Below are 57,671 nucleotides of genomic sequence, written 5' to 3' on the forward strand. Positions count from 1 at the left end.
CATGCTTCCAGGCAGCCAAGTGCTATACATATAATCAAAAGCACGATTCATTTCTATGATTGCATGTTCAAATGAATTTTCATTGGTTTGATCCACTTCAATTCTACTAAAAGCATACTGTCCACCTTCAACATTTTGTATCCCAATGTCCTCGGTTCCTTCTGTTATATGGTTGGGAATTGTAAAGGCAGCGTCATACCTCCGTTTATGGCTTGGTGTTATCTCTTGAAAATCGTAATAGATGCCCATGCAGATCGTCTGCTTATCAAAAAGTGTTCGAGCTGCTAGCCATGATGCAGTTTTATCAAAGGCTTTTGTAATATGTGTATTGTACATTCCTTTCTCATATCCTTGTAAATGGCGGGTATACGCAACTTGATAGCTAGGTAATTCTTTTACCCCTACAAATCACATTTGTATCTCTATGAGTTTCATAAATCAGTTTAGCGGCCGCTTCACTACATAAATCATAATCTATTGATTGAGAAGTTTCTTTGCAATCTTTGCTTTCCATTTTGCAAATCTTGCTATTATAATTTTTCCTGTATTCACTTGCACTCATTTTAAAATGTGCTTTAAAAGCTCTAGAAAAAACGGAAGAAGAAGAAAAACCTGTATCCAAAGCAATTTCTGTTATAGATAAACGTTGATTCATTACTAATCGTTTCGCTGCTCGTTCTAAACGAGATCTTTTAACAAAATCATTAACGTTTTCATTGAGGATAGCCTTAAAAATACGATGAAAGTGGAATGGCGAAAAGGATGCCAATTGAGATAGATTTTGGAGGGATAAATCCTTATTTAGATTATTTTGAATGTAGTTTATTACGTTATTTATTCGTGTTAAATAGTCATTTCTTTGCACTCACGTTACCCCATTTATGTTAAATCTATTTTTAATTTTCTAATTTCCCCTATGGGGAAGCCATCTTAGTTAGAGTCAGGGGGTAAAAAAAGGAAAAAGGAGTAAAGCCACTCCTTTTTATGTATATATTCTCTATGCTAATTCTTCTAAAAAAGTTATTGATTGGAAGCATTCTCTATTTCAATTGAACCATCTTCTTTAGATTCAATCATTGCTTCCAATCCACCAAATTTTTGTGCTAATGCATTATAAACTACAGCATATAACATACCAAATAAGCCGTAAAATACAATAAACATTAAAGGGTAAAGCAGCATAATAGCAAAGGCCATACCTACTATTGCTGAATCTCCTATTGCAAGACCTACCAACAAAGTAATTAATCCTCCGACTATAAATAAACTTGACGGTACAATTAGTAAGTAGATTATTGCTTTAAATACACTTTTAGGAGTAAATTTTTTGAATTCTACCTTTTGCATAACTTAACACCTCCTTAATGGGAATTTCTACTATCGGTTAAATACTTATTCATTTTACACTAATAAAAGATGAATAAGTAGTTGAATTAAATAAATCTCTAACAGTGTTATTTATTCAGGACACTTTTGTTTATTTTAAAAGAGTAGATTTTAATTGAATCGCTTTTTTTGGAAAATCTGTAATCAAAGCAGATAAACCCTTTAATAGTATCTGTTTCATTTCTAGTTCATCGTTAATCGTATATACTCTAATAGGGATTTGTTGTTGGGCTTGAGAAATCATATTTGAAAACGCAAATGATTTATTACAATGCAGTGCTGAAGCCCCTATGCTTTTCACATATTTCCACGGTTGATATAAGATATCATAAGTAAGAACAGCTATCTCTATTTCTTTATCAAGTTGTTTAACCTTTACTAAGCTATAGTGGTTAAAAGATGATATAATCACGGAAGTAGATAAACCATGTATATGAACTAATTGAATCACTTTCTCTTCTAATCCTTCATATTGTAAAATATCGTTTTTAAGTTCAATATTTAGCAGTAATTTTTTATCCGATATCCACTCTAAAACTTCATTTAGAGTTGGAATTGTCTCTCCTTTAAGATAATTAGAATACCAACCACCTGCATCTAATTGTTTCAGTTCATTTAATGTTTTTTCATGTACAAAACCTGTACCATTTGTAGTTCGATCCACCTTTTCATCGTGTATTACAACAACTTCTCCATCTTTTGTCAAGTGAACATCAAGCTCTATTCCATTTGCACCAACATGAAACGCCTCTTGGAATGCAACCATCGTATTTTCTGGATGAGTACCACTTGAGCCTCGATGTGCAAAAATGAGTGTTTCAATTTGAGAATCGCTTATTTTCTTTGCCATACTACACCTCTACGTTCATACTCCATTCTATTTTCAACAGAAGCTGCAATCTCTGAACCGGCAAACCTTTCAATAATCCATAAAGCTAAATCTATTCCAGAAGATACTCCACGTGCAGTAATCACATCCCCGTCATCCACAATTCTATAATTTAATAAATCAGCACCATACGTTTTAAGTTCCTCAGTTGCTAAGTGATGCATGGTTGCTTTTTTCCCCTTTAAAATCCCTGATGCACCTAACAACATTCCTCCAGTACATACTCCAGCCATAATTGTTCCTAAACAAGACATTTCTGAAATGATTCTAGGTAAGTACCCTTTTTCCACTTCGTTTCTTACACCATGGACAGATTTATGATTCCAACCTCCTCCTGGGATGATCAACAAATCCGGTCTATTACTAATTTGCAAGTATTCTTCTACAGAAACTTGTACACCATAAGATGCTTTTAATTGCCTATTAGGATCACTGCCTACTAACTCAACATGAAACGGTGCTCCATTATCCATTGCTCTTTTTAAAACTTCAAATGGAGCCAATGCAACCAATTCTCCAAAACCCTCAAATAAAACAATTTGGATTTTCATTTCTGTAAATCCCCCATTATTTTAACTTTTCCAATACTAAAGTTCTTTTCATCACGTAATACATTTTAAGAAACATTTATAACTTTTTTTCAAAACATAAACTTGACTTACTGTATATGTATTCTCCAAAAGCTTCGATCTCATGGTAACCATGTTTTTTATAAAAACTAATAGCTTCTGACTGTTTTATTCCTGTTTCTAATTTAATTACTTTGTAATGGAGTTCTTTCGCTTTACCTTCTAAAAAGTTTAATATTACTGAAGCAATGCCTTTATTACGATATGATGAGTCTACGTAAAACCGTTTTAGTTCTATCACCTTCTTTTCGAGAGGTCGAATAGCACCACACCCAACAGGGATTTGGCCGTAATATGCTATTGAAAAAATCGTTTCAGATATATTAGGTTTTTCAAAATCAATTGTAAAGATGGCTTCTGGTGGATATTTCTTGGATAATTCTGAGTCTAATTTTGATATTAATTGTCTTAAATCAGGATGTTTAGGTTCCACAATTTCTACTCTGAGTTGTTCCATTATATTTCACTCCTGGATCAATAAATTTATATTATCATTTAATTTCGTATGACTTATAACAAGGAAATGATCTATTGATGTCGTATGGAATATTTCAAATGCAACATTCTTAATTTCTGTTTTTAATAAAATCAAAAATTTGTTGATAATAGCTCCCACTATCATTTAATATGTGCTTTTTATAAACTATTCTTCCCTTGCTTTCATTTTTATTGTTTATTTCAATAGCCTTTATCTTACTTAAACAACCTTCATATAATTGGATCACTTCATTAAGTTTTACTTTAAAAATACTAGCGACTTCCTCTTGTTGTAGTTTAAATTGTGGAATGATATCTGTTTCATATAAAAATACATGACAGAACTCACGATCAATAATGGTTTCTGTTCTTATTTCTTCCTTAATAATACCTATTGAAACTAAATCCTCAAATTTCAATTTCAATCCCAATTCTTCTTCTACTTCTCTTATTCCATCTTTAATGCTTTCACTTGCAAGTAAATGACCAGCTGAAGTAATGTCTAAAAAATTAGGATAATCCTCTTTACAGGCAGCTCTTTTTTGAAATAATATATATGTAATTCCTTTCTCTCTAACTGTAATCCAACAATGGAAAGTTTCATGCCAATATCCCTTTTTATGTACTATGTCTCTGGATTGTTTCCCTATCAAATTCATTTCTTCATCAAAAATATGCAGTAATTCTGACATGTTCTCACTCTTTTCAATAATGCAAAGTATTTGTGTAAATTCTATACAAGACGAAAAATATATCATTCCCTTACATGTTAAATTCATTATATAGCAAAAAAGAGCTAAAGTTCTAAAGAAGTTATTAGCTCTTTTCTCATATTATTGTTTAAATGTTACTAATTCAGTTAGTTCTACAAACTCGTATGTTATAGAGTGATTTCTACAATTAAACGTTATTAAACTATCATCGTTTCCTTCTCAACTAAAAAATTAATTATTTCTTTATTAATTAATTCTGGTTGTTCTCCATTTATACTATGACCGGCATCTTTAATAATTTTTAAATTCAATCCAAGTTCTGCATATGCTTGTTTTATATCTGGTTTATAAACAAGTTTGTCGTGATCACCAATTAAAAATAAGGCATTATCTCTGAATTGCGAAAATGTCTGAATCTCATGTGATGCAATATTACGAACTAACGGGACGCTATGTTTAAAAATGTAATAGAAATGTTTAAATACTTCATCATTGTCAGCCAACTTAATATTTGGACCGCTCAGTTTTTGGAAGAGCTTCTCAGCATTTTTCTCATTTGGATTTAATATTTCTGGCATAAAAACTTTGATCGTTCTAAGAGTATATAGGAACTTCTTCAATCCATTTACTTTTATAGGAAGATGCCCAGCCATGCCTACTAATTTATTAACTTTGTCGGGATATTTTATAGCATAATTCAACATTAAGATTACACCAAATGAAACTCCAATCATATTCGCTTCTTTAATATTTAATGTATTTATGATTTCATTGATCCATTTTGTTTCATCAAAGTTTTTAAAAAATAACTCATTTGGTTCACTTTTCCCTGCAGCACCCAAAGTATCTACTGCAACTACATAAAAATGTTTTGTTAATTCTCGAATATTCTGAATCCACATTAAAGCTGAATTGTCACCAGTCCCATGAAACATGACTAAGGTGGGTTTTGTCTTGTCACCAGCAGTTATGATATGTGTTCTCCCATACGTTGTTTCAATATCTTGTTCTTGAACCTCCACACCCCACATTTTTAATAATATATCATACGACTCATATAACAGCTTCTTGCCTTCCTCGCTCTTAAATACTTTTTTTGGCATTCATATAGCCTCCTATTTTAACAAGATTTATGTGTTGAATTTTAAAACAAATAGATTCATTTTTTTTTGAAACCGTTTACTGTAAAGGGGGAGGGACTGCTTATGTTCTTTAATGGGTCATAAAAAAATATTGGATATTTGATTTACGGATGAGGGAGTTTAAGAATTAAAAGTATTAAACAATAGTTTATTTGTTGTGAATTATTTTATTTAATTTTTTTGAAAAAGTATATACATTTTAAGGAATTAAGTGATCCCAATCACCTTGGTTTAACAAATCGTTCAATAACTGATCACGAAATGTTCATTTTTCCCAATTCAAGGGTAATTGTTCACTAATATGAGGATAAAAAAATAACTGCTCTTAAATTAAGCAGTTATTAAAAAATGACCATATCTCATTCCAATCCATCTAACTTATTTGATTCATTATTAAGTTCATTTTTTACAGTGATTGTTCTTATTTTGATCGTGTTTTTATGAATTTCATTCAATAGATACAGACCCCTAAATAAAATGGCAAAAACGATTGCACCACCAATAAATATTCCTACGTACCCAAGTGCAAACAACACATAGATCAAAATAAAGCAAAGAATAATTAATAATAATATCATTCTATCCTATATCCTTTTATTTCTGTAGATTTTATTCCCCAGTCCCACCCTCAACAACTTATTGCCAACACATGGTAGTTACATTAAATTATACACAATACATTCATGCTTCAACGCATTCTTGTTACATTTTTGGGCTTATTTATAAAAATGATTGAGTATGGCCCTGCACTCACATTAGAATTGGTTCCACTTTACCCTGTGGAAGGGTTGTGTTCACATCAATAAATTGTTTACCTTCACATTTAAACTATTCTATTAAATCTATATTCCAATTCTTCTCTTGTATTTTAAAATCTAATTCTCTATATTTTTTAGAAACGTTATCTATTTCTTTTTGAATTTCGCGGACATCAATTGTTCTTTGATATCTAATCTCTGATCTACTATATCGATCTTGTATTATGGCTGAATGTTCGAGCATTCCATCCAATACTTTTTTTCTTTGCATTAGACCATCTCGTTCAGCTAATACGTCAGCAATACTTTGTGATGAATCAAATTTTGTTAAAGAATTTGTTTTATTTACTTTTTTTACTAAACAAGTAAATTCATTAATAGAACCTTGTATTTCTGCAAATAGTTCCTTTGGATCTTCTGCAGGCTCCTCATCTTCTTGAACTCTAACCACTCTTTCTAGTCGTTGTCTTAATTCAGATATCTTTCTTTGTAAATCTGCTCTTAATATTAATGCTTCTGCAAGTCTCATGTTCGCCCTCCTACTTAGTGGGTTTCTAGACTACTTATACTTTCTAAAGTTGAAAAAGTTGCATTTAAAGTTTCATATGCATTAGACAGTAGTCCACACAAAAAGTTGGATATTTCATAAAATAGAAAAAAAAATATCGTGATCAAACTCAAAAAAAGGGGTGAAAGAAAACATGTTTGAAAAATCTATTTGCGATTGTTGTGTCTGTCCGATGCAGTTTGTTTTAGAACAGTTCAAAGGTGAAGAAGTTGATATATTTTCTCTAGAATTAGGAGGAGATATTATTAGTTTTAATATTCAAATTACGGAAATCAACAACTTTATTGTGTCTGGGATAGATAAGTCTTCTGTTGGTTCAGGAAATCCAATTCATATACCAATTTGCAATATATTTTTTGTTATTCCTCCTAGGATTCCAGAAGTAATACCGATTCAAAAAAATTCCAAAGGGGAATGTGTATGTTGTGAGGATCCCATAACCAATGTTGCTAAGACATTAATAGGTAAGGAAGTTTCTATTTTAGAAGGGTTATTTATTATTGAAAATGTAGGAGAAGGAATAGTAATTGCGCAGAATCCCAAAGAAATAGTTGTTTTTTCTAGTTGTAAAATAAGTGGAATAGAAGAAATGACAAATGGTGCTTTATCTCTTCCAAATTCAGAGGAGTTGTCTTTAAACTTTGAAAAATCAATTTGCGATTGTTGCGTCTGTCCGATGCAGTTTGCCTTAGAACAATTTAAAGGAGAAGAAGTTTTTATACTTTCAGAAACTTTAACTTCTACAATTCAAATTATTGAAGTTAAAAATTTTATTGTATCTGGAATAGTTGTGGAAGGATCAAGTCAAGGAAACCTCATTCATATTCCGATCTGTAATATCCTTTTTGTTTCACCAATTTCAAACACAAAAATTCCAGATGTAAAACCGATTCAAAAAAATACGAAAGGGGAATGTGTATGTTGTGAGGATCCTATAACCAATGTTGCTAATGCATTAATAGGTAAAGAAGTATCTATTAGAATCGAATTAACTTTATCATCATTGATTATTGAATTTATTATTGAAAAGGTGGGAGAAGGTATAGTATTTGGAAATATAACCTCAGTTGAACCACCCTTCGGTTCAACAATAATTTTATCCAGTTGTAAGATACCTGGAATAGAAGAAATAACAAATGATACTATGTCTTCTCCAAATTTAAAAGAGATGTTTGTTAACTTTGAAAAATCAATTTGCGATTGTTGCGTTTGTCCGATGCAATTTACTTTAGAACAATTTAGAGGAGAAGAACTTGTAATACGTTCAGAGTTTGGAGGTTTTAATATTCAAGTTACGGAAGTTAAAAACTTCATTGTGTCGGGGATCGATAAATCTCCTGTTGGTTCAGGCAATCCAATTCATATACCCATTTGCAATATAGTTCAATATTTTCCAATTTCATCAAAAAAAATTCCAGATGTAAAACCGATTCAAAAAAATACAAAAGGGGAATGTGTATGTTGTGAGGATCCCATAACCAATGTTGCTAATACATTAATAGGCAATGAAGTAACTTTTTTTAATCTTACGTTTATTATTGATAAAGTCGGAGAAGGTATAGTGATTGGACAAAATCCAGATTTAATATTTGTATTTTCCAGTTGTAAAATAAGTGGAATAGAAGAAATGAAATGGAACTTTTTTGTTTTTTCCACAGAAGTGACAGCACAAAAATTAAGTCGTTGGAACAATCTAAAGCAGATGTCTATCAAGGGTAAGAAAACAAAATAGAGAGAGAGCATTGAGCGATAAAATTGAGTGAAATTTATCTACGAATGAGAAAATAATCAGTGCTTCTCTCGAGTTATTTTCAATTATTTTTACTTAATATAATACTTTTATTCTATTAACGAACCATGTCAACATATTTAGTTATCAATTAACCTTTCATATATTCCTGGCGAAGAGTTTTCAATAGCTATGGCATTTACTATTTTTTCATAAAACCCAGCAGCGTCAGCGACGGCTCCAATGATTGCATAACCATATCCTTCTTCTCTCATGGATAATAAACATTTAAGTAAAAGTGCTTTTCCAATCCCTAAACCTCTATACTTTGTAGAAACACCTGTTGGCCCAAAATAACCTTTTGCAGTCACATCGTAACAAGCGAAACCGATAACTTGTTTATCCTTCACTGCTATAAAACAGGAAACTGGATTATTAGAAAAAGCAACATCACATTCACCCGCCCATTGTTCATAAAACTCATTTTTTACATAATTAATTATAGTATATTTATCAGGAACCAATGCTCGTTTTATGGAAATGCCTTCATTTATTAATTGATCTAGATTATTTATTTCATCTGAAAGGTCATACAGTTTAACTAACATATCAAACATGGATTAAATCTCCTTTATGAACATTTTCTGATATTGCACTTTAGGGTTAATCAGCACATGTTAATTTAAATGTTATTAGCAGCTTGATACTTCAAGCTGCCTTTTAAATCTTATTCAAACAAATTACTTTACCAAGCTCTGTTATATTGAACAGGACTTTCGATTTCAACACGCAATTGCTTAGCAGCTGTTCTAGCCCAATAAGGATCTCTTAATAATTCTCGACCTATAAAAATAAGATCTGCTCTTTCATTTTTAAGAATTTCCTCAGCTTGCAATCCATTTACGATCAAACCTACTGCACCAGTAGCCATGTTTCCTTCATTTCGAATTTGATCAGCAAACTTCACCTGATAACCAGGATAAGCATCAATCGAAGCAGGTACAACACCTCCTGAACTGCAATCAACTAAATCTACACCTTGCTCCTTCATTCTTTTGACATAATAAATGAAATCATTGGGTGTATTGCCACCTTCTTTATAATCACTTGCAGAAATCCGAACCAATAATGGACCATCCCATTCTTCTTTTATTGCTTCTACCACCTGTGATAAGAAACGATATCGCTTTTCTGTACTCCCACCATACTCGTCTGTTCTCTGATTAGTTAGTGGAGATAAGAAACTGCTTATTAAATAACCATGAGCACCATGAATTTCTATGACATCAAATCCAGCAATCTTAGCTCTTCGAGCCCCTTCTTTAAAAGACTGAATCATTTCATTTATTTCTTCAATGGACATTTCTTTAGGGATTCTCATTTCATCGTTAAAAGGGATGGCTGAAGGTGCATAAATGTTGCCCTCTACTTCTGCTTTACGTCCTGCATGAGCTAATTGTATCCCAATCTTACTGCCATGTTGATGAGTCATTTCAGTTAATTGTTTTAAACCTTCAATTTGTTCATCATTCCATATTCCCAGGTCATATAGAGAGATGCGACCTTGAGGATGTACAGCTGTAGCTTCTACAACAATTAAGCCTACTTGCCCTACCGCTCTACTTGTATAATGAGTAAGATGCCAATCCATTACTTTTCCATCTTCTTTGACACATGAATACATACACATGGGTGACATTACAATACGATTCTTTAAAGTAATATTTTTCAAAGTGTAATTAGAAAATAATTTCTTTGCCATGATTCACAACTCCTATCATTTTCATCAATTCAATACTGTTCATCATTAGGTATCTCCTCAATATTTTAACATTTTCTATAGCCTCCATCATCTTTATAATTTTAATAACAATCATAAACATATTTTCATAACATAACCTTATATATTAAATTGACATAATGTCATTGACATAATATCATTTAATGGAGTTTATTAGTTACCATTTAAATTAGGAGGAATTTATATTATGAGTACTTATTTTCCTGAACCTTATAAAATTAAAATGGTTGAGCCGATTCAACTAATTCCTAAAGAGGAACGAAAAAGAAAAATTGAACAAGCAGGTTATAATCCATTTTTACTAAAAAGTGATGATGTATATATTGACCTATTAACAGACAGTGGAACAGGTGCAATGAGTGATAAACAATGGGCTGGTTTGATGATGGGGGATGAATCCTATGCAGGCAGCAGGAACTTTTACCATCTAGAACAGACTGTTCAAGAGCTTATTGGTTATCAATATGTCATTCCTACTCATCAGGGACGAGGAGCAGAACAAGTCCTTTTTCCACAACTAATTCATAATCAAGGTCAAGCCGTTCTTGGAAATATGCACTTTGATACTACAAAGGCTCATATCGAATTAAATCAGGCAAAGGCAATCAACCTGGTAATAGATGAAGCATATGATACTTCCAATGATCATCCATTCAAAGGTAATTTTGACATCAACAAATTAAATTCTTATATTAAAAAACATGGAAAAGAAAATATCGCCTTTATTTTAATCACCATTACTTGTAACAGTGCAGGTGGGCAACCAGTTTCAATGCAAAATATAAAGGAAGTATCCCAAATAGGTAAATCTAATCATATTCCTGTTTTTTTTGATGCAGCTCGTTTTGCAGAGAATGCCTACTTTATTAAAAAGAGAGAGGTTGGATATGAAAACAAATCCATACGTGATATTGTTCTTGAAATGTTCTCTTATGGTGATGGTTTAACCATGAGCGCCAAGAAGGATGGTTTAGTAAATATTGGTGGCATTCTTGCTATTCGTAATGATAATGAATTATTTGAGCAGTGTCGTTCTTTCATTGTTCCAATGGAAGGATTTCCAACTTATGGTGGTTTAGCTGGAAGAGATATGGAAGCATTGGCAATCGGATTACAGGAAGTAGTGGAATTCGATTATTTGGAACACCGCATACGTCAAGTTCAACTATTAGGTGATTTATTAAAAAATGATGGAATACCAATACAAGAACCAATAGGTGGCCATGCTGTTTTTATTGATGCTCAAAAGTTTTTGCCTCATATTTCAAAAACTCAATTCCCAGCTCACGCACTTGCTGTTGCATTGTACCTAGAAAGTGGAATTCGTGGCGTTGAAATTGGTTCTTTGTTATTTGGTAGAGATATAAAAACTGGGGAAGATGGTCTATCTCCATTAGAATTGTTAAGATTAACGATTCCAAGGAGAGTCTACACAGATAATCACATTCGTTACATTGCGGATGGGATTAAAGCTGTGTATAAAAAAAGAAATGAAGTTCAGGGAGTTAGTTTTACTTACGAGCCAAAAATCTTAAGACATTTTACATCACGTTTTACTCTATCAAACAATTCTGTACAAAAGAATAAAGAAACCATAACTCAGACTGAAAGCATGAAATAACATATTGTTAATTAAATAGAAAGCAGAATTTCAATTGAAATTCTGCTTTTTTTATGCAATAAAAAATGAAAATCTAGCTTCATAGTTCAATAAATCATCAATTTGTGTTATTCTTTTTCTTAATATGCCTTATATATCACTTTAAAGGATTGAATTAAAAATGGAAACTAAAAAAATCTCCAAAAGAAAACTGCAATCGGCTCAAACTAGAGAAAAATTATTACATGCAGGTCAAGAAACATTTATCGAATATGGTTTTCAAAAAACAACCATATCTCAAATTATAAAAAAAGCAAAAACAGGTTATGGTACAGCTTATGTATACTTTAAAAATAAAGATGATCTTTTAATTGAACTATTGGAAGATGTAATGGCTAGGTTTTATGAAATTGCCAACATGACTTATAAACCAACATCTAAAAAGGAAGCCTACGATTTAATTGAACAACAAAGTATTCTTTTTTTGGATATGGCTAACAAAGAAAAATTAATGATGCAAGTCATTGAAGAGGCAATTCGACTTTCAGATAATGTAAGAAAAAAATGGACTGAAATTCGTGAACAGTTTATAAAACGTATTAGTGAAGACATCGCTTATGCCCAAAAAAATGAACTTGCTCGAATTGATGTGGATTGTTCTATTGTAGCACGAGCTTGGTTCCACGCAAATGAAATGTATTTATGGGAAATTGTGAAGGATGTTAAAACTCCACCAATTAAAGAAATCGTTCATAACATCGCTTCTATTTATACTGGAGGATTGTATAAATAGGATTTAAAAAATTGTAAAAATGTTTTACTAGAAATTCATTACAATCTTTCAACTCTACAACAATAGTTACTCTTACAGCTTTTAATTTAGTTACTAGTCTAGGTAAAACTTTATTATTGATTCAAGATCACATAGTCACCCTTTTTGCCAAAATTTCTTTAATCTCCACATCACTTAGAATTTCAAATTCGAGCAGCCCAATGTAAGGATCTCCTTCTATAGCAAGTAACTTAGCAAATGCTGGTTCAGTTTTCATACCTTGTTTTTTTAATGAGATAATTAGCTGTCTAAAACTATTATCAGCTAAATTTAGTATTCTATTTTCTATTACCATATGACGAAATGCGTTTTGTCTTTTCGTTTCTTGAGGTTGTGCAAAAATTTCAAATAACCAACCTTTATATTCAAAATTCACAATGATACATTTTAATTCCTGATATGTTTGTTCTGTCACAAAGAATATCCAAGTCACTATTTTCAACATCCATATCAATAGGAATCGTACCTGCTAGTAATGGATTAAACAACTCAAGATCCTTCATGATGTTTAAATATTCAATTATTTTAAAGGCACTTTTTTGTCTCGCATTCCCATCTTTTAAATAGTTAGTATGCATAAATAGATTCACAAAGAGTTCTCCTTTTGATGTTTGTTGATGATTTCAATTAGTTCGTTTAATGCCTTTATTGTTTTTAATGGTGTTACTTCCAATGTTTCATCCCACTTTTGGTTTTTATTAATCCAAATCGCTTTCATACCAGCCTGCGAAGCACCTAACACATCATTTTTAGGATGATCACCTACAAAAATTGCTTCATGTGGCAATAAATCTAATCGTTCCAATGCCATTAGGAAAATTTGTTGATTAGGTTTTTTTACTCCTGCCTCCTCAGAGACTACAATGGCATCAAAATAATCTCTAATTTTCAAAAGATTAATTTTTCCATATTGAATTTGATTTCTTCCATTTGTCACTAGCCCTATTTTGTAGTTTTTTTGTTTACAATACTCAAGCAATTCAACGGTATGCTCTACCAGAACTGCACATTGAACATAGTTAGTAAAATAAAAATCCATCAATTCATCAAGCTCTGGTTTGACTTCCCAAGTAAATGTTTGACGCAATTGATTGAATGTTTCTTCTTTTTTTGTGTATCCATAATTATCAATTTTTTTTATTGTTTGAATGCATTGATTCTTTTCTGATGAAGACAATGAATTAAAATATTGCTCCATAAATAATTCTAAAAATTTACCGAATGTTTCACTTCTGTCAAGTAAAGTATCATCAAGATCAAAAATAATTCCCTTAAACAAGCTTCATTCTCCCCTCATATATGATGTGGTTTTATTACCCTAAAGCTACGTCTAATATCATCATGACAACAAAACCAACCATAAGTCCTAATGTTGCAAGATCAGTACTTCCTGATGATTGAGATTCAGGTATAAGTTCTTCTACTACTACAAAAATCATTGCACCAGCAGCAAATGCAAGCGCATATGGAAGAATAGGTTGTATAAGTAAAACCGCTCCTGCTCCAATCACCGCAGCCAATGGTTCAACAATTGCAGAAAGTTGTCCATAATGGAAAGCTCTCGTCCTGGACATCCCTTCTCCACGTAAAGGTACAGCTAAAGCCGCTCCTTCTGGCATGTTTTGAATACCAATTCCTATGGCAAGACCTACTGCACCTATTAATGATGCTTCTCCTAAACCTAGAGAAGCTGCTCCAAACGCAACCCCAATAGCTAATCCTTCAGGAATGTTATGTAAAGTAATCGCTAAAAACAATAGTGTTGATTTTTGGAACTGGGTTTGAGGACCCTCAGCTTTTTCATGTTTTTCATTTAAATGAAGATGTGGGACTACAAAGTCTAACAACCGAATAAATAAACCGCCAAGTAAAAAACCAACTGCTGGTGCCAGCCAAGGAATCTGTCCATTTTGTTCACTAAACTCAATTGAAGGTGCCAATAATGACCAAAACGAAGCTGCTATCATCACTCCAGCTGCAAATCCTAACATCATATTTAATACATGTTTATCAATTCTTTTAAAGAAAAATACAGTTGCAGCACCTAATGCGGTTAATCCCCATGTAAAAAGCCCACCTATTAAAGCCTGAACTGTAGGATTTAATTCACTGAACCATACAAACATGAAATGAACATCCTTTCAATCTGCATTTTAATGATTAATATACTATTGTTAACTAATTAGATGGATTATAACAGATTCATACCCTATTGGACAGTTAAAAATAGCACAGTAAGGATAAAAAGTTTAAAATAAAGAAAACTCGCAGCATTGGCGAGTTTTCTCCTTACTCATAACTATTGCATAGCATATTTTGTGAAATCAATCTATATAAATGGCACATGTATACTAGATCTTTCAGCTATTTTCCCAACCGAAACTCTCAAACCACATATGTTTATGATTTTTTTCAATAGCTTTTCTAATGAAGGGAATCAGATTATTCGGTAACTTGTTCACTTTAAACCACTTAAGTTCTTCACATTTATCTGGTTCAATATTTACGATCTCACCTTGCCATGAGTCAATTTTTACGTAAAAATCGATCCATTCATTTTTTATATTATTCCTGTGCATTACTCCAACAACCTTCACTTCTTTTGGATCTATAATAATACCTGCTTCTTCTTTGGCTTCTCTAATTGCAGCTGAGACTATTTCCTCTCTACCTTCTATTTTTCCCGCAATTATACCCCATTTTCCATCTTCAAACCCTGTATTCTTTCTTTTTAAAAGTAAAACTTCATTATCATTTTGATAAATCAATATATGTACGGAACCATATAATATTGGATGGCTCATGTTGTCACCTTACCCTATCACTTTTCTTTCTAATAATCTTTTCACAATTTTATATATAATAAATCCAATGATAGCTCCAATTGTGTTTAATATAATATCATCAATGTCAAAACTTCCTCTTTTCAACACTAATTGGAAAACTTCCAAGCACGTAATCCCTAAAATAAAATGAAAAATGAATTTGAAAATATTATATCTCAGCACAAATGGCACAAATACTCCAAAAGGGATAAACACTGCAATATTACCTATTATATTTATAATCCAAATTTCCGGTTCGAAATAGTTGTAGTAATAAAAATATTGCTTAATCGTACTGAAAGGGGTTAAGTTGTAACTGAAGCTACTATTAATCTCCGTTCTACCAAATCCTACAAACATCCAGTATATTAAAACGAATAAATAAAATATCATTAGTATAGCTATGATTCCTCGTAGTAAAGTTTTCAACTGTGCATCTCCTAAATTAAAGATCAATGATTTTCAATCAATATTCTCCTAATAACAGCTTAACATTTTTAGTTAAATAATATCTATATACTTTAAAAAATACTATTTTTTTCTTGTTCTCCATTTTATGATAAATGAGATAGCAACCAATAATGCTGTTACAATTAACGTTATCCCTATAGATACCAAAACACTGAATAAACTCCCTAACAAATTATGGAAAATAGTCAATTTAATCTCATGATGTGGTAAAGCTTCTGTGTCGGTTACTACTCTATAGCTTTCACCACTTTCTATAGTAAAGTTATACAATGATTTAGCCTCTACGTCATTTAAACTATAGAATACATTTTGATGAGGAGTTAATAATATTTCTCTCTGTGTTTGGAGATCGATTACAGATATCTGAAGCATATCTATTATCTGACTGTATTTTTGAGTACTTTCCATTTCAACAAGTGCCGGCTGCAATGAGTCCTAAGTACCAAGGTATTTTCATGGTTATCTCCTTTTTTCTAAAATAATACTATATTCCACTTGCTGTATCTCACCGCATATTGCTTCTTCTTTAAATTATTAGGATCAGTTACCAACAAAACTCACTTCTTCACGACCATGAATTAAAGTATATTCAAATAAATTAGTAAATCTATACGCATGACTATTTTTATCTAACAAACTTTCATTTAACACGAATTCTATCACCTTTTCTTGCTTTGGATGTAGAGTGAAGGACTTTTTACTCTCTAAATCCTCCTCCAATGCAAAAAGTTCCTTATTATCTATAGTATCATTCAAAGATAAGGGTAAAGTTATTTTTATAAAAAATTCTTGTTTTTCGTTACTAAGGTTTTCTAAATGAATTGTACCTGTAATATAAGCTCTTTTTTCTTCAGATCTATATGAAATGCTATTTTTTTCATTATAACTGTAGATAGCGTTTAAGTTGTGATAGCTACTTTTATAACTTTTAATACCATATTCCCATAAATCAGTCATTATAAGAAGGGTTAAAACTGCTAGAATAATCGCCTTTATTCTAATGTTTGTCATTTGTTTTTTTAATGATAAAAGTCCTTTAAAACCATAATACAATGAGAATAAAATGATGAAACCAGAATAATGAAAAGTAGCAGTTTCTCCTGTATGTATGGGCGGAAATATTCTCTCGCTGAAAGGAGTTGAATTATTATTCGTATTCCCCATTAATATAATCCCTAATAGTACAAGAAATATATAATAAGCAACCTTATATCTCTTCATATCTATTTACCCCTTTTTGCATTTATGAATTTAATATTTTACTAGTGCATTACATGTGGAAATTTGATAAGATAAAAAGATTATTTTAAGGAGTGATTTATATTAAGAGAGTAACACTTTTAGTTTTAATTTTTGTTCTAATTGCAGGCTGTTCTAATGAAACAATATCAACAGATAGTAACATAATAATAGAGAAAGGCCAAGTTAAATCTTATGAAGACATTCTGACTGTTGAAGAAATTGAAGAGGATATTGATGGTGATGAAAAAAAAGAACATATTAAGTTATCTATATCTCCAGCTCTAAAACCTGATCCAGAAAATAAAAATCAATACCTCTGGGATGACAGTCATGTCTGGCAGTTAGTTGTTGAAGACGAAGGGAATTTTTACACCCTACCCTATTTGATGACCATGTACAAGGCTGAACTATACATATCAAACGAAGAGGAAAATCAAAATACTATTATCTTTCTAACAAAAGGAACTACCTTAAGTTTTTTACAATATAAGCATAATCAAAAAGGTTATTTTGAAAAGAAAGTTATTTACAATGAAGGTCCCATACTTCACCGTTCAACAATAAAATGATGATGGTATTTAATAATATATATGCAACCTAGAGATAGAAGAATGGAGATGGGATGGCAGATATGGTATAGCATTTTAAAGGCTACTTAAATTGATGATTTTTCCACTTCTTGTTTTCTCAATCAAATATATTAGTGTACAAAAAAAGACATATCATTCTTAATCTAATAATGATATATCTTTTTATTTATTCTTATTTATCCAATACTTTCACATCACCATCATTGTATCCAATGATGACTTGATCAGCCATATTTACAAACAGGCCGTTTTCTACTACTCCCGGAATCAAATTTAATTGAGTATTTAGAAATGATGAATCTTCAATGGATTCAAAATAACAATCCAAAATATAGTTCCCATTATCTGTGATAAATGGTTCATTCTTTTCTAATTTTCTTATTTTTGTTTGGCATTTAAATTTTTGAATTTCTCTTATCGTTGCTTCAAACCCGAACGGAGTAATTTCTACAGGTAAAGGAAATGAACCCAGTTCATTCACATATTTGGATTCATCAGCAACTACTACAAATTTTTTTGAAGCAAACGCCACGATTTTTTCTCTTAATAAAGCGCCTCCCCCACCTTTTATTAGATCTAAAGTTGGGCTTATTTCATCAGCTCCATCTATGGTAATATCTATGTGATTTACATCAGAAAATGAAATGAGAGGTATATTCATTTCAATTGCTAGTTTTTCTGTGCTTTTTGAGGTGGGAATTCCCTTGATATTTAAGCCATTTTTCACTAATTCACCAAGCTTTTCTACTGCCCAAAATGCTGTAGAACCAGTACCTAACCCCACTACCATTCCTTCTGTTATAAGTTCAGTAGCTTTTTCTCCTGCTATTTTTTTTGCATTCATGTGTACCCCCTAAGAATATAATTAAAATTTACATTTGAATTGATGTTTAATGAAAAAACAGACCTGTAAAATCATATTCAAGGTCTGCTTTCATATTTCATTATTCCCCAAGATCTACATTGTGATAAACTTGCTGAACATCTTCTAAGTCCTCTAATGCATCAATCATTTTTTCAAATTGATCCTGTGCCTCTTCTGGGAGAGTTATATCATTTTGTGCAATCATCGTTATTTCTGCTACAGTGAATTCAGAAATACCAGCACTTCTGAACGCTTCTTGAACTGCATGTAATTGATCAGGTTCAGCATAAACAATAATTGCACTATCTTCTGTTAAAATATCACGAACGTCTAAATCAGATTCCATTAGTAGTTCAAGCACTTCATCTTCTGTTTTCCCTTCCACACCTATAACAGCCGTTTCATCAAACATATAGGCTACAGAACCACTTACTCCCATATTCCCACCATTTTTATTAAAAGCAGAGCGCACTTCTGGCGCCGTACGATTCACGTTATTCGTTAGGGCATCTACGATAACCATAGATCCATTAGGTCCAAATCCTTCATAACGAAGTTTATCATAATTCTCGTCAGACCCACCTTTTGCTTTCTCTATCGCACGATCTATTATAGCCTTTGGTACATTGTACGTTTTAGCTCGCTCTAGTACGAATTTTAAAGCTTGATTTGACTCCGGATCAGGTTCACCTTGTTTTGCTACTACATAAATTTCACGTCCGAATTTTGCATATATTTGACTAGTTTTTGCATCTTTTGATGCCTTTTTTTCTTTAATATTATTCCACTTACGACCCATAAATGTTTCACTCTCTTTCATTTCTTTAAATCAAATATATTATACCTTAATTGAAACATTTATAAAAACAAATAATCAATATCAAAACTCACTCACATAATATTTTGAGTTAATTAAAATTGATTTCATTCGCTGCTTTTAAATGTGCAAACCTACCGCCTAAAACACTGTTGTGATGTTCTATAATTTGCTCTGCTTTTAATACCTTGGTATCAAAAGTGGAGTGTCCATCTGCTATTAATTTGTTATTGTATCCCAAGCTAAAAGCACGCCGACAGGTTGTATCTACACAAAAATCTGTTTGCATCCCTACTATAATTAAACTTTCTATTCCCTGTTCTTGTAACTTTTCATGTAAGTCTGTTTTGTAGAATGAATCACATGTACTTTTCTGAATAACCATCTCATTTTCAAGTGGTTTTATTCTAGGATGAATTGGCCACCCCTCCTTACCTTCAATTAAATTAGGGGTTTCCGTATGCTGTACAAAAAATACTGGTATTTTGGAATAGCGAGCCTTCGTCAACAATTCATGGATGTTTTGTAATACTTTACCCCCGTTATACAAACTTCCTCCGTCAAATGTAAACATAATCACTTGTACATCAATTATTAATAGAGCACTTTTATTTTTCAATGTCCCATTTCCTCTTTTCGTGATTTAATTTGTTTAAAATTTGACTTAAATGATGTTCGTCGTGTTCATTTAATTCTTCTATAAGAAAGAGTAATGAATTGGGATTTAATTTCCTTGTGATTTCTTCAAATGGCATGTCCCATAACAAATCACATAGTTTATTTCTTGTTGTCACAAATTCATTGATTAGGTCAACTTTTTTCCTTTTTCTAGCTAATTCATATCCAAACTGATTAAAATAATCAAAGTCGGGGAATTCCATCTTCTCCCCATTTTTCACAACAGGAATTGTATGATCAATAATGTATGTATCCCAATTTAATAAGTGCCCGATAATTTCACCAATAGATGCTTTTCCTTGTGTTATAGGCTCTAACCAAAGTGGATCAGGCAACATTTTTAAAGAGATGACAAATTCAGTAAAATGTTTATATTGGTTTATAGTTTCTTTATAATTCATAGATTAAATCTCCCTAGATTAATAAGAATATATTAACATGGAAAATTGAATTTTTCAAACATATGTTCTGTTTTTCGAAAGATCAATTATAACATTCATTTTAGTTATCCAATCAAAACATCCTGTAATTCTTTGACTGTTTCTACATAATAAGTAGGATTTTTTTCTAATAATTCTTGTTTACTTCCATAGCCATAACCAACAGCAATGGATGCAACCCCATTATTTTGTGCTCCGATTAGATCATATTTTCGATCCCCTATCATTACTATATCATTCAAATCCAAACCTTTGTTTTCAATTAAATATTGGATGACTTCAGCTTTATCTGATCTTGTTCCGTCTAAATTGCTTCCACTTGTAAACTGAAAGTATTTTTTTATATCAAAATGCTGTAAAACTTTGTCTGCAAAAAAAGTTGGTTTTGAAGTCGCTACATACAATTGTTTATTTTGTTTTGTTAACTCCAACAACAATTGCACTATTCCATCATATAGTTCATTCTCATATAAACCCTTCTCAGCAAAGTATTCTCTATAATACACTACTGCTTCCTTGGCCTTCGTTTCATTAAACGAGTAAAATTCCATAAAGGATTGATGCAGTGGAGGACCTATAAAAGATTCAAGTTTATTTAAATCTTTTACATCAATATCAAATTTAGCTAATGCATATTGTATTGATTTTGTAATTCCAATTTTGGGATCTGTTAATGTTCCATCTAGGTCAAATAGGATTGTGTTAAATTTCATTCATATACACCTGCTTTTCATAGTCTCATGTTAGTATATTGTTCCTAACAAAATTCTTCAACTCCTTATCAACACGGTATCAATCTTTCCAATTCACTTTCAGTTAGGTGTATTGTACTTTACTTTCATAAATTAGCAGAATAAAGATGTTAATGGAAATTTTTAAATCTTTATATCATTTTAATTGAAAATTAATGTAATTTTAAGGTTAGCAAACTAAAATAAGTCTTGTATCAAATAAAAATCAGGGGGAAACAAAAAATGAAAAAAGCATTACAAATTTTTGCGATTCTAGGAGCTATCACTATTTTTGCAGCAGCTTGTACATCAGAAGAAACAGATGTAGAACCACAGGATCAGCAAGAAGAAATTCAAGAAAATGAAGAAATGAATACTGAAGAAGAAGGTACAGAGGAAGAAGTTGACACTGAAGGAACTGAAGAAGGTACTGAGGAAGAAACTGACGCTGAAACAACTGAAGATACAGAGGAAGAAGTTGACGCTGAAGGAACTGAAGATGGTATAGAAGAAGAAGCTTCAACTGAAGAGTCTACTGAATAATAGAAATAAAAATTTATATAAACAAAAAATGATGTGACTTACATTTTCATACCTAATTAAATAGATAGATTAACTTAACACAAAAACATATAGAATAAATTAGAATTTATACATTAAAATCAGTCACCCCTTATTCTATAGCTTGGGTTCTGTCAAAATGTAAGGTGTAATCATTTTTTATATAAATTAAAATAACGATGGTATCTTCTTAAGGAAGACTGCCATCGTTATTTATTTTCACTAAAAAATATATTTTCTATATAAAATCAATTTTCAGAAAATTCAATCCGTGAAATTTTAGCGTTTCCCCATTGTGCCTTTTTCACAATTACGTCAATTTCTCCTCTTAGTTCTTCTAATTCTTTACCTTCTCCTTCAGGAACATAATACTTCTCTATACCATATTCCACAAAAATGGAATCTGGTCTAATATGAGAAACCACTCCCTCAAGATAAATGTTACCTTCCATTTCATCCTTAGGTTTAACATGACCAATAGATTCAACTGTATAATAACCGTTCTTCTCCATTAATCCAATTACGAGCTTCTCCCCATTATCAGGATATTTATCTTCTTGCCATAACTTTTTAGGAATAGTATTAATCTCATAATGTAAAACAACGTAATCTCCGTAAAATAAATCTCTAGGATCAACAGGTACAGTTTTTAATCTTAATTCCTTCCCAAACCATTCTACAGAATAATTACTAAGTGAAATAGAAATTAAAAAACAAACTTGGAATAGGAGGGCTATGATAAACCAACCTCTCTTTGAAGTTCTCAAATTAATCACCTCCGCCATCAATTAGCCATTTATTCTTTTGTTTTTGCAATAAGTAGTAAATTACAAACAGCAATCCTCCACCGAGAATGAATGAAATTGATTTCGGCATAAAGTCCCAGGTCAAATTGAGATATGCTACAAGTGTACTGAATAAAAACGAGAAACTTCCCAAATTAACAGTCACTCTATTTCTTAACTTGAAACCATGCCATAATAAATACATGGAGAAGAAATACATCATAAATATATAGATAACATCTGTTAATGGAAACAAATAAAAAGCGGGTATTATTATAATCCATTCATATCCCGTAAATAATCGATTGTTTTTCCACTTAAATGAAATTGAAATCAAAGCAATAACCAAAAAGGTTATAAAATGAAAGGCTGAAAAAGATTCAGAACTTCTAAATAAAACCATATATAACGAAAATATAAAAAAGAATACTAAACTTAACTTCCTATATATTGAAAAGAAAAAGTCTTTAGGAAAAATATCAGCCAACACATAAAACAAATAAACAGGAACAAGCATCCAAAACCAAGAGATATCATAATCTGAAAACAAAAACAATGATTGAATAAAAACAGAAGTAGACAATAATATAACCACAATATTATGTCTATACTTAAATGCAAATAACCCTAGACCTATCATTAACAAAATAAAGGTAACAAAGCTAAATTGATTATACGTAATCATACTAATTCCTTGTGAAAAATTCAAAATCACGAGGGTTAGATAAAACAATAATGAACTACGATATAAATAGGTCATTACTATTCCTGCTAATCCCCATACGATAAATGACGTAACATCATTTGCACTAAGATGGAACATCTGTCCTGTTAAAATAATGCCTGCACCAAAGGTAATTACCCCTAACGATACAAAGCAATGACCCATAACTAAAGATCCCTTACCAACCATTCGTTCTCCAAATCCATAAAATCCTAACATTACAATGATAATGATTGATAATTTTATAGGATTTGAAATTAATGACCAATTAGATGCAATAAAAGTCAATATTCCTAATCCAATTAATAAACTAGCCAATATGGGGATTATTTTATAAGAACGTTTATCCTGTTCTGGATACAATTCAAGTAACTGATTGAATTGATCGTTTGAAATAATTTGTTTTTCAACCCATCCAATTCCTTCTTTTTGTAATAATTTTCTCATGATTACACCTCCTTGTAGAATTTCAACTCATTTTAAATAAATATGCTCTAATAAATTCATCAATTAACCAATATAAAACACCAGTTAAACCGACAACTAATATAACTCCAGGAAATCCATTGGCAAATAGTAAACTGAAAATTATGAATAACATAACATGTAGGAAAAAAGCGATAAATTTACGACTATCTTTATAAATTTGATCAGTTACAACATCTGACAAAATTGAAATAGGAATAGCAATGACGATTAATGGAACTACCATAAAAACCATTTGAACTGCTGTTATCAAAGATAAGTTTTCCTTTATTACATTAATACTCTCACCAAAATAAAGTGTATAAATGGCAAACTCTATAACCAAAATGACAAGTATACTGATTGTACTTACTAATATTTTTCTTTTTAAAAAATCAAACCCCAAACGTATCCACGATTCACTCTTTGTCAACTTTACTCCTCCTTTTAATAAAGGGGTGGTTATTTCCCTAATATCTAAGTATTACAAAGTTGTATTTTTCTTATATTATAAAAAAAATCAATAAAAAAAATAGTACTATTTTTTTCTAGTACCATTTTTTTCTGAGTAATAAGTTATTAAAATACTTTAAAATAACCCCATCTCTTTTGCTTTCTCAGCAGCTTCTTTGCTACTGGTTAACTCCAATTTCCGTAGTATGTTACTTACATGGTTTTTTACAGTACGTATGGATACAACCAAAGAATCTGATATTTGAGTTTGTGTTTTCCCTTGATAAATCAAATTAAGTATCTCTAACTCAGCAGGTGTGATTAATGCGCGCATTTCTTTCACCTTGTATTCTTGTTCTAATTTCTTTAATCTTTTAAATTCGGTGCGAATCTGCTCTGCAGCTTGTGCATTAATAGGAGATTGGTTTTTATAAGCTGAGCGAATGGAATCGGGAATTTTTTCAAAGTCTGATTTTATGATATAATCCAGAGCTCCAGCACGAAAAGCACTAAACATCATTTCTTTTTCTTCAAGTGACGTTAGCATTATGATTCTGGCTCCATATTGTTGACTCATTTCAGCTGTGATTTCAATGCCTTCAATGCTGTTAGCCAGCAATATATCCATCAGCACAACATCAATTTCCTTTGTTTTTATTGCTAACATTGCCTCTTCCCTATTTTCCGCCTGTGATACAACTTCCAAATCAGATTCAGCTGATAAAAAAGAAGATAAACCCCTTCTCCAATCTTTATCATCCTCTACGATCAATATTTTTATTTTATCCATATTCTCTCCTTATTTTTTAGGAAATTTCAAAATAACCGTAGTACCTTCATCTCTTGAACTTTTGATATCTAGTGAACCTCCGTGTTTATTCATGACGTTATATACATAAGCCAATCCTAATCCAAAATTCATCGTATCTTTTGTTTTTGTAGTAAAGAATGGATCCATCACTTTCTTTAAATGATTTTTATTTATACCAAAACCAGTATCTTTTATTTCTAAAACATGAACCTGTTTCATTTCATATCCTATCATCTCTATCTCTCCACCTTCTGGAATCGCATCAATTGCATTCATTACTATATTTTGAAGTGTTTCCATCACATGTGTTTTATCACAAAATAAATTAATATTTTCATCAACTGAAGTTATGATTTTAACTTGACTTAAGTAAGGGCGTGTATTTTCCAATGTTTCATCTAACATATCTTTGAGGTTATAACTTCCCTTTTTTAAAACAATATCTTGTGTTTGATGATGCACTTTTTGGATCATTTGTTGAATATGTGACGTTGCTTTTAAAATCACTCCAATATCTTCTTCAAGTTCTTTTTGTTCAGTATTTTGAGCGTATGATTTTATTTTATGTCCAAACAATCTCATTTTTCCTGCATCATTTTTAATTGCGTGATTTAATATTGCAGTTCCTGATGTGATGGCTTGAAGTGTAATATCTAATTTTTTCCGCTCAATAAAAAGCTGCATTCCTAAAAATCCATAGTTAAATATAGCCAGAATAAAAACAATTGTACCGTAAATGACAATCCATGTATTGTACTTCCACATTCGGTAAACCTCAAAACTAGGTAGCACATAATTCATAACCAGCACAAACAACACAGTTGGTACAATCGCTAAACTAGTAAGAATATGATTTCTTTTTAAATTTGGAAGTTCTTCACGTTTGGATAAAATCAAAATACTTCCAACCAAAACATATACAACAGACCAAGATGCTAATAATGGATATAACTCTACATCAGTAACTGGATAAACGGGAGTAAATATTAACATCAGTACAATTGGCAAGGATAAAATATACGGAATAAATTTAAACCAACGTTTGTTTACAAATATAGGGTAGTAATATAAAGAAAACAAGATATAGCTGTAAGGAATCCCATAATACGAAAATCCAGAGCAAGTGACTTGAATTCTATACAGTATAGTTTGTAACACTACGGAATCGGATTTCTCTCTTACATAGGGAAGTAGTTGCTCCCCAATCAAAATCGCAATAGCTCCACATCCACCACAAAACAAAAGTACACTTAACCAGCGGATTGAAATATTTTTGGGGTCAAATCTTAATAATATTAGGGCAATCCCCCATAGAGCAATTAAAACAAATACCATACAAATTTCCACTTCCTCAGTATAGTTTCTTTTCCTTTTTGTGATTTTACAACATATAACCAATAAATACCACTCATCAATTAATTATTTAGTAAGTAGATAACCCAGTAAATTCTTGCACTCGATAAAGTACTTTCTTCCACTTTGAATCATCTTGATATTTTTTGTAGTCAACAGTAAATTGTCCATCTTCATTATTCCATATTTTTGAGAAATATGAATTCATCTCAATTTCAAGTGCCTCCCCATGTGGAATGATGAATTGAATATTCATTTCTAGATTATAGTCGCGAATATTTCTTCTTGTAAAATTAGCAGATCCACCTGTTACTATTGTTTCATGCTTTTTATTAATCATTAAAAATTTAGAATGAAATTGTTCTCCTTGAGTATCATACCATCTCACCTCTATATTGCCGTTCCCTTTATTTAATAGTTCATTAGCAACCTGACGATTTGGGATACCGTTCTTTTTCCTTCCAAAAGCATCTTTATTAGGATCTAAAATCACTTTTATTTTAACACCTTTCTCAGCGGCTTTTACTAAAGACTCAATGACGTTTCGATCAGATAAATAAAATACACCTAATTTTATCTCATCCCCGTTAGAAGTATTCAAGATGTTTTGTTGAATTTCTTTTCCAATCTCCCCTTCTGTTATTACTTTGGCCTTTATTTTACCTCTCTCTTTTCCTGAATTTCCTGTAAATTGCCTGTTTTTAATTTCTGTACCTGATAATTTTGCAACTGCTCTTTCTGCTTCAAAAATATCTTGTAAAATTTCACCCTGCAATACAAATGCAATATTCGAGTGATATCCGCTTGGGTCATGAGGGTTAGCCGAGCTAACAATGGCTTCCTTATCAGTAAGAACTACCTTTCTATGATTTGCCTTAAAGTTGATTAATTCTAAATAGGATCGCAGTGAGACATCAGGTGAATCCAGACTAAAAGGATTCGTTATCCACCCTCGATCAGATGTTCCAAACCACTGTAAAAAAGATCTCCAAAAACCTGAATATATAGGATTAGAATCACGTAACTTCGTCAGATCTGTATATACCACTTTTACATCATTTTCTTTTAATTCTTCGATAAAATGTGATGAATAAGAGCCATAAAATGTATTGATTTCATCCGTTATAAAGATAATTTCGATATCAGGTTCCTGCTGTTTCTTTAATATCAAATGATTTGTTAGTTGCTCTGAAATATTTGGATAATTAACAGATTTAACATTAGTGGATATTTCCTCAGGAATAGTTTGAGTTTGTTCCACTATTCTTTCATATTCATCATTAAATAAAAAAACATCAACTAAAATAAACTCTTCTGCTTCATCAATCATTTTATAAACTCGATTAAATATCTCCTGCTCATGCACAATTTTTCCGTCTTTTTGATAAGTTAAATCATTTAAAAACTCTACATTCGTTACATCATGATATTTCCCATTCACTGAAATTCCTTTTGGTAATGGTTTATATAATCCATACAAAGAAGCACATATAGATATCACAAGAACAATTGAAAATACAAACTTAAATATCTTCTTAGGATGCATAACAAGGTGTCTTTCTATCATTATCGTATTATCACTCCCAAATATATACTAAACTCAAACAGTCATGTGAATATCTAATTTGCATAAAATAAATTCTAAAATATATATTTATTGAAGGATAAATTTTCTTTAACCTTACTTATAGTTTAATCATCATTATCCTCCTAAAATAGTACTATCTTTTTCTAGTACTTTTCATTTTCATATTTGAGAAACCCAGTTGTTACTACATAATACTCAGTTGACAATTATTTATGCTAATGTTAGGATAAATATATCCTATTATTAGGATATATTTAAATAGGATTATTCATTTATTGATGAGAAACTAATTTTATAAAAAGGACTATGATAAACATGGATATAAGAATTTATAAGCCAGCAGATCAAGGCTTTTGATGGAGGTAAAATTAAACTACAAAAACCCATCGGTTTTCACGGAGAAGGATCAACAATAAATCGGCTTGGACCTCTATTTTATTTTTCATGGGGAGAAACAGAAGGTGAAGGCGGTATAGGATTACATCCACATAAAGGATTTGAGATATTAACCTATGTGCTTAAAGGAAACAGCTATCATCGAGATACACTAAACACAGAAAGTGTTGTAAGTGCTGGAGGTGCCCAGTTAATGAAAGCTGGATCTGGTATCTCACATGCGGAATCCTTTCGGGAACCTACTGAAATGTTACAAATCTGGTTTGAGCCTTATTTAAATAAGGCTATTCATCGGGAACCAGCTTATACAAATTATATTCATGAAGACTTCGTAACGACTGACAAAGAGGGTATAAAAATAAAAACAATTATCGGTGAAAAATCACCTATTGAGTTAGTAACGGATGCTAAAATGTATGATGTTACTATATCAAGTGGTTCATCCTATTCGCATAATTTGACTTCCAATCGAACATTAGCTGGACTAATCATAAAAGGTGATGGATCAATCACTAGTGAAGATATCCAGTTTAATCATAAAGATTTTATAAATGTTCATGCTTTAAAGGTAGGAATCGTAACATTCAAATCTAATAACGAAGAAGTTCGAATCATATTTATCGAGGTACCTACTAAGGTTGACTATCCATTGTATAATAAGCGACATTAAACTAACTTGTATGTATAGACTCCCTTATCATTGAGACGTTCTTTTACTAATTATGTATGGATGACGTATGCATGTCAGTTTGTATATGATACAATATTGTTGCACATTTAATAAGGTTAATTTTATTATTATATTACGGTGAGTTTATATATTTTCTCTATACACAAGTTGAGGGAGGTTTAAATATGTACCGTGGAGATGAACAAAGTGAGCTTGATTTAAGACTTTTTAGAATATGGATGAAAGCGAACAAATCAATTTCTGACAATGTTAGCAAGGATATCAAAGAAAGTGGTGTAGCTCCAGATCATTTTATGATTCTAGAACTTTTATATAATAAAGGTCCTCACCCAATTCAAAGAATAAGTGAAATTTTCTCTATCCCAAGTGGAAGTATTACTTATGTGGTTGATAAATTGGAACAAAAAGAGTTTGTTAAAAGACAAGCTTGTCCAACCGATCGTAGAGCTTCAAATGTTGTGCTTACTGAAAAGGGTGAATCTTTATTCAATGAGATATTTCCAAAACATGTTGAGAGGATTTCAAGAAATTTATCTTTTATAAGTAATGAAGAAAAGACGATTTTAATCGATTTAATGAAAAAGATTGGAATGGGTTCTGCTGGACTCAAATAGTGCGTATCTGTATTTTTTATTTAAAGTGTAAAAACCTTCAACATATATGTTAAAGGTTTTTTAATTTTCATTATAAAAAGGATTAAATATTCTTTTTTCTCATCATATCTAGCGCATGAACAGGTTGATCAACCTTCATTTGTAAAGTCATCAAAGGATGTCTTGCAGCTTCAAATTCATTCCCTTTGTCATCCCAGATTTTTGTAACAGTTTGTTTGAAAAACGTCCCATTTGGGCCGAAAAATTCAATTTCCTGACCAACTTTAAAGTGGTTCCGTTGCTGAATCGTTGCCATTCCTGAATTCTCGTCATAGTCAAGAACTAACCCAGCAAAATCAAAGTTCACCAATTTATCTTCAGCTTCATAAATATGCTCACCTGCACCTGGTGCTTTATAAAAGAAACCGGAATTTAATGGACGGTTCGCAGCTTTATGAATTTCATCCACCCATTCCTGTTTTAATTGGTATTTCTCAGGATTGTCCATATAGGCATCAATCGCTTGGCGATAAGCATTTACTACGGTTGCAACATAATGTATACTCTTCATACGACCTTCGATCTTAAAGCTATCTATCCCCGATTCAATTAGCTGAGGGATGTGCTCAATCATACCTAGATCCTTAGATCCCATAGTAAACGGATCATCTTCATCCACAGTAAACATAGGATGCTTTTCATCACCTTCATACAAATCATAATACCAACGACAAGACTGAGAACATCCACCTCGATTAGAATCACGATCAGTAAAATGGTTAGATAAAACGCAACGACCAGAATAAGAAGAGCACATCGCACCGTGAATAAAGGCTTCAATTTCAATATCTACTTTATCCTTAATTTCAATTATTTCTTCCATATTCGCTTCACGCGCTAACACAACTCTTGGAAGCCCTTCATCTTTCCAGAATTGAACTGCTTGCCAATTCATTGTTGATTGCTGTGTGCTTAAATGAACCTCTAGTTTGGGAGCAACTTTCAATGCTGTATTTACAATGGCTGGGTCTGCTGCAATGATAGCAGAGATACCTACTTCTTCTAATTGTGTTAAATATTCCTCTAGCCCATCAAAATCCTCATTATGTGCATAAATATTTGTAGCTACAAAAACCTTAGACCCGTACTTTTTGGCAAACTCAACACCTTGTCTCATTTCCTCTATACTGAAATTATCTGCATTAGAACGTAAGCCAAATCTTTGGCCACCTATATATACAGCATCCGCTCCGTAATGAATTGCAAATTTTAGTTTTTCTAAATTACCCGCAGGTGCTAACAGCTCGGGTTTTTCTAATTTTCTTTTGGTTGAACCCGGTGACTTTTTAGTAAGTACCGTCATCGCTCAACACCTCCTATATTTAAATTATCGATCTTCTATTGGTTATGAGGGCGTATTTTATGGACCCCGCAAAAATAATAGGATTAAACTACATAGCTTCACTTCACTTGGTCCTGCCAGCTAAGATCACACCACGTCCATGCGGTGAACACTGGCACCAGTTCATCCAAGAACTGGGGACTAATATAGAAGTACTTACTTCACTTTTCGGGGTGTACTAATATACTTGCTCTTTAAAGAAAAAACCGTAAGAAAGTTCTCTATTCGGATCTTGTACTTGTTTAATCTTTTCCAACCATTCCGGTTTAAACTTATATGAATCAGGATCTTCAAAATATAAATCAATCGCTTCACGATAACAGCGTACAACAGTTTCATTATATTCAATTGATTTTAACAGACCTTCAATTTTAACACTATCAACAGGTTCTTCCAATACTTCGTCTAACACATCAATTGTACAGATATCATCGGCACTCATGATGTGTGTACCATTTTCATCTTCAAAAATAGGCAGTTTTAAATCCTGTCTTTCATATTCAACTAAATACATATTACGATTCTGATCAAAATTTTCTGTCTCTTTCTTTCCAATATGACCCATATAACTTTTCACTAATTCACGTTTTGAATGATAAATGTTCGTAATCCCATGTATTTGAATTTGAGATTCAAGCTTTAACTTTCCACTAATTTCTTGAATTTCCTCCAGATTCAACTCTCTTGCTAATATCATTCTTGTAGCACCTTTAGTTCCCCAATAATTCGCCGTTACATAATTTGTAGATGTCATCTCCGTATTCCAATGTAAATCCATTGTAATGTTGAGCTGCTTTAAAATAGATATAATGGCAGGATCTCCAAAAACGATAGCATCCACATGACAATCATGTAATGTTTTTAAATAAGATGGTAATGTCTCTAGTTGTGCATTATTAAAAATATTGTTCACAGCAACGTATATTTTAACCCCTTTTGCATGGGCGATTTGAACTGAAAGTTTAACCTCTTCCAGATTGAAATTTCCAGGTAGCCTTACTCCATACTCACTATGCCCAATATTCACTGCATCAGCTCCGGCTTGGATCAATCGTTCCAACTCTTCTATGGAACCGGCTGTAGTTAACAGCTCTGGTTTTTGTCTCATTTATTTCACCTCGTAAAAGAATGTTCAAGCATTCCCTACTTACCTTAACTCTCTAGTATTAATATCATGACACATACTGTTGACTTAAGAGCAGCACTTCAAATGCTATTTATGTTTTGTTAACATTTAGAGTTTGCTTTTTTTATATTTTTATTAATTGTATATAGATATGGCCAACCCATCTCCAATAGACACAAAACTAGTTTCTAATTGTGGATGATTTGCTAACAAGTTGTTATATTGATTCAGTTTATTAATCATACTGCGAAATCTTGGTTCTACTTCATCTCGTTCTTTTGTAACAAAACCTTGAAAAAATACATTGTCTGAAATAATCATAGTTCCACGTTTACAATGTTTTAAAGACAGCTCTAAAAACTTAATGTATTGTCCTTTTGCCGCATCGATAAAAATAAAATCAAAGCTATCTTGTATAGCTGGCATTGTTTCAGCAGCATCACCAAGGATGAGTTCTATTCTATCTGAAACACCAGCTTCTTGAAAGTTCTGTACTGCTCTTGCAGCTCGCTTTTTATCCATTTCTAATGTTGTAATTTGTGCCATAGGTGCAGCTTCGGCCATATGGATACCAGAATACCCGATTGCAGACCCAATCTCAAGTATATTTTTAGGTTGAATACTTTGCAACAATACTTTGATAAATTGAATACTCTGAAGTTGTATATTTGGTATTCCTTCTTTTTTCGCTTCCTTTTCTAGTCTTTGCAGTACTTCATTTCGATCTGGAATCAGTTTTAAAATATACTCATTTATTTGTGGATCTATCATATTATATCACCTTAAATTTTACTTAATTTTGAGCGGTTTGTTTACTTTTCTTAATATTTTGTAAATGGCCTTCATAGGTCTCAGCAAACAAATGCTCCTGACTTCCATCTTTTTTTGTAACATAGTAATAATAACTTGTTTCTTCTGGATAAAGTGCTGCTTCTATTGATAATATACTTGGACTTGCAATGGGTCCAGGAGGTAATCCCTCAACATAATACGTATTATAAGGACTTTCAATCTCTAAGTCTTCGTACAATAAACGTTCCTTTGGCTCATCTAACGCATACTGCACAGTTGCATCAATCTCAAGTTTTATGCTTTTATCTCTAATTCTGTTATAAATAACACCTGCTACCGTTTTTCTTTCTTCATCGACAACTACTTCTCTTTCAATAAGTGAAGCAATTGTCATCATTTCATGAAAAGTGATACCTTGATTCTCAAGCTGTTCCTGCCAGTTTTTAGGTAAAGTCATTAATTTCCTATCCAATTCTAAAAGCATTCTTTCAATGATTTCTTGCTCACTGCTATCTGATTTCATTTCATACGTTTCAGGAAAAAGATAACCTTCCAAAACATACTTTAAATTTTCATCCTCTGGTATATTTTTAATGGACTCGCTTGAAAACAACTCAGGTTGCACTAGTAATTCATTTAAAACATCTATGTTAACTAAATTCTCTTGACTTAGCTTGTCCGCAATTTGAGATAGGGTATAACCTTCTGGGATTGTAAATTTGATAATATCAACTACAGTTTCACCATGATTTAATTTTTGAATAATTTTATCAATAGTGATCCCTGGTTTCATTTCATATTCACCTGCTTGGAAACGTTGTCCTTCATTCTTGAACTTTAAATAATAAGTAAAAGATGTTTGATTTCGAATAAGTCCTTTTTCTTCTAAGCGGTTTGCAATTTGTTTTGAATTCATCCCTGGATCAACGATAAAACGTATGTTTTCATCCTGTGCTTCAACCGGCTGTAAAGAGCTGTATCCATAAAAAACACCACCCGCTATAACGCCTACAATTAAAAAAATGATGAAAGATACAATGGCCAATACGATTTTTACTTTTTTCCATCCATTTCGGGACCCCGTTTTTTCAACAAAATCTTCTTGATTTTCCAAGGCGAAAATTCCTCCTTATAGCAACTTAAAGTTTTAAAGTTCAGTTTTCATCAATAATAAATAAACTACTCTCATACGTAGAAAAAAGCGGACTAGGCCGCTCAATTCTTATTTATTATAACATATTATTATTCTTGTAAATCAGATTCAGCTAGTAAGGTATTAAAAGTTTCTTCAACAAGATTCCATTCTTCATCATCATCAATGGTGAAAAGTTTAAGGTCATCCCCATCCTCTTCATAACGGAAGGGATACACTTCATCAACCTCATCATCTTCATTAGCATTCGCGCTCTCAGGTACAACCATCATGTACTTTGCACCTGTTTCATGAACTTCAAATTGCATTATAATCTCGAATGGTTCATCTTCACCTTGTTCATTTTTTATAAAAATTGACCCTAAATCATCTTCTAGTATTGTTTCGTTGTTATTTTCTTCACTCATCAATAAAACCTCCTAAATCAACTATTTTTTTGCATCTAAGTAACTTTGCAATATAAATACTGCTGCCATTTTATCAATCACTTGTTTTCTTTTTTTTCGGCTCATATTAGCCTCTAATAAAGTGCGTTCTGCTGAAACAGTTGTTAACCTTTCATCCCACATATGAATTGGCAATTCCAACACTTTTTTAAGAGTTTCACCATATTGAATGCAAAGCTGCCCACGCTCTCCTATACTTCCATCCATATTTTTAGGTAGTCCTAAAACAATTTCATCTATATCATATTCTTTAATGATTGCTTGTAATCTTGAAAAATCTTCTTTTTTGCTTTTTCTTTTTATCACTTCTATGCCTTGTGCTGTCCAGCCTAACTCATCACTTACAGCAATGCCAATCGTTTTATCACCGTAATCTAAACCCATTTTTCGCATGCAAAATTCTCCTTAACCCTAAAAACACTTCTAAGTATAAAAAGCCCGATGGAGAACCATCGGTCTTTCATTTTTTAACGATGCTGACTTAAGTATGAACGAACTAATTCTTCAATAAGCTCATCTCGTTCTTGTTTCCCAATCATCGTTCTAGCATTATTATGTCGGGGAATATATGCAGGATCTCCAGACAACAAATAACCAACAATCTGATTGATTGGATTATATCCCTTTTCCTTTAAAGCATCATATACGGTTAATAAAATTTCCTGAGAAGTTTGCTCACCGTCTTTGCTCATTTTAAAATGCATTGTTCTATCCATGTTGTTGCTCATCACCGCACCTCCCGATTTTAAATACCACTATTTTTAAGAAAATCACTATAGATTGAACTCTCATTTTCCTATACAAAATCTATAATCACTTAAGATATATATATTATAGGATGTTATAGCTTCATCATATCATAAAATAGAATTAAATAGATGTTAATTCTGCTTATTTAGCTTGAATTTGTTTGATATATTCTTCAACACTATCAAGAGCTTGTTGCAACTTAGATGGATCTTTACCTCCAGCTTGTGCCATATCTGGACGTCCACCCCCGCCACCACCACAAATGGCTGCTACCTCTTTAATCATCTTTCCTGCATGATAACCTTGTTTAACTAAATCAGTCGTAACTGCAGATGCAAGTTGTACTTTTCCGTCATTAACAGTACCAAATACGATTACAACTGACTTTAACTTTTCTTTTAGTTCATCAATCATAGTACGCATTGTATCAGTATTTACTTGTTTCAATTGTGCAACTAATACTGGTACATTTCCAACTTGTTTCACCTGATCTGATAATGAACCCGCTTCAATCGAGTTTAATTTCCCTCGTAATGACTCATTTTCTCTTGTTAGCTCTTTATTTTGTGTTAATAACATTTCAATTCTTTTTGGTACTTCTTCAATTTTTGTTTTTAACAGTTGAGAGCCTTGATCTAAAAGTTCTAGTTGATTTGATAAAAATTGATACGCATGTTTTCCAGTCACAGCTTCAATACGTCGAATACCTGAACCTATTCCATTTTCACTTAAAATTTTGAACAATCCAATTTGTGATGTTTGATTTACATGGCAACCTCCGCATAATTCAATGCTATAATCCCCAACTTGAACTACTCTCACAGTGTCTCCATATTTTTCACCAAATAAAGCCATAGCGCCCATTGCCTTTGCTTCATTTAAGGACTTTTGCTCAATTTTTAAAATCGTGTTATTCCATATTTGTGCGTTTACTTTTTGTTCTATCTGTGTTAATTCTTCTTCACTTATACTCTCAAAATGTGAAAAATCAAATCTTAATCTTTCAGGTGCCACCAATGAGCCCGCTTGTTTGACATGATCACCTAATACTTCCTTCAAAGATTTATGCAGTAGATGAGTAGCCGTATGATTCTTAACAATATCTTCTCGCATTTCTTTAGCAACAATCGCTTTTACTTCATCCCCAACTTTCATAGTGCCAGATTCTATCTGCACTGTGTGAACATGCTGACCATTTGCTGCTTTAAACACATCTTCTACATTTCCTTGAAAAGATTTATTCTCAATTTTTCCATGATCACTTACTTGTCCACCACTTTCAGCATAAAATGGTGTCTGATCTAAAACAACTAGGCAAGTATTACTTTCACTAACAATATCAACAAGTTGATCATTAAAAATAATGGCTTCAACTTTTGCTTGAACCTCCAAGTTATTATATCCAACAAATTCACTTTTAACCTCTAAGTCAGTCAGTGGACCTCCCTGAACCTTCATGCTGTCAACCTCTTGTCTTGCTGCTCTAGCTCTTTCACGCTGTTTCTGCATGGCTTGTTCAAATCCATCATGATCTACTGTGAATCCATTTTCCTTTGCAAAGTCTTCTGTTAAATCTAATGGAAATCCATAAGTATCATATAATTTAAAAGATTGATCTCCAGTAATTTCAGATATCCCCTGTTTGTTAGCCTCTTGAATCATTTGTGCTAAAATATTTAAACCATCTGATAAAGTTTCATGGAAACGTTCTTCTTCAACACGAACAATTTTTTCAATAAACTGTTGTTTTTCTACAATTTCTTTATAATATCCGCCCATAACAGAGGCTACTATTGGGATTAAACGATATAAAAACGGTTCATTTACTCCAAGTACTTTCCCATATCTTACTGCTCTACGAAGTAAGCGTCTAATTACATATCCTCGACCTTCATTTGAAGGTAGAACTCCATCACCTATTGCAAATGTAACTGTTCGAATATGATCTGCAATCACCTTAAGTGCAACGTCTATTTCAGCCTTTTCTTTATACTTAACGTTCGCAATCGAGCATGTTTCTTGTATAGTTGGAAGAAATAGATCTGTATCAAAAGTAGAATCTACATCTTGTAATATCGTTGTAAATCGCTCTAACCCTGCACCCGTATCTATATTTTTATTAGGTAAAGGTGTATAGGATCCATCCTTATTATGATTAAATTGAGAGAACACAAGATTCCATACTTCTAAAAACCGTTCATTCTCACCGGCAGGATTTACCTCTGGATCAGATATGTCCCCATAAGCATCTCCACGATCATAAAATATCTCTGTACAAGGGCCACAAGGACCTTCCCCTATATCCCAAAAATTATCTTCATCTAATTTATATATTCTCTCTTTAGGAATCCCTATTTTTTCATTCCATATTTTATAAGCTTCATCATCTTCATAATGCACTGTAACAGATAGTCGGTCTGGATCAAAACCGATCCACTTCTTATCCGTTAAAAATTCCCATGCCCATGTAATCGTTTCTTCTTTAAAATAATCACCGATGGAGAAGTTGCCTAACATTTCAAACAGTGTATGATGACGTTTTGTTTTACCTACATTCTCAATATCATTGGTACGTATACACTTCTGCGCATTTGCAATTCGAGGGTTGTCCGGTTTTACTGTACCATCAAAGTAACGTTTTAGTGGTGCCATCCCGGCATTAATCCATAACAAAGATGGGTCGTTATGTGGAACTAATGAGGCGCTTTCTTCTATTTTATGGCCTTTTGTTTTAAAAAAATCTAACCACTTTTGACGTATTTCTCCTGACTTCAATCTTGTTACCTCCTCAAGAACCATATATATATTAAATAAATTACTTCATGAAAAAAGTCCCTATACAGGGACGAATAATTAGTATTTTTTATGTATTTCAATGAATTTCCCTATATTAATTCATTAAAAAATTATAAACTTATACACCTTTATTGTCAAACTATAGGGATTTTAGGTTAAGTTATTCTATTTTTATTTACGTTTTTTTTCGCTGAACATAATAATCAAAAACATGATGAACAATTACTTTCATAACAGCAAAAACAGGAACCGCTAAGATCAATCCTACAACACCTGCCAATTCTCCTCCAACAAGTAAGGCAAATATAATCGACATTGGATGTAAATGTAATGTCCTGCCAACAATTTGAGGAGAAATTACATTTCCCTCTAATATTTGAACAATAATATTTACAATAGCAACAAATAAAACCATTTTAAAAGAAATAGTCGCCGCCATAATGATCGCAGGTGCTGCACCAAAAAATGGCCCTAAATAAGGAATGATGTTAAAAACAGCAACAACACTTGCTAATAATAGAGCGTAAGGCATACCAATAACCCAATACCCAATATACGCTAATATACCTACTACGACACAAACTAAAAACTGCCCTCGTATGTAATTTCCAAGTGCCTCATCAATATTGATTAATAAACGAACTGTTTGCTTGCGGTGTTTACTTGGAATGATAGCTAAAGAGCCTTTTTCAATTAACTTAAAGTCTTTTAACATATAAAAGGCTAGAAACGGAACGATGAAAGCAAGAAACATCATATTAATATAACTTCCTATATCACTAATGAGTTGAGAAACTTCTTTACCAATATTATTTTCAAAATTCATAAGTGAATTAGTTACTCCAAGTCGAACAGATTCTGGAAAAAAGCGATTTTCATATACATAATCTAGCCATTTTTGTACCGTAGCAGTTAATTCGGGTAAATGTTCATTGAGTTCTTTCAATTGTTTCATAAACATCGGAATTAAATTCATTAATATTACAGTAATCGAAGTAACAAATACTGCGTAAATTAGCAAAACAGCTAGGGTTCTCGGGACTTTACGAACACTAAGTAAATTAACTATTGGATTCAAAACATACGAAATAATCATAGCGATAATAAATGGTGCTAAAACAGCACTGACAAAATTATATATGCCAATTATCATTGGTTTGATTTGCAGCAGCATAAACAAAGCAGCCATGATTAACAAAATATAAATTAATATGACAAAAAAACGATTGTTTAGAAAACGTTCCATAATTTCTCCCCAACACTTTGAATTTCTAGTACAAGTTATTGTATTTTAAAGTATATGTACTAAAAGTAGAAAATAACCACTAAGTTTCCCAACCTCAACAAAAAAAAACACCTAGAGAAGATTAAAATTTCTCTAAGTGTTATGTTTAATTTTTTAAATTTTTAGTATTTTAAGTTGCGTGTATTTCTTGGATCTCTTCTGACATTTCTTCTTCAAAAAATAAATCATCCAGAGAACTGAGGGAACCATCTTCTTCTACTTGAAATACTGACATTTTTTCTCCATTAACTGTTAGTTCTATGAAACAACCCCAACAGTAAAATTGATGTGATCCTATTTTTCCAATATCTTTAGAATTACAATTTGGACAACGTAACACCTTATTCACCCTATCCCTTCGAATTAATCATGAATCCTCCAGATCTTGTTCACTCTGAACAGGAACGATTATTGCGTCTTTTCCTACGGTTATCTGTATAGGAGCAGGCATCCACTTTTTTCCATCCTGTATATCTGAGATTAAACCATCTGTTAATTCATATCCTATTATTTTTCTTCCCAATTTCCCACCAAAATAAACATCATCAACCATTCCTAATTCATGACCATTCACCGTTAAAATTGGAAGACCCAGTATTTTTTTCTCTCCATCGTATAAAGGATGAAACTGATTAGATACATCATCTAGCTGCTGAATAACCTCTTCATTTTGTATGGTTACAGCATCTTTACCAAAGGAAATTATATTTTTCCAATCCACAATTCTAGTTGAAGAAAACCAGCGTTTTCCTTCTAAAATAATTGCTTGAATTTCCCAATTATTGTTAAGTAGAAAATCTTTTACAGAGCCTGTTTGCTCACCCTTCTCAATCTCAATGACGGGTAATCCAATGATATCTCTGGCTTTATGCAAAATATAACTCTCCCTTCTACTTACTACGTAAACGATTCACAATGGTTCCAATTTTTTTTGCAGCTGTTATGATTTCTTTTTTTGTATTATTTATACCCAAACTGAAACGAATGGCTCCTTTTTTCAATTCGGGAGAAATATCCATTGCATCTAATACATGTGAGTCCTCGATAGAACCAGATGTACAAGCAGACCCACTAGAAGCTGCAATCCCTTCAATATCAAAATTCATCAACAACGTTTCCTTGTTCATTTGTTGAAAACTTACATTTAAAATATGCGGCAATCTTTTGATAGGATGACCATTAATAACGAAACCTTCATGTCCTAATTCTTCTCTTAACTTTTCAATCAACAGAGATCTTAAACCATTTAGAATTTTCTGATTTTTATCTACATTATGAACGGAAAGCTCAATCGCCTTAGAAAAACCTACAATGGCTGCAAGATTTTCCGTACCTGCACGACGTTTACGTTCTTGGTTTCCACCATATATATTAGGAAGTATTTGCATTTTTTTATTTACATACAGTAAACCAATACCTTTAGGTCCATTAATTTTATGTGCAGAAAGACTCATAAGATCAACAGGAAGATCTAAAAGGTTAATCTTTATTTTACCCAATGTTTGCACAGCATCTACATGAAAATAAATTCCTTTTTCACGCGCCAAACCACCGATTTCCTCAATCGGTTGTAGTGTTCCAACTTCGTTGTTTCCATAGTGAATACTAATTAATACTGTCTCGGGTTTGATTGCTTTATTCAAATCTTCAATTGAAACTAAACCAGTATTGTCAACAGGTAGGTAAGTAACGGCATGTCCTAGATCTTCTAGTTGTTGGCAAGAGCTTAATACAGCTTTATGTTCACTCTGAGTTGTTATCACATGTACAGGTTTTTGTTTACTTGCCGCTATAGTACCCATAATAGCTAAATTAACACTTTCTGTTCCACCACTTGTAAAAATAATCTCATTTGGACGGCAATTCAAATGTGATGCTATAGAGTCACGTGATGCATCTAAAGCTATTTTGGCACTTCTACCATAAGAATGGAGGCTTGAAGGATTTCCATAATGCTCTTTCAGAAAGGGTACCATTACATCAAAAACTTCAGGGTGCAGCGGAGTTGCTGCAGCATGGTCTAAATAAATATTATGCATTGTTAATCACCTTGTTAAATATAGAACATGTTACTCTCATGTTCATCTCCTTGATCTTGATAATGGATTAGATTTGCCAAAGTAGTTGAATCTAATACCTTTGCAATACTGTCACGAATATTGATCCAAAGATCTCTTTTTGCAGGATCATCTTCTTCTGTAAAGTCAACGGGACTGATCGGTCCTTCTAATACACGAATTACATCCCCTGCTGTTATTTCTTCTGGTGGTTTAGAACACTGATAACCACCATACGCTCCTCGAATGCTCTTCACTAAACCAGAGTTTCTTAATGGCGCTACCAATTGCTCTAGGTAATGCTCTGATAATCGATGCTTTTCAGCTATACTTTTAAGTGAGATTGGTCCTTCACCATAATTTGAAGCCAATTCCATCATGATTGTAAGTCCATAACGACCTTTAGTAGAAATTTTCAAGGTAACACCCCATACAATAAATATTAGTTTAGTTTCTTAGTTAGTTATAAACAGTAATCCATCATTTATACTGCCGTATGATTCATTTCAGTTATCTATATAAGGAAAAGTAAGTTATAAAAAGTTAGTTATTGAAAAGTTAATTATATGTTATCATATAAGAGCTTGCAATAGTAAAAAATTTAACTATTTTTATTAATTTTTTTAAAAATATGTTAAACTCATTACTATTGAAATATAAGGATAATAAATTAGGCCCACAAAAGTTATTAGATTCCTAAGTTGTGTTATATTTCCACAGTCCTACTTTTTGTAGGCATTATATATAATAAGTGAGGTTTTTATCATGTCTAACAACTCAGCAACTCGCGTCGTAGTGGGTATGTCAGGGGGCGTAGATTCTTCAGTCACAGCATTGTTATTAAAACAACAAGGTTACGAAGTCATTGGAGTGTTTATGAAAAATTGGGATGACACTGATGAATTTGGACATTGTACAGCGGAAGAAGATGCTGAGGATGTACGAAGAGTTTGTGCACAAATCGATATACCATTTTATACAGTAAATTTTGAAAAAGAATACAGTGATAAAGTATTTTCATACTTCTTAGATGAATACAAAAAAGGACGTACTCCAAATCCTGATGTGATGTGTAATCGAGAGATTAAATTTGGGGACTTTTTAAATAAAGCACTAGAATTAGGTGCAGATTATATTGCAACAGGTCATTATGCCCGTCTAGAACAAAAAAATGGTCAATACGCTCTTTTACGAGGCATTGATAATAATAAAGATCAAAGTTATTTTTTGAGTAAATTAAATCAAAAACAGCTTTCAAAAGCAATGTTTCCGATTGGACATCTACCAAAACAAGAAGTTCGTAAAATTGCGGAAGAATCAGGACTTGCAACGGCTAAGAAAAAAGACAGTACAGGGGTTTGTTTTATAGGAGAAAGAAATTTCAAAGAGTTTTTAAGTGAATATCTCCCAGCTCAGCCTGGTGATATGAAGACATTTGAAGGTGATGTAGTTGGACGCCATGACGGATTAATGTATTATACATTAGGTCAGCGTAAAGGACTAGGTATTGGAGGAAAAGGTTCTGGTGAACCATGGTTTGTAGCTGATAAAGACCTAAAAAATAATGTTCTTTATGTTGTTCAAGGAGAACAGCATCCTAGTTTATATTCCAAAGGACTCATTGCCTCTGATGCAGTTTGGATCAGTGATGAAACACCAGAAACCCCTTTAAATTGTACGGCTAAGTTTCGATATAGACAAAAGGATCAAGGAATCACTATCACTACAATCAAAGATGGGCAAATCCATATCCAATTTGATGAACTACAAAAAGCAATTACTCCTGGGCAGGCAGTTGTATTTTATCAGGATGAGATTTGTTTAGGTGGAGCAACAATAGACCAAGTATTGAAGTAAATGTATTTATTGTGCATTAAAAAAAAGTTCAAATTTTCACATAAAAGGACCTCAATTCTTACAGGTCCTTTTACTAAAACAAAAACATCAATCAACATTTCATTGAATTTATATAATATATCTGTACTCTCATACCTAATTAACAGGATATTTTGGCCTTTTCAAGCTCGTACGATCTGAAGACTTAAGAGCCATTCCAAAATGAAATTTATACATAAATTATCTAGATAAATATGAAAATAATGAATCAATCACTTTATAATCTCATATTGCAAGTCTGCCTCAAAAGTTCCAGTACAAAATTGAGTAGGATCTGGCCCAAAACACACTGCAATTGCTGCAAAGAGCTGTTCTACTTCTATCGTAATTGATGATTGCGCTAAAACAAGATTAACATTAATTACGCCTGCATCAATGACAAAAATGGCCATCAAACAATCAGGGTCAGAACTAGTATTCACAACTGTAATCATCCCTTTAGGTAGCTTTGGTGAATTTATTGGTATATTTTGTGCAAAAAATAAAAATGTAAAACTTGCAAAACCATTGCATAAATCACGAATAGGGACACACCTTTTTACAGAAATCAATTCTTTGGGTATTAATTTAAGCCCTGCACATGAGATAGGACAACAAATTTCACTTTGGGATGGATAGTTATTCATAAAGCTAATATCTCCTTTCCATAAAAGCTAATTTAGTAGATCTAGTTATAATAATATATGTGAAATCGTGGTAACTGCTTGTGTTAATCTACCGGTTGTTTTGCACATTTTCTATAATACTTTGTATTTTCGTAGTCTAATAAATGCAAAAAGTCTCTCATTCGTTGAGAGACTTTTTTAATATAAGATTTCTATTTATTTTTTATACTACTGTTTACCTCTACGTTTTTGGTTTACCTTAATTTTCTCTTCCATTCCCTGCTCGGTAGCTTCATAGAGCATTTGATTTTGAATTTTATCAGGTAAATACTGCTGTTTTACATAATGACCAGGATAATCATGTGGATATTGATATCCTTTATGTCCTAATTCTTCTGACCCTTTATAATGTGTATCTCTTAAATGCAGAGGAACTTCTGCTGATTTTATATTTTCCATTAAATGTGCAATCTTAGAAAGAGCTTTGGGAATCGCATTCGATTTAGGACTCTCCACTGCAAATAAAATTGCCTGGGAAATGATATATCTTGATTCAGGCCAACCTATCTTTTGATAAGCCTCCATAGCTGTTACAGATTGTACCATAGCCTGTGGATTTGCTAGTCCAATATCCTCACTACTAGTAATAATTAATCTACGGATGAACACCATCGGATCCATACCTAACTTTTCAACTGCATAGACAAACCAAAATAATGCTGCATCACTTGAACCTCTAATACTTTTATGAAAAGCGGACAAAACATCATATTGTGTGGAATCGTCAGCTTTAATAGTAGGGCGACGGATCGATTCCTCTGCTACTTCAAGTGTTACATGTATTTTGCCATTTGGATTGGGATGTGTGGTCATAACTGCTAGTTCTAAAGCATTTAAGGATCTTCGTATATCTCCATTTGCCATATGTGCAATATGCAGTAACGCATCCTCATCAACTTGGACAGGGAGCGTACCTAACCCTTTCCCCTCATTAGTTATAGCCCTCTTCATAGCTTCTAACGAATGTTCATATGTTAATGCTTGTAATTCAAATAAAGTGGACCTAGAAAGTAATGCACCATTGACATGATGAAACGGGTTTTCTGTTGTTGCTCCAATTAATATGATAATCCCTTGCTCCACTGCTGGTAAAAGAGCATCTTGCCTTGATTTATTAAAGCGATGTACTTCATCTAAAAAAAGAATCGTTTTTTTATGATACATTTGTTTGTTCAGTTTTGCATTTTCAATCACTTCCCGCACATCTTTAACAGACGCCTCTACAGCGTTAAGTTGTACAAACTCTCCATTGGTTTGGTTTGAAATGATATTTGCGAGTGTTGTTTTTCCGACACCAGGAGGTCCATATAAAATAATAGAAGTGATTTGATCTGCTTCAATTGCCCTACGAAGCAATTTTCCTTCACCAACGATATGTTGTTGACCGATATACTCATTTAAAGTTTGCGGTCTCATCCGATCTGCTAACAATTGATGTGCAGGTTGCTCTGATTCTTTATATGAAAATAAATCCATGATTTTCACTACCTTTTCCAATCAATCTATCACTAAAGTGATTAAATATTACATACATTTCTGAATGCTAAGACTACTATATCAAAATCACTACCTTGAATCCAAATTCTTTGAGAAGCAAATTGAAACGAATCACAAAATTAATATTTGCACATTTTGTCTGATATAAACACACAAGCATCTACGAAGTTAATATCATATAAATGTTAGTATAGGAGGTGATAATCATGCCACATTCTAGCAAAAAGAGGAAAAAGAGAGTGAGAAGGTTTGTAATATTTGCAAAGGTAATCGAAATTAAAAAGAAGAAAAAACGAAAAAAGAAACGTTATTAATTTTATCTTATAATCTATTAACTAATTTTAATAACTAACTAATATAGGGTGTTATGCACCCTATAAAATAAAAAGAATTAACATATGATGAACATAACTAATAACATTTACCGGTAATATTATAATCTTTCAATTCCATTTAGCATTTCTGCTGAACCATTAACTAAATTTGGCTTGTTTACCGATGAAACGTGCCGCACTTGAGCTTGCACCTGCTTACGTATATTTAGCATCAAATGACTCCAGATATGTTAAAAGTCAAAGCATTCATGTAAACGGTGAGTCATATTAAATCCTTAAATGATAAAGAAAATAAAGAAAACTCGCTGATTGGCTAGCCCAAAAAGATGAAAAAAATATTTATAAATTTTTATAATAAAAAAGAGCATAAAGCTCTTTTTTATTGACTCAGTCATATTAAACTATATTCAATACTTCCGCTGTACTTTCAAATCATTTGCAACCAATAAATCCTTAACAACTTCACTTGCCATAATTAGACCTGAAACGGAAGGTACAAAAGCGTTGCTTGAAGGTGGATGTTTCGCTTTACGAATTTCTGGTGCATTTTCAGGAACAATTTCATCTGTTACCTCTTCCAAAGGAACAATAGGTGGTTCCTTTGAATATACAACTTTTACACCTTTGTAAATTCTATCTTTTCTAAGTTTTTGACGTATGACCCTAGCGATCGGATCCATTGAAGTTTTAGAAATATCCGCGACTTCAAACTGAGTAGGATCCATTTTATTTGCTGCACCCATACTTGAAATTACTTTAATTTTTCTTTGTAAACATTGTTTAATAAGATGTATTTTGTAAGAAATTGTATCTGATGCATCTACAACATAATCTAAGGGTGTTTCAAAAAAGGACTCATATGTTTCTTCAGTGTAAAACATATTTAAAGCAATCACATCACATTCAGGATTTATTAATCCAATCCGCTCTTTCATCAGCTCCGCTTTAGACTGTCCAACCGTCGTTGTTAAAGCATGAATTTGCCGATTTATATTGGTAATATCCACAACGTCCTTATCAACTAAGATGATTCGACCAATACCCGAACGAGCAAGTGCTTCAGCTGCAAAAGAACCAACACCACCAATACCTAATACCGCTACCGTACTATTTTTCATTATTTCTAGCCCTTTTTTACCAATGGCTAATTCATTTCTTGAAAACTGGTGAAGCATAGTTATCTTCCTTTCTAGTTATTGCCAGCCTCTTGTTTGATTGCAAGACGAATGGATAAATCATCTAACTGATGTTGACCTACTTCAGAAGGAGCATCACTTAATAAATCTGCTGAGCTTGCAGTTTTTGGAAATGCTATTGTTTCTCGGAGATTAGAACTACCAGCTAACAACATGATTAAACGGTCAAAACCAAAAGCTATTCCCCCATGTGGAGGTGTCCCATATTCAAAAGCATCTAATAAGAAACCGAATTGCTCTTGAGACTCTTCTTTGGAAAATCCTAATGCACTAAACATTTTTTCCTGAATCTCTTTTTGATAAATACGCATAGAGCCACCACCAACTTCATACCCATTTAAAACAAGATCATAAGCTTGTGCACGAATCTCTCCTGGCTCTGTATCAAAAAGATGTATATCTTCTTCTTTTGGACGTGTAAACGGATGATGTAATGCTACAAAACGTTTTTCTTCTTCAGCGTATTCTACTAGTGGAAAATCAACGACCCAAGAAAATTTAAATTGTGATTCATCAATTAATCCTAAATCTTTCCCTATTTTCAAGCGTAAGTTTCCTAACACATCGGCAACTACTTTTTTCGAATCTGCAGAGAATAAAAGCAAATCACCATCTTCAGCTTGTAATCTTTCCTTTAATGCTGCTAACTCCTCTTCGCTGAAAAACTTAACGATAGGTCCCTTCATCTCTCCATTTTTCACTTGAATCCAAGCAAGTCCCTTTGCTCCATAACGAGCAGCATAAGGTGCTAAGTCATCAATTTCTTTACGACTCCATGTACCGCAACCTTTTGCATTAAGAGCTTTTACTTGTCCTCCTTTAGCTACTACGCTTGCAAATACTTTCACGCCAGAATTGACAACTAAATCTGATAAATCCACTAATTCTAAACCAAAACGAAGATCTGGTTTATCTGAACCGTACTTATCCATCGCTTCAGCATAGGTTAAACGTTGAAAAGGTCGTGCAATTTCAACATCTTTTAATTGTTTAAATAAACGTACCATCAGTTCTTCCATCATGTCCTGCAACTGCTCTTCTGATAGGAATGAAGTTTCAATGTCCACCTGCGTAAATTCTGGTTGACGATCCGCTCTTAAATCTTCATCACGGAAACAACGAGCAATCTGATAATAACGCTCAACTCCTCCAACCATTAACATCTGCTTAAATAACTGTGGAGATTGTGGAAGTGCAAAGAACTTTCCATCTTGTACACGACTTGGAACCAAATAATCACGAGCACCTTCAGGTGTACTTTTTGTCAAAATTGGCGTTTCTATTTCTAAAAAATCTTTTTCATCTAGAAAATCACGGAAAATCTTAGCCGCTTTAGAACGAAGTTTTAATGTTTTTTGCATTTCTGGTCTGCGTAAATCTAAATAGCGATATTTCAATCGTAAAACTTCATCCACATCAATTCCGTCTTCAATAAAAAATGGTGGATTTTTTGCTTCGTTTAAGATTTCTATTTCAGAAACTTGTACTTCAATTTCACCAGTTGGAAGATTCGGATTTAACGTTTCTTCATCTCTTTCTACAACCTTCCCTTTCACTGCTAAAACAAACTCATTTCTAGCCTTATCTCCTGTTTGAAGTGCTTCTCCTGAAAAATCTGGGTTAAATACAACTTGCATAATTCCTGAGCGATCTCGTAGATCAATAAACAAAACGCCCCCTAAGTCTCTTCTTCTTTGAACCCATCCGTTTAATATGACAGTATCTCCTACATTTGCTTTTGTCAAAGATCCACATTGATGTGTTTTTAGCATCATTTTACATGTTTCCCCCTTTTGTTATTTTTAACATTTCTTCTACAAAATTTTCTAGTGCAATCGTTTTTTGCTCTCGTGATTCTAATATTTTTAGAACAATTTCACCTCGTTCTAATTCTTCATCACCTAGAATAGCAGCATATTTCACTTTTTGACGATCAGCTGATTTTAATTGGGCTTTCATTTTTTTACCTAAATAATCTTTTTCAGCCTTAATGCCTGCCTGCCTTAACTCATATAAAACCTTTACACATTTTTCTTCTGCTTGTTCTCCTAATCCAACTAAATACACATCTAAAAGATTTTCTTCAGGGATTTGAACGTTTTGATGATCTAAAATAAGTAATACTCTTTCCAAACCAATTCCAAAACCAACACCAGGTTGATCCTGCCCTCCAATTTGTTCAACAAGACCATTATATCGACCACCAGCAGCAATCGTATCAATAGCTCCAATGCCCTCAGCTTTATATTCAAACACAGTATCTGTATAGTAATCTAATCCCCGTACCATTCTTGGATTGATTTCAAACTTTATATCCATCTCTGCAAGATACTTTTGCACCTTATCAAAGTGGATCATACTTTCCTCATCTAAACTGTCTAAAATAGAGGGGGCACCATCAAAATATTGTTGATCCTTCTTACAATCAAGGATTCTTAAAGGATTTCTTTCGAATCTAGACTGACAATCTTTACATAGCTGTTCTTTCACAGGAGTAAGGAATTCTTGCAACTTTCCACGATAGTTAGTTCGGCTCTGTTGATTCCCAATCGAATTTAATTCCACCTTCACACCTTGCAATCCTAAATCTTTAAAAAAGCTATAACCCAGTGATATCACTTCAGCATCAATGGCTGGATCAATGGAGCCAAAAACCTCTACTCCAAACTGATGAAACTGGCGAAACCGACCACTTTGCGGTTGCTCATACCGAAACTTTGGACCGATATAATACAGTTTTTGTATATCAGGTTCACCATATAGTTTGTTTTCAATATAAGCTCGAACAACCCCTGCTGTACCTTCAGGTCTCAAGGTCATATTACGATCGCCTTTGTCTTTAAAAGTATACATTTCCTTTTCTACAACATCAGTTGTTTCTCCAACACTACGAATAAACAACTCTGTTTGTTCAAAAATAGGTGTACGGATTTCTTTATAATTGAAACGATGGCACCAATCTCTGGCTTTTTTCTCAACATACTGCCATTTCTCTACAATACCAGGGATGAAATCCTGAGTTCCTTTTGGTTTTTGATATCTCATTTTTATTACCTCCCTTAGCTCAATTGAAACCTTACTAAACCTTCAAATCAATGATAAATAAAATTTTATAAAGTGATTTGTATCTTTATGTGACTTTACAGAACAGGATGTTCTGATGCATCGTTATCCTCAAGGACGAGGATGAACTTAGATGTAATCATTAAAATTAGTGGAACGAATAGGTGCAAACACGATTAACATATTATTTATCAATGGAAAATAAAAATCTCTCGTCCCTGATCTTATTATCAGGGACGAGAGATTGAAACAACAATAAACACCCGTGGTACCACCCACATTTAGGATAAATATCATATCCTACACTTATCGGTTAACGCCCGTATACGCCACACAGTTACAAAGGAAACTAATTGTAATTAATTCCTCTTCACTGTAAGTTCTCAGGGAGGTCTCTTCATTCAGTTTCATAAGGATGTTTACAGCCAATGACATCCCTCTCTAAGTATGAAGCTCTGAATTACTTTGTCCCTTCATAGAATCATTTAACATATTCAAATTTAACATTAACAATGATTTTAATATGGTTAAGTCTTAATGTCAAGCAATACAGTAAAGTGATAAACAAAGGTTTAGAAAAAATCCATAAAATAGGTTGTTTTTTTAGGGATCAAAAATTGCAATTCATTTATTTTTTCCTTTGGTCCCTTGATCTTTTCAAGCTTAAATAAAGTCTCTACACTCTGATAACCTGATAACAAACTGCTTAATGTTTGAATAGAACAGTGAATAGAGTGATCTACCATTTCATGTTGAGCACAAAAAGATACTTTATTCACTCTAGCTTTTCCATTTTCATCTATTTCTATTTCAAACAATCCATCATTCCATTCAGCAAATTCATCTTTCACAGTAATCATAAACTCCTGTTTTGCTCCTGAAGCATAAAATGGATAGGCTATAAGAAATTGCTCAACATCAACGATGCGCATCATAAAGTAGGTAATTAATTCTTGTTTAAACGTTGGATTATCTAAAATTGCGGTAAGTGGATCATTAGATGGAGCAATCAATTGAACATTATCAATCATTGAATCATGTTGATTAATCAACCTCCAAAGTTGTTTGCGAACAGATTCATTTAAAAAAACCATTTCTTTCACTTTCATTTCACGGTCTTTTACTTTATATAATAAATACCCTTCAGGTTTCCCAGATTCATTATAATAGACTTGGATAGTTTGCGTTTCTCCAAAAACTCGATTAAACCACCATGTCTCATCTCTTTTTAACATTCCATTAAACCCAGAAGTATATTGTTCATAAATTTCGTTTAATAATGGCCAACAATCCTGTATATTTTTAAATCTTTTGATAGTACCTATAGTAGTTTCTACTTTCGGAAATTGTGAAATAGGTATTGTATATTTTTTGTATTCACTTAAAGTTTCCCATCCATATTTTCTATAAAATGCAAAAGAAAAAGGAGCTAGCATTGAAACTGTCATATTTTTCTCTTTCATTTCTAATAATGTTTTTTCTAATAACTGCTTCACCAGACCTTTTCTACGATATTCAGGCCAAGAAGCAACACCAGCAACTCCACCCATTGAAAAAACTTGATTATGTATAAAAACTTGAAGTGGCAATAAACTGACCATAGAAATTAACTGATCATTGTTAAAGTAACCCCAAATATGTTCAGGTTTTAATTTTGAACGAATTCCTGCCCTTTCTTCTGAGTTTGCTTCGTATTGAAATGCAAAAGTGGATAGTTCTATCACATCATCTAATTCATCATATTTACATTTTCTTATTTCTTCCATAATCTACACCTCTTTGGTTTATTAAAATCTATTACTATTTCAAAAAAAAAAATGTATATAAATTGATTTTTTCTAATTACTATCTTATATGTTCGTGTTAAAGATCACAAGAAATCTATGAAAAAATAAAAGGTAGTCTGCTCAAATACATACTTCAAAATTACCACGCAATAATTTGAAAGAATTTAAAGAACTCCATACGATAAGATAAATGTATAAAATCCATGTTAAAAAACGAAAGGAACACTGATTATGCATAAAATTATTGAACCTAAAATTCTTTATTTCGGTACACCTGTTGTACTTATAAGCACATTAAACGAGGATGGTACACCTAATTTAGCACCAATATCATCTGCTTGGTGGCTTGGTCAGTCCTGTATGTTGGGAATGAGTAAATTTTCGAAAACCGTACAAAATTTAGAACGGGAACGTGAATGTGTTCTAAACCTTCCATCAGCAGATCTAGTTAGGGCTGTTGATCAACTTGCATTGCTTACGGGGAAAACTCCTGTGCCTAAATATAAAGAAAAAATGGGATATCGTTATGAGCCAAACAAATTTGAAATAGCAGGATTGCATCAAATCCATTCCACTTTGATAAAGCCTCCTCGTGTTGCTGAATGTCCTGTCCAACTTGAAGCTGTTGTAGAATGTGTGAACCCAATTCATGATCCTAACAGCTCATTAGTTGCAATTGAGGTAAGTATACAACGAGTACATGTAGAAGATTACCTATTAGTAGAGGGAGAAAAAAATTATATCGATCCAGAAAAATGGAATCCGTTAATTATGAATTTTTGTGAGTTTTTTGGACTGAGTAGTAAACTCCATCCATCTAAGCTTGTTCCTGCCTTCGGTCTCCCACAAAAAATAGTTACTTAGAAGTCATCAAATAATGCATACTCTCGAAGATCTAATCAAATAAACAACAAATAAGACCATCATGAAACTGCTAGTTCATGGTCTTATTTGTTGTTAAAAATACCTTTTTAAAAAAAGAAATACCTGTAGCTACGTAAACTACAGGTCTAAAACATTAATTTTATATATTAAAAAGGGGGTCATCTATTATTATAGGGAAGCAATATTAAAATAAAGTTTAAAACAGATTACAATTATGTTACAAAAATGTAAGCGTTTTAATTGAATGTTATTTTCTTAAAAATAGTTCATTTAAAGTTTTAATTTTAACTTCTGTATATTTTTTGTAATGTTCATTATAGGCTTTTGGTTCTTTAGGGTTTGCAAATCGAGATATCTTACCTGTTGAAGGATCTACCCATTTACTTGAAGCCCCACAGCCTATACCTATGATCGTTTGTAGTTCCTCCATAATCATAATATTATAAATGCTTTCTTGACCTGGATGAGCATACCCTACATTTTCTAGATTTCCTAAAATGTTCTTTTGGCGATATAAATAATATGGTACAAAACCGTTCAACTTAGTCCATTCATTACCTCTGTTCATCATTTCTGTAACTTCATATCGATCTGCTACTTTGTACTTGTTTTTATTTTGTGTCATTTCTGACGCACGTTTAAAAGAAAGGGTATGAATTGTTAATGATTCCGGCATTAACTTTTTAGTTTCATCTAAAGTATGATTAAATTCTTTTAGCCCTTCACCTGGTAAACCAATAATCAAATCCATATTAATATTATTCATTCCCATTTCTCTAGCTAAATGGAATTTATTTATTGTTTCTTCCACTGTATGGTGACGTCCAATCGCTTTTAAAGTTTCTTGAGTATAGGATTGAGGATTGATACTGATGCGGTCTATATTCCACTTTTTCAATACTTCAAGTTTTTCTATTGTAATTGTATCTGGACGACCTGCTTCTACAGTAATTTCTCTAATTTGATCTACGTATGGAAAGGACATCGCCATTTCCTCGTATAACATATCCATTTCATCTGCTGTAATACTTGTAGGTGTCCCCCCGCCAAAATAAACGGTTGTAATTTTTATATTATTTTCCTTTAACCAAGTTCCAATTTGCTTCATTTCATAATGTAATCCCCCTAAAAATGAATCAACAGAACCTTGTTTTCCATTTATTGCATAAGCAGGGAATGTACAATAAGCACATTTTGTAGGACAAAAAGGTATCCCAACATAAATGCTAACTTCTGAACGAAGATTGTATAAATCAGGGACCATTGTTTTTTGTCTATCCACAATGGTTTGCATTAATTTAATCTTTTGATCATGAATTTTATACTGTTCTTTTAGTTCCAAATGTGCTTGTTCTTTTGAACTACCTGTCTTTAATTTTTGGTGAAGTAATTTTGTTGGACGTATACCCGTTAATATACCCCATGGCTGATTCAAACCAGTACATTGCTCAAATACATCTAATAATGGTTGGTTAATTAAGTGTTTTAATGTTTTACGTTTTTGTGATTCGGTAATTCCTTTATCTAGTTTTTTTATAATATTAGATTCAAAGTTTTTATTTTGATTCTGATCTTGAAGTAATACGGTTATCTTTGTGTCTTCTTGCTCATTATTCATATTTATATCAACATATAAATCTGCTTTTGTTATTTGTGAAAACGTAATATTAATCTCTTCAAAAAATAATCGAATAATGTTTTCTACAGAGCGATGAAATGTTGAATCCACTCCATTTATGTTAATTACCATTGTTTTTCCCCTTTATGAAATTAAGCTTTTTGAAGTTTTTAAATCTCCAGCTATTCAAGTTTAACCAACATCAAGAAAGGGGTCAATGTTAACTTAAATCATGATAGTTGTTGGTATCACAACTGATTTTAACGGAAAGTATTTTTGAGATTTATATCGCCATATTCGCTTGCTCTTTTTTTAAGATTGATATCATTTTGATGATTAATTTTTGTTTCATGAATTGTATGTTGTAGCAAACGATTAGCTATATCCAACATATATTTTTCTTTTTTGGACTGATGCATAATGAAATGACCACCTTTTTTATTGATAAGAGATAAAAACTTAGCTTTTATACCAAAGGTTGTTCTCTTATTCTGTTTAACGATCATATTACATCTATTCTGTCCAATTTAAATGTTCGCTATCACAAGGTAGGATTTGGACTCTCTACAATTAAAGTTACTGGCCCCCAATTTGTAAAAGAAACATCCATCATTTCACCAAACTTACCTGTTTCGACTATTAACCCCTGCTCTCTTAATATTTCATTAAATCGTTCATATATTTTATTAGCATATTCAGGGCGTGCTGCATTCATAAAATTAGGTCTTCTACCTTTTCTACAATCACCATATAAGGTGAATTGTGAAATGGATAAGATTTGGCCCGAAACATCCTTCACAGAAAGATTCATTTTCCCATGTTCATCTTCAAAAATTCTTAAATGACTGATTTTTTCAGCTAGAAATCGGGCATCTTCCTCCGTGTCATCATGATTTATACCAACAAGAAGCATTAAACCCTTATCAATCATTCCACACATTTCTCCATTTACAGTTACCTTCGCTTCTTTACTTCGTTGTACAACAACTCTCATTGCTTACTTCACTCCCACTTGTTTAAGTTAATCATTACAGAAAAATAGATGAAAAATCCGTCAATTCTGTTGAAATAGAAGTTGACGGAATAGGTTTTACATTGTATCAGGTTTGTAAAATCCATTTATCATCCAGTATGAATATGAAAATTCGCACCTATAGATGAGTTTTTAAGTCAGATAGAGTAAAATCCCCATCAGAATTTCGATGCATATGCATTGCTTAAACGAGTTTACTGCATAATTCTTTGAACAGAGTAAACATCCTTCACTCTTTTAATTTTTTCAACTATGCTGTGTAAGTGTTCTTTGCTTCGAATTAATATTGTCATATGAATGATTGAAACTTTGTTACGATCTGCTCTTCCTGATACAGCGGAAATAACCGTTTTCGTTTCAGATACAGCTTGTAATACTTCATTTAAAAATCCTCTACGATCATGACCCGTAATTTCAATTTCAACGTTATAGTTTGCTTCTACTTCAGATTCCCACTCTACTTCAATTAAACGATGGGATTCCTCATCATTTCCGGTAGGAATATTGTTACAATCAGCACGGTGTACAGATACACCTCTTCCTCTTGTAATGTATCCTATAATCTTGTCACCTGGAACTGGGTTACAACATCTTGCGAAGCGAATTAATAAATTATCAATCCCTTTTACACTTACCCCATGTGCTTGTCTGCTCTTTTTAACTGGATCAGGTTTGCTTTCCTGTATTTCACTTACTGCTTTTTCTTCCTCTTGCTCTTTACGTAGCTTTTCAGTTAGTCTTGTGCAAATTTGTGCAGCAGTAATCCCCCCAAATCCAACAGCAGAATACATGTCTTCAATACTGTTAAAGCTGAATTTAGGTAACACTTCATTTAACTCTGTTTCAGTCATCACTTCGGTAGGATCAAATCCTAATCGTTTTATTTCTCGTTCTATACTTTCCTTGCCTTTTTCAATACTTTCATCTCTTTTTTCCTTTTTAAACCACTGCTTTATTTTAGTTTTAGCTTGTGATGATTTAACTATCTTAATCCAATCTTGACTTGGTCCATATGAATGTTTTGAAGTAAGTATTTCAACAATATCTCCTGTTTTCAAAGAATAATCTAATGGTACTATTCTTCCATTCACCTTTGCCCCGATGGTACGATTACCTACTTCTGTATGAATACGAAACGCAAAATCCAAAGGTCCTGAACCGCTAGGCAGCTCAATTACCTCACCTTTAGGAGTAAAAACATAAACAAGATCAGAGAAAAAGTCCATTTTTAGCGATTCCATAAATTCTTCTGCGTTTTGCGCTTCATTTTGAAGATCTAATATTTCTCTAAACCAGTTCATCTTATCTTCAAAACTTCCATTTGGAACCATTGTACCTTCTTTATAAGCCCAATGTGCTGCAACCCCGAATTCAGAAGTTTGGTGCATTTCCCAAGTTCTAATTTGTACCTCTAACGGTTCTCCACTAGGTCCAATTAAGGTTGTATGGAGAGATTGATACATGTTAGGTTTGGGCATAGCAATATAATCTTTGAACCTACCTGGCATTGGTTTCCAAAGAGTGTGTATGATTCCCAAAGAAGCGTAACAATCCTTAATGTTATTTACAATAACGCGTATTGCTAATAAATCATAAATTTCATTAAATTGCTTACTTTGACTTTTCATTTTTTTATAAATGCTATATATATGTTTAGGACGTCCTGAAATATCAGCCTCAATCCCCATATCTTTTAGTTTTTGTTTAATATTTTGAATCACATCATCTATATATTTCTCACGTTCTGCTCTTTTTTTCTGCATTAAATTTACGATGCGATAATACTGCTGTGGATTTAAATAACGTAAGGAAATGTCTTCCATCTCCCATTTTATTGCGGACATTCCTAATCGATGAGCAATCGGACAAAATATTTCTAAAGTTTCATGTGCGATTCTTCTTTGATTTTCTTCCTTTTGGAATTTTAATGTACGCATATTATGCAATCTATCAGCTAGTTTAATTAAAATAACTCGCAGATCTTGAGCCATTGCAACAAACATTTTTCGATAATTTTCATTTTGATGTTCTTCTCTTGATTTAAACTTAATCTTTTCAAGTTTCGTCACACCATCTACTAACATTGCACAAGTATCACCAAACTGTTCACGCAATTGCTCTAAAGTCACATCTGTATCTTCAACAACATCATGTAAAAGAGCAGCAATGATCGAAATTACATCCATTTGCATATTAAGCATTATATCTGCCACAGCGATTGGATGAAGGATATAGGGTTCGCCTGATTTTCTTACTTGTCCTTCATGAGCTTTTTCAGCAAGATTA

The 57,671-nt window shown here is 32.5% G+C and carries 60 protein-coding genes, 2 pseudogenes and 1 other annotated feature (2 of these 63 cut by a window edge); of the genes and pseudogenes, 9 read left to right on the top strand and 53 right to left on the bottom strand.

Translation table 11 applies throughout. The annotated features are described in order from the left end of the window. The 10 genes and pseudogenes from ERL59_RS12105 to ERL59_RS12150 form a co-directional block, all read right to left on the bottom strand. A pseudogene (locus tag ERL59_RS12105) lies at nucleotides 1-339 on the bottom strand (AraC family transcriptional regulator) (its annotated part extends 99 nt beyond the left edge of the window); the annotation flags it as partial. A gap of 43 nt (nucleotides 340-382) precedes the next feature. Beyond that, nucleotides 383-865 carry a helix-turn-helix domain-containing protein gene (locus ERL59_RS12110; RefSeq protein ID WP_160646485.1) on the bottom strand — a complete coding sequence of 161 codons (483 nt, stop codon included), beginning with the start codon at nucleotides 863-865 and terminating at the stop codon, nucleotides 383-385. A gap of 155 nt (nucleotides 866-1,020) precedes the next feature. Beyond that, on the bottom strand, nucleotides 1,021-1,347 hold the full coding sequence (locus ERL59_RS12115; protein WP_160646486.1) for a hypothetical protein: 327 nt from the start codon (nucleotides 1,345-1,347) through the stop codon (nucleotides 1,021-1,023). Nucleotides 1,348-1,477: 130 nt separating this feature from the next. Next, nucleotides 1,478-2,236, bottom strand: coding sequence for a glycerophosphodiester phosphodiesterase (locus ERL59_RS12120; RefSeq protein ID WP_160646487.1), 759 nt, complete (start codon nucleotides 2,234-2,236; stop codon nucleotides 1,478-1,480). After that, complete coding sequence (locus ERL59_RS12125; protein ID WP_160646488.1) at nucleotides 2,221-2,826, bottom strand: DJ-1/PfpI family protein; 606 nt, start codon at nucleotides 2,824-2,826, stop codon at nucleotides 2,221-2,223. The genes ERL59_RS12120 and ERL59_RS12125 overlap by 16 nt, the downstream gene beginning before the upstream one ends. Before the next feature lie 76 nt (nucleotides 2,827-2,902). After that, nucleotides 2,903-3,361 carry a GNAT family N-acetyltransferase gene (locus tag ERL59_RS12130; RefSeq protein WP_160646489.1) on the bottom strand — a complete coding sequence of 153 codons (459 nt, stop codon included), beginning with the start codon at nucleotides 3,359-3,361 and terminating at the stop codon, nucleotides 2,903-2,905. A gap of 109 nt (nucleotides 3,362-3,470) precedes the next feature. Beyond that, complete coding sequence (locus ERL59_RS12135) at nucleotides 3,471-4,073, bottom strand: NUDIX hydrolase (protein ID WP_160646490.1); 603 nt, start codon at nucleotides 4,071-4,073, stop codon at nucleotides 3,471-3,473. A gap of 218 nt (nucleotides 4,074-4,291) precedes the next feature. Continuing rightward, nucleotides 4,292-5,197: an alpha/beta fold hydrolase gene (locus ERL59_RS12140; RefSeq protein WP_160646491.1), complete on the bottom strand. Its 906-nt coding sequence runs from the start codon at nucleotides 5,195-5,197 to the stop codon at nucleotides 4,292-4,294. A 398-nt stretch (nucleotides 5,198-5,595) separates the two neighbouring features. Then, complete coding sequence (locus tag ERL59_RS12145; protein WP_160646492.1) at nucleotides 5,596-5,814, bottom strand: hypothetical protein; 219 nt, start codon at nucleotides 5,812-5,814, stop codon at nucleotides 5,596-5,598. A 250-nt stretch (nucleotides 5,815-6,064) separates the two neighbouring features. Continuing rightward, complete coding sequence (locus ERL59_RS12150; RefSeq protein WP_160646493.1) at nucleotides 6,065-6,523, bottom strand: DIP1984 family protein; 459 nt, start codon at nucleotides 6,521-6,523, stop codon at nucleotides 6,065-6,067. Nucleotides 6,524-6,695: 172 nt separating this feature from the next. On the opposite strand from ERL59_RS12150, the gene ERL59_RS12155 reads away from it, so the two are divergent. Beyond that, complete coding sequence (locus tag ERL59_RS12155) at nucleotides 6,696-8,294, top strand: hypothetical protein (RefSeq protein ID WP_160646494.1); 1,599 nt, start codon at nucleotides 6,696-6,698, stop codon at nucleotides 8,292-8,294. Between the two features lie 137 nt (nucleotides 8,295-8,431). Here the strand turns inward: ERL59_RS12155 and ERL59_RS12160 are convergent, their stop codons facing one another. Both ERL59_RS12160 and namA read right to left on the bottom strand, forming a co-directional pair. Then, the gene (locus ERL59_RS12160; protein ID WP_160646495.1) at nucleotides 8,432-8,908 is read right to left on the bottom strand and encodes a GNAT family N-acetyltransferase; all 477 of its coding nucleotides are present in this window, start codon (nucleotides 8,906-8,908) and stop codon (nucleotides 8,432-8,434) included. A gap of 128 nt (nucleotides 8,909-9,036) precedes the next feature. After that, complete coding sequence (namA, locus tag ERL59_RS12165) at nucleotides 9,037-10,053, bottom strand: NADPH dehydrogenase NamA (protein WP_160646496.1); 1,017 nt, start codon at nucleotides 10,051-10,053, stop codon at nucleotides 9,037-9,039. Nucleotides 10,054-10,279: 226 nt separating this feature from the next. Here namA and ERL59_RS12170 point away from each other — a divergent pair, with 226 nt between their 5' ends. Together ERL59_RS12170 and ERL59_RS12175 are read left to right on the top strand one after the other, a co-directional pair. Continuing rightward, entirely contained in the window at nucleotides 10,280-11,713 is a 1,434-nt protein-coding gene (locus ERL59_RS12170) for a tryptophanase (protein WP_160646497.1), read from the top strand. A 160-nt stretch (nucleotides 11,714-11,873) separates the two neighbouring features. After that, nucleotides 11,874-12,485 carry a TetR/AcrR family transcriptional regulator gene (locus ERL59_RS12175; RefSeq protein ID WP_160646498.1) on the top strand — a complete coding sequence of 204 codons (612 nt, stop codon included), beginning with the start codon at nucleotides 11,874-11,876 and terminating at the stop codon, nucleotides 12,483-12,485. A 127-nt stretch (nucleotides 12,486-12,612) separates the two neighbouring features. Here ERL59_RS12175 and ERL59_RS12180 read toward each other — a convergent pair. The 7 genes and pseudogenes from ERL59_RS12180 to ERL59_RS12210 form a co-directional block, all read right to left on the bottom strand. Then, nucleotides 12,613-13,102 (bottom strand): annotated as a pseudogene (locus ERL59_RS12180) (DUF4269 domain-containing protein). Between the two features lie 8 nt (nucleotides 13,103-13,110). Then, complete coding sequence (locus ERL59_RS12185) at nucleotides 13,111-13,803, bottom strand: HAD family hydrolase (RefSeq protein WP_160646499.1); 693 nt, start codon at nucleotides 13,801-13,803, stop codon at nucleotides 13,111-13,113. 34 nt (nucleotides 13,804-13,837) lie between these two features. Then, complete coding sequence (locus ERL59_RS12190) at nucleotides 13,838-14,650, bottom strand: ZIP family metal transporter (protein WP_160646500.1); 813 nt, start codon at nucleotides 14,648-14,650, stop codon at nucleotides 13,838-13,840. Nucleotides 14,651-14,884: 234 nt separating this feature from the next. Continuing rightward, nucleotides 14,885-15,328 (bottom strand): NUDIX hydrolase, encoded by a 444-nt coding sequence (locus ERL59_RS12195; RefSeq protein ID WP_160646501.1) that lies wholly within the window; start codon nucleotides 15,326-15,328, stop codon nucleotides 14,885-14,887. 9 nt (nucleotides 15,329-15,337) lie between these two features. After that, the gene (locus ERL59_RS12200; RefSeq protein ID WP_160646502.1) at nucleotides 15,338-15,778 is read right to left on the bottom strand and encodes a VanZ family protein; all 441 of its coding nucleotides are present in this window, start codon (nucleotides 15,776-15,778) and stop codon (nucleotides 15,338-15,340) included. A gap of 102 nt (nucleotides 15,779-15,880) precedes the next feature. Beyond that, nucleotides 15,881-16,249 (bottom strand): hypothetical protein, encoded by a 369-nt coding sequence (locus ERL59_RS12205; RefSeq protein WP_160646503.1) that lies wholly within the window; start codon nucleotides 16,247-16,249, stop codon nucleotides 15,881-15,883. A 111-nt stretch (nucleotides 16,250-16,360) separates the two neighbouring features. Further along, nucleotides 16,361-17,041 (bottom strand): hypothetical protein, encoded by a 681-nt coding sequence (locus ERL59_RS12210; RefSeq protein ID WP_160646504.1) that lies wholly within the window; start codon nucleotides 17,039-17,041, stop codon nucleotides 16,361-16,363. 92 nt (nucleotides 17,042-17,133) lie between these two features. Between ERL59_RS12210 and ERL59_RS12215 the strand changes: the two genes are divergently transcribed. After that, complete coding sequence (locus tag ERL59_RS12215; RefSeq protein WP_160646505.1) at nucleotides 17,134-17,631, top strand: hypothetical protein; 498 nt, start codon at nucleotides 17,134-17,136, stop codon at nucleotides 17,629-17,631. 193 nt (nucleotides 17,632-17,824) lie between these two features. On the opposite strand, the gene rpiA is transcribed toward ERL59_RS12215, so the two are convergent. From rpiA to ERL59_RS12240, 5 genes are all read right to left on the bottom strand, one after another. Beyond that, nucleotides 17,825-18,496 carry a ribose-5-phosphate isomerase RpiA gene (rpiA, locus tag ERL59_RS12220; protein WP_160646506.1) on the bottom strand — a complete coding sequence of 224 codons (672 nt, stop codon included), beginning with the start codon at nucleotides 18,494-18,496 and terminating at the stop codon, nucleotides 17,825-17,827. Nucleotides 18,497-18,596: 100 nt separating this feature from the next. Next, a complete protein-coding gene (locus ERL59_RS12225; RefSeq protein WP_160646507.1) occupies nucleotides 18,597-19,316 on the bottom strand; it encodes a YebC/PmpR family DNA-binding transcriptional regulator in 720 nt (239 codons plus the stop codon). 109 nt (nucleotides 19,317-19,425) lie between these two features. Then, nucleotides 19,426-19,953 (bottom strand): cysteine hydrolase family protein, encoded by a 528-nt coding sequence (locus ERL59_RS12230; protein ID WP_160646508.1) that lies wholly within the window; start codon nucleotides 19,951-19,953, stop codon nucleotides 19,426-19,428. Next, entirely contained in the window at nucleotides 19,943-20,413 is a 471-nt protein-coding gene (locus ERL59_RS12235) for a DinB family protein (protein WP_160646509.1), read from the bottom strand. The genes ERL59_RS12230 and ERL59_RS12235 overlap by 11 nt, the downstream gene beginning before the upstream one ends. Before the next feature lie 104 nt (nucleotides 20,414-20,517). Then, nucleotides 20,518-21,165 carry an HAD family hydrolase gene (locus ERL59_RS12240; RefSeq protein WP_160646510.1) on the bottom strand — a complete coding sequence of 216 codons (648 nt, stop codon included), beginning with the start codon at nucleotides 21,163-21,165 and terminating at the stop codon, nucleotides 20,518-20,520. A 261-nt stretch (nucleotides 21,166-21,426) separates the two neighbouring features. On the opposite strand from ERL59_RS12240, the gene ERL59_RS12245 reads away from it, so the two are divergent. Next, nucleotides 21,427-21,726 (top strand): hypothetical protein, encoded by a 300-nt coding sequence (locus tag ERL59_RS12245; protein WP_160646511.1) that lies wholly within the window; start codon nucleotides 21,427-21,429, stop codon nucleotides 21,724-21,726. A 266-nt stretch (nucleotides 21,727-21,992) separates the two neighbouring features. Here the strand turns inward: ERL59_RS12245 and ERL59_RS12250 are convergent, their stop codons facing one another. The 6 genes from ERL59_RS12250 to ERL59_RS12275 all read right to left on the bottom strand — a co-directional run bounded on the left by ERL59_RS12250 (nucleotide 21,993) and on the right by ERL59_RS12275 (nucleotide 27,902). Then, nucleotides 21,993-22,511, bottom strand: coding sequence for a GDYXXLXY domain-containing protein (locus tag ERL59_RS12250; protein ID WP_160646512.1), 519 nt, complete (start codon nucleotides 22,509-22,511; stop codon nucleotides 21,993-21,995). A 1-nt stretch (nucleotide 22,512) separates the two neighbouring features. Continuing rightward, complete coding sequence (locus tag ERL59_RS12255) at nucleotides 22,513-23,700, bottom strand: DUF2157 domain-containing protein (RefSeq protein WP_160646513.1); 1,188 nt, start codon at nucleotides 23,698-23,700, stop codon at nucleotides 22,513-22,515. Nucleotides 23,701-23,722: 22 nt separating this feature from the next. Next, nucleotides 23,723-24,151 carry a hypothetical protein gene (locus tag ERL59_RS12260; protein ID WP_160646514.1) on the bottom strand — a complete coding sequence of 143 codons (429 nt, stop codon included), beginning with the start codon at nucleotides 24,149-24,151 and terminating at the stop codon, nucleotides 23,723-23,725. A gap of 156 nt (nucleotides 24,152-24,307) precedes the next feature. Further along, nucleotides 24,308-24,961 carry a response regulator transcription factor gene (locus ERL59_RS12265; RefSeq protein ID WP_160646515.1) on the bottom strand — a complete coding sequence of 218 codons (654 nt, stop codon included), beginning with the start codon at nucleotides 24,959-24,961 and terminating at the stop codon, nucleotides 24,308-24,310. 9 nt (nucleotides 24,962-24,970) lie between these two features. Then, nucleotides 24,971-26,317, bottom strand: coding sequence for a sensor histidine kinase (locus ERL59_RS12270; RefSeq protein ID WP_160646516.1), 1,347 nt, complete (start codon nucleotides 26,315-26,317; stop codon nucleotides 24,971-24,973). Between the two features lie 88 nt (nucleotides 26,318-26,405). Then, entirely contained in the window at nucleotides 26,406-27,902 is a 1,497-nt protein-coding gene (locus ERL59_RS12275) for a phospholipase D family protein (RefSeq protein WP_235929875.1), read from the bottom strand. Between the two features lie 535 nt (nucleotides 27,903-28,437). Between ERL59_RS12275 and ERL59_RS12280 the strand changes: the two genes are divergently transcribed. Both ERL59_RS12280 and ERL59_RS12285 read left to right on the top strand, forming a co-directional pair. After that, the gene (locus ERL59_RS12280; protein ID WP_328699947.1) at nucleotides 28,438-28,989 is read left to right on the top strand and encodes a pirin family protein; all 552 of its coding nucleotides are present in this window, start codon (nucleotides 28,438-28,440) and stop codon (nucleotides 28,987-28,989) included. A 185-nt stretch (nucleotides 28,990-29,174) separates the two neighbouring features. Continuing rightward, complete coding sequence (locus ERL59_RS12285) at nucleotides 29,175-29,624, top strand: MarR family winged helix-turn-helix transcriptional regulator (protein WP_160646517.1); 450 nt, start codon at nucleotides 29,175-29,177, stop codon at nucleotides 29,622-29,624. Between the two features lie 82 nt (nucleotides 29,625-29,706). On the opposite strand, the gene ERL59_RS12290 is transcribed toward ERL59_RS12285, so the two are convergent. The 13 genes from ERL59_RS12290 to cymR form a co-directional block, all read right to left on the bottom strand. Further along, the gene (locus ERL59_RS12290; protein ID WP_160646518.1) at nucleotides 29,707-30,966 is read right to left on the bottom strand and encodes a peptidase U32 family protein; all 1,260 of its coding nucleotides are present in this window, start codon (nucleotides 30,964-30,966) and stop codon (nucleotides 29,707-29,709) included. Between the two features lie 217 nt (nucleotides 30,967-31,183). Next, entirely contained in the window at nucleotides 31,184-32,113 is a 930-nt protein-coding gene (locus tag ERL59_RS12295) for a peptidase U32 family protein (protein ID WP_160646519.1), read from the bottom strand. Between the two features lie 153 nt (nucleotides 32,114-32,266). Beyond that, nucleotides 32,267-32,902 (bottom strand): O-methyltransferase, encoded by a 636-nt coding sequence (locus ERL59_RS12300; protein WP_160646520.1) that lies wholly within the window; start codon nucleotides 32,900-32,902, stop codon nucleotides 32,267-32,269. A gap of 22 nt (nucleotides 32,903-32,924) precedes the next feature. Beyond that, nucleotides 32,925-34,037 (bottom strand): endolytic transglycosylase MltG, encoded by a 1,113-nt coding sequence (gene mltG / locus ERL59_RS12305; RefSeq protein ID WP_235929876.1) that lies wholly within the window; start codon nucleotides 34,035-34,037, stop codon nucleotides 32,925-32,927. A gap of 128 nt (nucleotides 34,038-34,165) precedes the next feature. Beyond that, complete coding sequence (locus ERL59_RS12310; protein ID WP_160646521.1) at nucleotides 34,166-34,483, bottom strand: DUF1292 domain-containing protein; 318 nt, start codon at nucleotides 34,481-34,483, stop codon at nucleotides 34,166-34,168. Nucleotides 34,484-34,504: 21 nt separating this feature from the next. Next, a complete protein-coding gene (ruvX, locus tag ERL59_RS12315; protein WP_160646522.1) occupies nucleotides 34,505-34,915 on the bottom strand; it encodes a Holliday junction resolvase RuvX in 411 nt (136 codons plus the stop codon). 74 nt (nucleotides 34,916-34,989) lie between these two features. Beyond that, nucleotides 34,990-35,250, bottom strand: coding sequence for an IreB family regulatory phosphoprotein (locus ERL59_RS12320; protein WP_160646523.1), 261 nt, complete (start codon nucleotides 35,248-35,250; stop codon nucleotides 34,990-34,992). A gap of 163 nt (nucleotides 35,251-35,413) precedes the next feature. Next, nucleotides 35,414-38,047, bottom strand: a complete 2,634-nt coding sequence (gene alaS, locus ERL59_RS12325; RefSeq protein ID WP_160646524.1) for an alanine--tRNA ligase — start codon at nucleotides 38,045-38,047, stop codon at nucleotides 35,414-35,416. A 196-nt stretch (nucleotides 38,048-38,243) separates the two neighbouring features. Beyond that, on the bottom strand, nucleotides 38,244-39,314 hold the full coding sequence (locus tag ERL59_RS12330) for an AI-2E family transporter (RefSeq protein ID WP_160646525.1): 1,071 nt from the start codon (nucleotides 39,312-39,314) through the stop codon (nucleotides 38,244-38,246). A gap of 169 nt (nucleotides 39,315-39,483) precedes the next feature. Beyond that, nucleotides 39,484-39,693, bottom strand: coding sequence for a hypothetical protein (locus ERL59_RS12335; protein WP_160646526.1), 210 nt, complete (start codon nucleotides 39,691-39,693; stop codon nucleotides 39,484-39,486). 27 nt (nucleotides 39,694-39,720) lie between these two features. Continuing rightward, nucleotides 39,721-40,227 carry a PRC-barrel domain-containing protein gene (locus ERL59_RS12340; RefSeq protein WP_160646527.1) on the bottom strand — a complete coding sequence of 169 codons (507 nt, stop codon included), beginning with the start codon at nucleotides 40,225-40,227 and terminating at the stop codon, nucleotides 39,721-39,723. 16 nt (nucleotides 40,228-40,243) lie between these two features. Further along, on the bottom strand, nucleotides 40,244-41,392 hold the full coding sequence (locus ERL59_RS12345) for a cysteine desulfurase family protein (RefSeq protein ID WP_160646528.1): 1,149 nt from the start codon (nucleotides 41,390-41,392) through the stop codon (nucleotides 40,244-40,246). A 14-nt stretch (nucleotides 41,393-41,406) separates the two neighbouring features. Then, entirely contained in the window at nucleotides 41,407-41,829 is a 423-nt protein-coding gene (gene cymR, locus ERL59_RS12350; protein WP_160646529.1) for a cysteine metabolism transcriptional regulator CymR, read from the bottom strand. A gap of 346 nt (nucleotides 41,830-42,175) precedes the next feature. Between cymR and mnmA the strand changes: the two genes are divergently transcribed. After that, complete coding sequence (gene mnmA, locus ERL59_RS12355) at nucleotides 42,176-43,267, top strand: tRNA 2-thiouridine(34) synthase MnmA (RefSeq protein WP_160646530.1); 1,092 nt, start codon at nucleotides 42,176-42,178, stop codon at nucleotides 43,265-43,267. Between the two features lie 251 nt (nucleotides 43,268-43,518). Here mnmA and ERL59_RS12360 read toward each other — a convergent pair whose 3' ends face one another. The 6 genes from ERL59_RS12360 to ERL59_RS12390 form a co-directional block, all read right to left on the bottom strand. Continuing rightward, on the bottom strand, nucleotides 43,519-43,932 hold the full coding sequence (locus tag ERL59_RS12360; RefSeq protein ID WP_160646531.1) for a hypothetical protein: 414 nt from the start codon (nucleotides 43,930-43,932) through the stop codon (nucleotides 43,519-43,521). Nucleotides 43,933-44,139: 207 nt separating this feature from the next. Next, nucleotides 44,140-45,447 (bottom strand): replication-associated recombination protein A, encoded by a 1,308-nt coding sequence (locus ERL59_RS12365; RefSeq protein WP_160646532.1) that lies wholly within the window; start codon nucleotides 45,445-45,447, stop codon nucleotides 44,140-44,142. A 763-nt stretch (nucleotides 45,448-46,210) separates the two neighbouring features. Next, nucleotides 46,211-46,978: a tRNA threonylcarbamoyladenosine dehydratase gene (locus tag ERL59_RS12375; RefSeq protein ID WP_160646533.1), complete on the bottom strand. Its 768-nt coding sequence runs from the start codon at nucleotides 46,976-46,978 to the stop codon at nucleotides 46,211-46,213. A 14-nt stretch (nucleotides 46,979-46,992) separates the two neighbouring features. Beyond that, nucleotides 46,993-48,774, bottom strand: coding sequence for an aspartate--tRNA ligase (gene aspS, locus ERL59_RS12380; RefSeq protein ID WP_160646534.1), 1,782 nt, complete (start codon nucleotides 48,772-48,774; stop codon nucleotides 46,993-46,995). Nucleotide 48,775: 1 nt separating this feature from the next. Next, nucleotides 48,776-50,044 (bottom strand): histidine--tRNA ligase, encoded by a 1,269-nt coding sequence (gene hisS, locus ERL59_RS12385; protein ID WP_160646535.1) that lies wholly within the window; start codon nucleotides 50,042-50,044, stop codon nucleotides 48,776-48,778. 247 nt (nucleotides 50,045-50,291) lie between these two features. Further along, nucleotides 50,292-50,548 (bottom strand) — a binding site (T-box leader). A gap of 86 nt (nucleotides 50,549-50,634) precedes the next feature. Beyond that, nucleotides 50,635-51,828 (bottom strand): GNAT family N-acetyltransferase, encoded by a 1,194-nt coding sequence (locus ERL59_RS12390; protein ID WP_160646536.1) that lies wholly within the window; start codon nucleotides 51,826-51,828, stop codon nucleotides 50,635-50,637. 252 nt (nucleotides 51,829-52,080) lie between these two features. Here ERL59_RS12390 and ERL59_RS12395 point away from each other — a divergent pair, with 252 nt between their 5' ends. Next, entirely contained in the window at nucleotides 52,081-52,713 is a 633-nt protein-coding gene (locus ERL59_RS12395) for a flavin reductase family protein (protein ID WP_160646537.1), read from the top strand. A gap of 268 nt (nucleotides 52,714-52,981) precedes the next feature. Here ERL59_RS12395 and ERL59_RS12400 read toward each other — a convergent pair whose 3' ends face one another. From ERL59_RS12400 to ERL59_RS12415, 4 genes are all read right to left on the bottom strand, one after another. After that, nucleotides 52,982-54,484, bottom strand: coding sequence for a coproporphyrinogen III oxidase (locus ERL59_RS12400; protein WP_160646538.1), 1,503 nt, complete (start codon nucleotides 54,482-54,484; stop codon nucleotides 52,982-52,984). 128 nt (nucleotides 54,485-54,612) lie between these two features. Continuing rightward, nucleotides 54,613-54,858 carry a hypothetical protein gene (locus ERL59_RS12405; RefSeq protein WP_160646539.1) on the bottom strand — a complete coding sequence of 82 codons (246 nt, stop codon included), beginning with the start codon at nucleotides 54,856-54,858 and terminating at the stop codon, nucleotides 54,613-54,615. A 35-nt stretch (nucleotides 54,859-54,893) separates the two neighbouring features. After that, nucleotides 54,894-55,346 (bottom strand): D-aminoacyl-tRNA deacylase, encoded by a 453-nt coding sequence (dtd, locus tag ERL59_RS12410; RefSeq protein ID WP_160646540.1) that lies wholly within the window; start codon nucleotides 55,344-55,346, stop codon nucleotides 54,894-54,896. Nucleotides 55,347-55,579: 233 nt separating this feature from the next. After that, nucleotides 55,580-57,671, bottom strand: the 3' portion of a protein-coding gene (locus ERL59_RS12415; RefSeq protein WP_160646541.1) for a RelA/SpoT family protein. It continues 77 nt past the right edge of the window; the window shows 2,092 of its 2,169 coding nt (coding positions 78-2,169); the start codon falls outside the window, past its right edge; its stop codon occupies nucleotides 55,580-55,582.

Source organism: Chengkuizengella marina, from assembly GCF_009910845.1.
Classification (GTDB): Bacteria; Bacillota; Bacilli; order Paenibacillales; family KCTC-33759; genus Chengkuizengella; species Chengkuizengella marina.

What these genes read in the sequence shown, in the direction of transcription:
- ERL59_RS12115 (WP_160646486.1), bottom strand. Translation starts at nt 1,347, where the DNA reads ATGCAAAAGGTAGAATTCAAAAAATTTACTCCTAAAAGTGTATTTAAA.
- ERL59_RS12120 (WP_160646487.1), bottom strand. Translation starts at nt 2,236, where the DNA reads ATGGCAAAGAAAATAAGCGATTCTCAAATTGAAACACTCATTTTTGCA.
- ERL59_RS12125 (WP_160646488.1), bottom strand. Translation starts at nt 2,826, where the DNA reads ATGAAAATCCAAATTGTTTTATTTGAGGGTTTTGGAGAATTGGTTGCA.
- ERL59_RS12130 (WP_160646489.1), bottom strand. Translation starts at nt 3,361, where the DNA reads ATGGAACAACTCAGAGTAGAAATTGTGGAACCTAAACATCCTGATTTA.
- ERL59_RS12135 (WP_160646490.1), bottom strand. Translation starts at nt 4,073, where the DNA reads ATGTCAGAATTACTGCATATTTTTGATGAAGAAATGAATTTGATAGGG.
- ERL59_RS12140 (WP_160646491.1), bottom strand. Translation starts at nt 5,197, where the DNA reads ATGCCAAAAAAAGTATTTAAGAGCGAGGAAGGCAAGAAGCTGTTATAT.
- ERL59_RS12145 (WP_160646492.1), bottom strand. Translation starts at nt 5,814, where the DNA reads ATGATATTATTATTAATTATTCTTTGCTTTATTTTGATCTATGTGTTG.
- ERL59_RS12150 (WP_160646493.1), bottom strand. Translation starts at nt 6,523, where the DNA reads ATGAGACTTGCAGAAGCATTAATATTAAGAGCAGATTTACAAAGAAAG.
- ERL59_RS12155 (WP_160646494.1), top strand. Translation starts at nt 6,696, where the DNA reads ATGTTTGAAAAATCTATTTGCGATTGTTGTGTCTGTCCGATGCAGTTT.
- ERL59_RS12160 (WP_160646495.1), bottom strand. Translation starts at nt 8,908, where the DNA reads ATGTTTGATATGTTAGTTAAACTGTATGACCTTTCAGATGAAATAAAT.
- namA (WP_160646496.1), bottom strand. Translation starts at nt 10,053, where the DNA reads ATGGCAAAGAAATTATTTTCTAATTACACTTTGAAAAATATTACTTTA.
- ERL59_RS12170 (WP_160646497.1), top strand. Translation starts at nt 10,280, where the DNA reads ATGAGTACTTATTTTCCTGAACCTTATAAAATTAAAATGGTTGAGCCG.
- ERL59_RS12175 (WP_160646498.1), top strand. Translation starts at nt 11,874, where the DNA reads ATGGAAACTAAAAAAATCTCCAAAAGAAAACTGCAATCGGCTCAAACT.
- ERL59_RS12190 (WP_160646500.1), bottom strand. Translation starts at nt 14,650, where the DNA reads ATGTTTGTATGGTTCAGTGAATTAAATCCTACAGTTCAGGCTTTAATA.
- ERL59_RS12195 (WP_160646501.1), bottom strand. Translation starts at nt 15,328, where the DNA reads ATGAGCCATCCAATATTATATGGTTCCGTACATATATTGATTTATCAA.
- ERL59_RS12210 (WP_160646504.1), bottom strand. Translation starts at nt 17,041, where the DNA reads ATGAAGAGATATAAGGTTGCTTATTATATATTTCTTGTACTATTAGGG.
- rpiA (WP_160646506.1), bottom strand. Translation starts at nt 18,496, where the DNA reads ATGAATGCAAAAAAAATAGCAGGAGAAAAAGCTACTGAACTTATAACA.
- ERL59_RS12225 (WP_160646507.1), bottom strand. Translation starts at nt 19,316, where the DNA reads ATGGGTCGTAAGTGGAATAATATTAAAGAAAAAAAGGCATCAAAAGAT.
- ERL59_RS12235 (WP_160646509.1), bottom strand. Translation starts at nt 20,413, where the DNA reads ATGAATTATAAAGAAACTATAAACCAATATAAACATTTTACTGAATTT.
- ERL59_RS12240 (WP_160646510.1), bottom strand. Translation starts at nt 21,165, where the DNA reads ATGAAATTTAACACAATCCTATTTGACCTAGATGGAACATTAACAGAT.
- ERL59_RS12245 (WP_160646511.1), top strand. Translation starts at nt 21,427, where the DNA reads ATGAAAAAAGCATTACAAATTTTTGCGATTCTAGGAGCTATCACTATT.
- ERL59_RS12255 (WP_160646513.1), bottom strand. Translation starts at nt 23,700, where the DNA reads ATGAGAAAATTATTACAAAAAGAAGGAATTGGATGGGTTGAAAAACAA.
- ERL59_RS12265 (WP_160646515.1), bottom strand. Translation starts at nt 24,961, where the DNA reads ATGGATAAAATAAAAATATTGATCGTAGAGGATGATAAAGATTGGAGA.
- ERL59_RS12270 (WP_160646516.1), bottom strand. Translation starts at nt 26,317, where the DNA reads ATGGTATTTGTTTTAATTGCTCTATGGGGGATTGCCCTAATATTATTA.
- ERL59_RS12275 (WP_235929875.1), bottom strand. Translation starts at nt 27,902, where the DNA reads ATGATAGAAAGACACCTTGTTATGCATCCTAAGAAGATATTTAAGTTT.
- ERL59_RS12285 (WP_160646517.1), top strand. Translation starts at nt 29,175, where the DNA reads ATGTACCGTGGAGATGAACAAAGTGAGCTTGATTTAAGACTTTTTAGA.
- ERL59_RS12290 (WP_160646518.1), bottom strand. Translation starts at nt 30,966, where the DNA reads ATGACGGTACTTACTAAAAAGTCACCGGGTTCAACCAAAAGAAAATTA.
- ERL59_RS12295 (WP_160646519.1), bottom strand. Translation starts at nt 32,113, where the DNA reads ATGAGACAAAAACCAGAGCTGTTAACTACAGCCGGTTCCATAGAAGAG.
- ERL59_RS12300 (WP_160646520.1), bottom strand. Translation starts at nt 32,902, where the DNA reads ATGATAGATCCACAAATAAATGAGTATATTTTAAAACTGATTCCAGAT.
- ERL59_RS12310 (WP_160646521.1), bottom strand. Translation starts at nt 34,483, where the DNA reads ATGAGTGAAGAAAATAACAACGAAACAATACTAGAAGATGATTTAGGG.
- ruvX (WP_160646522.1), bottom strand. Translation starts at nt 34,915, where the DNA reads ATGCGAAAAATGGGTTTAGATTACGGTGATAAAACGATTGGCATTGCT.
- ERL59_RS12320 (WP_160646523.1), bottom strand. Translation starts at nt 35,250, where the DNA reads ATGAGCAACAACATGGATAGAACAATGCATTTTAAAATGAGCAAAGAC.
- ERL59_RS12330 (WP_160646525.1), bottom strand. Translation starts at nt 39,314, where the DNA reads ATGGAACGTTTTCTAAACAATCGTTTTTTTGTCATATTAATTTATATT.
- ERL59_RS12345 (WP_160646528.1), bottom strand. Translation starts at nt 41,392, where the DNA reads ATGCATAATATTTATTTAGACCATGCTGCAGCAACTCCGCTGCACCCT.
- mnmA (WP_160646530.1), top strand. Translation starts at nt 42,176, where the DNA reads ATGTCTAACAACTCAGCAACTCGCGTCGTAGTGGGTATGTCAGGGGGC.
- ERL59_RS12360 (WP_160646531.1), bottom strand. Translation starts at nt 43,932, where the DNA reads ATGAATAACTATCCATCCCAAAGTGAAATTTGTTGTCCTATCTCATGT.
- ERL59_RS12365 (WP_160646532.1), bottom strand. Translation starts at nt 45,447, where the DNA reads ATGGATTTATTTTCATATAAAGAATCAGAGCAACCTGCACATCAATTG.
- ERL59_RS12375 (WP_160646533.1), bottom strand. Translation starts at nt 46,978, where the DNA reads ATGCTTCACCAGTTTTCAAGAAATGAATTAGCCATTGGTAAAAAAGGG.
- aspS (WP_160646534.1), bottom strand. Translation starts at nt 48,774, where the DNA reads ATGATGCTAAAAACACATCAATGTGGATCTTTGACAAAAGCAAATGTA.
- hisS (WP_160646535.1), bottom strand. Translation starts at nt 50,044, where the DNA reads ATGAGATATCAAAAACCAAAAGGAACTCAGGATTTCATCCCTGGTATT.
- ERL59_RS12390 (WP_160646536.1), bottom strand. Translation starts at nt 51,828, where the DNA reads ATGGAAGAAATAAGAAAATGTAAATATGATGAATTAGATGATGTGATA.
- ERL59_RS12395 (WP_160646537.1), top strand. Translation starts at nt 52,081, where the DNA reads ATGCATAAAATTATTGAACCTAAAATTCTTTATTTCGGTACACCTGTT.
- ERL59_RS12400 (WP_160646538.1), bottom strand. Translation starts at nt 54,484, where the DNA reads ATGGTAATTAACATAAATGGAGTGGATTCAACATTTCATCGCTCTGTA.
- ERL59_RS12405 (WP_160646539.1), bottom strand. Translation starts at nt 54,858, where the DNA reads ATGATCGTTAAACAGAATAAGAGAACAACCTTTGGTATAAAAGCTAAG.
- dtd (WP_160646540.1), bottom strand. Translation starts at nt 55,346, where the DNA reads ATGAGAGTTGTTGTACAACGAAGTAAAGAAGCGAAGGTAACTGTAAAT.